The organism is Acidithiobacillus sp. YTS05 (assembly GCF_024396695.1).
GTDB classification, from domain to species: domain Bacteria; phylum Pseudomonadota; class Gammaproteobacteria; order Acidithiobacillales; family Acidithiobacillaceae; genus Igneacidithiobacillus; species Igneacidithiobacillus copahuensis.
In genome coordinates this window covers 2,690,601-2,741,152 of record NZ_CP094359.1, presented here as the reverse complement: position 1 = coordinate 2,741,152, position 50,552 = coordinate 2,690,601, and the positions used below count along the sequence as shown (strand labels likewise).

Here is a 50,552-nt window from a genome sequence, read left to right as displayed (position 1 = left end):
TTGGCTGCCAGTGAAGCGCCGGAAGACCGCACTTAGGAGATTGTTTCATGAACCCTTTTTCTGCGTCCCGGCGACCTGACGGTGCCATCGTCATCAGTGGCGCCGGTAGCGGTATCGGCGCCGCGTTGGCACGCTGCTACGCCCAGCCTGGGCAACTATTTTTGCTTCTGGGCCGACGCCAGGCAGCGCTGGCGCAAGTCGCCAGCGAGCTGCGCCAGGCGGGAGCAGAGGTCGAGTTGGCAACGGTCGATGTGCGCGATAGCGCGGCCTTGCAGCGCATTGCCAGCGATTTTGCGCGGCGGCGTGGCCCCGTCGCGCTGCTGATCGCCAATGCCGGCATCAGTGTGGGGAGCGCCGCTGAGTTGCCGGAAGATTGCGCGATATTTGCCGAGGTCATTAGCACCAACCTTCTCGGCATGCACTACAGTATCAGCGCCTTTTTGCCGTATCTGCCTGCACTGGCGCAGGTGGTGGGCATCGGCAGCGTGGCGGGCTTTCGCGGCTTGCCCGGTGCTGCCGCGTATGCGGCGTCCAAGGCCGGGGTGGCGGTCTATCTGGAGAGCCTGCGCTTAGATTTGCGCGCGCGGCGGATTTCGGTCACTTGCATTGCGCCGGGCTTCATTGACACCCCGATGACCGCCGAAAATCCCTATCCCATGCCTTGGCTCATGGATGTACAACGCGCTGCACAACAGATGCGGCGCAGTATCGACCGGCGGCGGCGCTTCGTCGTGTTGCCTTGGCAGATGGCTTGCTTGAGCCTGCTCTTACGGATCATGCCGAGCTTCCTCTACGAGCGGCTATGGCCGCAGCGCCTGGCATCCAAGCCACGCCGTTCGGATTCGTTTTCCACAAAGGAATAATGGCTGGCTTGCGAAACATTCTTTGAGACATTTCTGCGAGATGTTTTATATCTAATTGTTATAAATAGAAATATTTATGACAAACTGGTAACATGAAGACGCTCGGTCAAAAAACCATCGTTGACAGCCTCTCCATACAGATTTCATCCACAAAGTTATCCACAAGAAAAAGCCCTCCCAGAGGAGGGCGAGGTAAGAAAGATACGTCGTGTGTCAGGCCGCAAGTCTGGGCTTGAGCAGCCAGAGCTGGATCAGGCTCAAGAACATCTCCAGCAGCGCGATGGGGCAGGAGAGAGCACCGCCTATCAATACCAACCAGACGAAAGCGGGGTTCTGATGGGTGAGAAACCAGCCGGCGAAATCGACGGTCATGGCAATGAAGGGCAGGATGATCAGCACGTATTTCGGTGCTGCCGGAAAACGGGCCTTGCTGAAGATCCAGCCGGCAATCCAGAAGATCACTCCCAGCATAGTGAGATGGATCATGCCGTTGAGCAGCATGGTATTGATGCTCATGCCGGTATCGACCTGCGCTACTTTCTTCACGTCGTCATAGCTCGCCAGCGGCGGGTTGTGCAGGACCTTACTCATCGCAACACTGTGGCATTTCAGGCAGTTGCCGTCGATCAGAGGCTTGACGCTGCTTACGTACTCCTGCTGGCTCTCGCCATTGGCAATCCAGTGATTGATGGCCTCAGTCATCTTCGGCTGTTCGCTGGCCGGCATCCCGGCAAAGCCCATCATCCGCGGTAAAACCGACTGTATGGTCGAAGAGCTGCGGTTGCCATAATAGTGCTGGGTCACCGCCTGGACGGTCAGTCCCTGCTTGCCACCTACCGTAACGTAGACGTAGGCCTCCGCTACCAGTAGTCCCAAACCGACCAAAAATATGAAGCCGGTATGGACCAATTTTTCTGCTATACTCAGTTCCGGCAATTGCCGCATCGTGAAACCCTCCCTTTTTTGCTTTTCACCAACGATGGCTAGCAAATATCCTGCCGAGGCCCATGTCCTGTCCAGCCCCTCCCTCTCGCCCCGTTGTCCTCAGTATTGCTGGCGCTGACCCGAGCTCGGGAGCAGGCTTGCAGGCAGACCTGCTGACGGGGGCGGCCCTGGGCGTGCACGTCTGTACCGCCCTGACAGCCTGGACGGTACAGGACTCGCACGGCGTGCTGCGGGTGCAGACCCTGGATGCTGCCGACACGCGTGCCCAACTGGAGACCCTGCTGGCAGACTTTTCTGTTGCCGTGGTCAAGATCGGCCTCATTGGCTCATTACCTATGGCGAAAATGCTGCGCGATTTTCTTCTCGTTCGGTGTGATCTGCCCCTGGTGATCGATCCGATCTGGCGTGCCGGTGGCGGCCAGGAGCTGGCCGACGCTGCCTTGCGGGATTTCCTGCGCGAAGAACTCCTGCCCTTGGCGCGGATTGCCACCCCCAACCTTCCCGAGGCATTGCAGTTGACCGGAGCGGACACGGCGGACGGGGCCGCGTGCGCATGGCCGGGCGACTGGCTTCTGATCAGCGATGGTCACGGTGCCGCCGCGCAGCTCGACAATCGCCTGTATCAGCGCGGCACGCTCGCCGGCCGCTACCCCCAGCCGCGACTGCCAGGTAGCTATCATGGCACGGGTTGCACCCTCTCTACCGCAATCGCTGCGGGCCTGGCCTACGGGCAGTCGGTACCCGACGCCGTGGCCAGCAGCCTCGCCTTTACCCATGCGGCGGTCGCAAAGGCCTATCGGGCAGGACACGGCCAATTCTTCCTCGACCGCTGGGCGGCGCGACCATGAAGCGGCAACGGGAGCGGATATGCGGCCTCTACGGCATTACCGATGGCCGTCTGCAGGGCGAAGCGCTACTGGAAACGACGGAGATCGCCCTGCGTGCGGGACTACGCCTGCTGCAGTATCGGGACAAGACGCAGGAGGATGGGCGGCGGGTACAGGAGGCTGCCGCCCTGCTGGCGCTTTGTCGCTCCTACGACGCATTGCTGGTCATCAATGACGATCCCGAGCTCACGCGAAAGATTGGCGCGAGCGCGATCCATGTGGGGGAGGAGGACCCAGGGATAAACGACTTGCGTACCTTGCTGGGGCCGGAGGTCCTGATTGGCGTGTCCTGTTACAACGATCTGGAGCGTGCTCGCAGGCTCGTTGCCGCCGGCGCCGACTATCTCGCCTTTGGCTCGGTGTATCCCTCTCCGACCAAGCCCAAGGCGCGCCGCGCCGATCTTTCTCTATTTCGTGCCGCGCGGCCCCTGGGCCTGCCCCTGGTAGCCATTGGCGGCATCACGCAGGATACTATGGCGGAGGTTGCGGCAGCCGGTGCCGATGCCGCCGCCGTCATCTCTGCCCTCTTTGGGGCAGGCGATGTTGCGGCCGCTACCCAGCGTCTGCAAGGCCTTTTCTCAGGCAAAGCGAGGAGACATCATGACCAGTAACGCCGAGCTTTTTTCCGCTTCGCAACGCCGCATCCCCGGCGGAGTCAATTCGCCCGTGCGCGCCTTTCGTGGCGTGGGTGGCGATCCCCTGTTCATCGAGCGCGCCGAAGGCGCCTACCTTTGGGACGTGGAGGGGCGGCGCTACATCGACTACGTCGGTTCGTGGGGACCGATGATCCATGGTCACGCGCACCCGGAAATCCTGGCTGCAGTGGCCGCAGAGATGCAGAAAGGCCTGAGTTTCGGGGCACCGACGGCGATCGAGCTGGAACTGGCGGAAACCGTCTGCACCCTGATGCCCAATATCGAGATGCTGCGCATGACCTGCAGCGGCACCGAGGCGGTGATGACGGCCATTCGTCTGGCACGCGGGTATACCGGACGGGAACGGATCATCAAGTTCGAGGGCAATTACCACGGGCACAGCGACAGTCTGTTGGTGAAGGCGGGATCCGGGGCCCTTACCCTGGGGCAACCCTCCAGCGCCGGCGTGCCGGTAGAGTTGACCCGCGCGACGCTGGTCCTGCCCTACAACGACCTCGATGCCGTCGCGGCGGTGATGCGCGAGCAGGGGGACCAGATTGCCACGATCATCGTCGAGCCGATTGCTGGCAACATGGGCTGTGTGCCGCCGCTGCCAGGTTTCCTGGAGGGTCTGCGCAGCCTCTGCGATACCCATGGTAGCCTGTTGATTCTGGATGAGGTAATGACGGGCTTCCGCGTCGCCCCCGGTGGCGCGCAGGAGCTCTACGGCATTCGGCCGGACATCACCACCCTTGGCAAGATCATCGGCGGCGGCTTGCCAGTAGGCGCCGTGGGTGGCAGTCGCAAGATCATGGAGACCTTGGCGCCCAATGGGCCGGTCTATCAGGCCGGGACCTTGGCTGGCAATCCGCTGGCGATGGCGGCCGGCTTGCGTACCCTGCAACTGCTGCAGGAGCCAGGTTTCCACCAGCGTCTGGCGCAGCAGACGGAAAAGTTCTGCAGTGGCTTGGCACGCGTGGCAGCGGAGGCGGAAGTCCCTCTTTTCATTACCCAGGTACCGGGTATGCTGGGACTGTTCTTTAGGGAAGGGCCAGTGCAATCTTTCCAAGATGTCATGGGTGCTGACAAGGAGCGCTATGGGCGTTTCTTCCACTTCCTCCTGGCGGAAGGCGTCTATCTTGCCCCCAGCGCCTACGAGGCGGGTTTTCTCTCCGCCGCGCATGACGACGCCATTATCGACACCACCATCAGCGCCGCACGCAAGGCGCTGCAGCAACTATAGGAGCCCTCCATGACCACCTTGTTTACCAAGATCATCCGTGGCGAGATTCCCGCCGAAAAAATCTTCGAAGACGATCAGTACCTGGCCTTTCTCGATATTCGTCCGATCCGTCCCGGCCATACCTTGGTGATTCCCAAGATCGAGCACGACTATATCTTCACTCTGGACGACGCCACCCTGGCCGGTCTTTTGCCGTTTGCCAAGCGGATTGTGCCGGCCCTGGAACAGGCTACCGGCTGTCTGCGCGTGGGGGTGATGGTGGCTGGTCTGGAGGTGCCGCATACGCATGTGCACCTGATCCCGATGACCGCCATCAGCGATCTCAACTTTGCCCTCGCGCGCGAGAGCAGCGCGGAAGAGCGTACCGCCATGGGGGCCAAGATCCGCGCCGCTCTCTGAGTTCGGCATGCGCTCGCCCTTCGTCTTTCTGCTCTTGAGCCTGTGCTTCCTCGGTTCTGCCGAGGCGCGGGAAAAACTGGACTGCCCAGAGCAGATCAACATCAACACGGCGGATTTCGATGGCTTCCGCTGCCTCAAGGGCGTGGGCAAGAAGCGCGCCGAGGCCCTGCTCCAATACCGCGCGGAGCATGGCCCTTTCGTCAGTCCCATGGGCGTTGCGGCAGTGCTGGGCGAAAAGCTGGCGCTACGGTTGCGTTACCGTTTGCAAGTCGGCAACTAGAGAAAAACGATGTCGTACTGTTCCTGGGTGTAGGTGCTCTCGGCCTGGACCTTGATCGGCCGGCCGATGAACTCCTCCAGGGCGGCGAGGCTGGTGCTCTCTTCGTCTAGCAGTTTATCGACCACCTGCGGTGAGGCCAGGACGATGAAGCGCTCGGCGGGATAGGCACGGGTCTCGCGTACGATCTCGCGCAGAATTTCGTAGCAGAGCGTTTCGGCAGTCTTGAGGAAACCACGTCCCTGGCAGTAGGGACAGGGCTCACAGAGGATCTGCCGCAGGCTCTCGCGGGTCCGTTTGCGCGTCATCTCCACCAGTCCCAAGGCAGAAATCTGGGTAATGGTGCAGCGCGTGCGGTCAGCCTGCAGGGCCTTTTCCAGGGTGCGATGGACGCGGCGCTTGTGCTCCTCATTGTCCATATCGATGAAATCGATGATCACCATACCACCGATATTGCGCAGCCGCAGTTGGCGGGCAATGGCGGCCGCGGCCTCCAGGTTGGTCTTGAGAATGGTTTCTTCCTGATTGCGCCGACCGACAAAAGCGCCGGTATTTACGTCGACGGTGGTCAGTGCCTCGGTCTGATCGATGATCAGATAGGCACCGGACTTCAGGGTCACGCGACTTTCCAGGGCGTGTTCGATCTCATCCTCGACATTATAGAGGTCAAAGATGGGCCGCTCGCCAGCGTAATGCTCGATACGATCGGTAACCTCGGGGATGACTTCCCGGCAAAATTGTCGCGCCGCTTCATAGGCCTCGCGGCTATCGATGCGTACCCGCTGGATGTTGTCGGACATGACGTCGCGCATGACGCGCAGGGCGAGGTTGAGGTCGGCGTGGATGAGCTGCGGTGCCCGACTCTGACCGAGATCCTCGCGGACGTTTTGCCAGAGTCGCTGCAAGAATTTGAGATCGCTCTCAAAATCTTCGGCACCCACGCCCTCGGCGAGGGTGCGGATGATAAAACCTCCGGCCTCCTCTTCCGGCAGCAGGGACTTCAGCAACTCCTTCAGACGACTCCGCTCCTCCGGTGACTCGATGCGGCTCGAGACACCAATGCGCGGTGAGTAGGGCATGTACACCAGATAGCGCCCAGGCAGGGTTATGCGGGTCGATAGACGCGCACCCTTGCTGCCGAGGGGATCCTTGATTACCTGCACGAGGATTTCCTGCCCCTCATGCAGGAGGGTCGAAACGCTGCGCAAATCATGGGCATGGATGTTTCGCGTTTCGATATCCGTCTCCCCTTCCTGTTGCAGTTCCTCCTCGCTTTCTGCTCCCTGGATATCGGCAGCGTGTAAAAAGGCGGTGCGTTCCAGGCCGACATCGATGAACGCCGCCTGCATGCCGGGCAGCACCCGCCGCACGATGCCCTTGTAGATGTTCCCCACCAGACCGCGATGGCCGCTGCGTTCTACCTGCAGTTCCTGCAGCACGCCGTTGTCGACCAGGGCAACACGAATTTCCTGTGGGGTGACGTTGATCAGTAATTCTTCACTCATGCCGTGCCTGCAAGTGGGGTGGGGGGAGGCCGAGCTGGCTGAGCAGCGCCGCCGTTTCCGCCAGTGGGAGGCCCATCACTCCCGAATAGGAACCGCGCAGACTGCGCACGAAGACCGCTCCCAGGCCCTGGATGGCGTAGCCGCCGGCTTTGTCTTGGGGCTCGCCACTGACCCAGTAGGCGTGTGCCTCGGCCGGCGAGATCGGCCGCAGGAAGACGGCATTGCGTGACAGGGTCTGCCATACGCGCTGGCCGTCGGTGATAGCTACGGCGGTAAGCACCTGATGCCAGCGCCCGCCGAGGAGCGCATAGTTTTGTTGGGCCTCGGCAGCATCCGCGGGCTTGCCGAATACCCGGTCCCCCAGGCAGACCAGGGTGTCAGCCCCGAGTACCAGGGCATTTTCATCGCTGCGTACGGCAGCGCGGGCCTTTTCCCGCGCCAGACGTCGAACGAGCTGCGCCGGCGGCTCGCCGTTACGCCGGGACTCGTCGATGCTTGTCGGCCGGAGTTCCGGCGTGTAGCCCAACTGCGCGAGCAGTTCGCGTCGGCGCGGCGAAGCCGACGCGAGGATCAATTGCGGCATGCGCTCAGGAGCCGCTCGGCAAGAGGATCTGGGCCATGCCGCTGGCCACTCCGGCACCTGAGGCCAGGGCCAGTCGGGAATCGGGAATCCCGGCCTGGCGCAGACCTTGTAGAATGGCCTCGGCGCGTTGGGTGGCCAGATTGAGGCCTCCCGGTTGCCCGGAGACCCGCACCAGGATCTGTGCTGCCGAGATTCCTTTCAGCGTCCCAGCAACAGCACGCAGACGCTGCTTGCCGTTGGCGGATAGTCCCTGGTCTGAACTGAACAGAGCGGATACCGGCATGTTCAGCTCCGTGCCATATTTTCCCTGCCGCAGGTCACCGTAGGCGGCCAGGGCCTGCAACGGGGCCGGAGCGGCGGCAGGCGCCGCAACCGTGGGGCTGACGCTCGTCGAGCTACTCGTACTCGGCGCAGAACTCGGTTGCATCGTCGCCAGACTCTGTTCTTCCTGCTGCAGTATTTCCTTTTGCTGCTGGATTTCCTGCTTCAGGCGGGCGCTGCGGGCACCCTGCATGGTCTGCGTCGCCAACTGCTGGCGCAGCTGCGCGTATTCTGCCTGCAAGGCCTGATATTTCTGATTGAGGCTGGCCAGTTCCCGGCTCAGACGCTCCTTCTCCTGGCCACCGTTTGCGGCCGCCTGGGCTTCCCGCAGTCCCTGCAGGCGGGCCTCAAAGATGGCCCGGTCGACGGCAAAGAGAGGCGGATTGACCTGATCGGCGGTCATCTGCTGCAGATCTCGCTGCAGACTGGCGGATTGCTGCGGGGTGAGATGTGTGGATTTCTGCAGGTTTTGGAACTGTCCATAGGCCCGTTGCAGGGCGGCTGTGGTAGTAGCATCGGCCCAGGCGAGGGCAGGCAGTAGAAGTAAGGTGCTGGCGAGCAGGCTACGGCGAATCATGGGTTCGTCTCCTGAAGCTGCTGACGGGTAGCGGCAATTTTTTCCTGCAGACTGGCGATTCTCCCTTGCAGCTCGCGAATCTGTCCTTTGATCTCCTGGTTGCTGTCCGTCGCCGGGCTCTGATCGAGACGCTGCTGAATGTTATCGAGGCGAAGGCGGGCCAATTCGGTTTCGCGATCGGCGTAAAGATAGTCCCCCCGCTGCTGCGCGGCCTGTGCTGCGGCGAGGGCTTGGCGCGCGGGCTCCAGTTGCCGCGCCTGCACCTGCGGGGACAGCGAAAAGATATGGATGCGCGCCGCTTGTACGGCAATGGCATTGCTACTGCTCTCTTGCGGTGTGGGTACGACCATCTGCGCGCAGGCACTCAATCCCAAAGCCAGGGCTGCGACCACCCCCAGTCGGGGCAAGACTCGTTGATAACACTTCACCATCCATTCTCCTCTCCGCCACGATGATAGGGCAGGCCCACACGGATACTCCAGGCACGATACAGTTGCTCGGCAAGGACCACGCGCACTACGGGGTGCGCCAGAGTCAATGCGGAAAGGGACCAGCGCCAGTGCGGCCGCAACGCCGGGTCGATACCATCCGGGCCCCCAATCCACAGGGTGACGTCCTGATGATCGTTGATCCAAGTATCCATTTTCTGCGCCAGCTCTTCACTGCGCAAGCTCCGCCCGGTCACCTCCAGGGCCACGATCTCGCTGTCTTTGCGGGTGCTGGCGAGAAGACGTTCGCCTTCCTCCCGACGCCAACGTGCCGGATCGTTCTGCCGCCCCCGCTGGGCCAGGGGCAGGCTGCGCCATTCCAGTTGCACCGGGGCAGGGATCCTGCGGCGGTATTCCTCCACCGCTGCTTCCACCCAGTTTGGCATGCGGGTCCCCAGCGCGAGGACCAACAGGCGCATGCTAGCCCTCGTTACCCTGGCTACGCACCTTGGGCAGCTCGCCCCAGAGCCGCTCGATCTGATAGAAATCGCGGGTTTCCGGTCGCATCAGGTGGACTACCACATCGCCCAGATCCACCAGCATCCAGTCGCTGCCGGACGCCCCTTCCTTGCCGAGAGGCCGCACCCCCTCGCCACGCACCTTGTCGATCACGGCGTCGGCAAGGGCGCGTAGCTGGCGGTCGGAATTGCCAGAGGCAACGATCAGGTAATCGGTAATGTCGGTTTGTTGACGAACGTCGATGCTTTGGATGTCGATGGCCTTGTGTTCATCGAGGGCGGCGATACTCAGATCGCGTAGCATTTCGGGCGTGATGGGCAAGGTGGGTGTTCCTCCAGGTTACGTTTCGTGGTAAAGCCGTTGCCGGGCAATATAATCCAAGACCGCGTCGGGTAACAGAAAGCGCGCACTGCGCCCGGCGGCAAGAAGGCTGCGGATCTGGGTTGCGGAGATTTCCAGGGCGGTGACCGTGTGAAAGGCGATCTTGCCGCGAGAATGCCCGTGCAGTGCGGCCAGATCCTCTACCCGCCGCTCATAGAGCACCTGGCGCAGGGCCTCGGGCAGTTCCGCCATCGGCCAGCCGGGCCGGCCGATGACCACCAGATGGGCCAGATCAAGGATTTCCTGCCAGTCTTTCCAGGTATCGAAGCGCAGAAAGGCATCCATTCCGATCACCATTGCCAGAAAGCCATCGGAATCGTCGGCGCGGAGGTGGCGCAGGGTATCGACGGTGTAGGAACGACTGCTTTTTTCGACCTCGTAAGCCAGCACCCCCAAGCCTGGAGCCTGCTGCGCGGCAATGCGGGTCATTGCCAAACGGTGCTCCGCGGGCGCCCAGGGGCTCTGCCGGTGCGGCGGATGCCCGGCAGGAACCAGTGTCGCCTCCGCCATGCCCAGCGCCTCGCGTACCTCTTCCAGCGCTCGCAGATGCCCGTAATGAATGGGATCGAAGGTGCCACCCAGAATCAGCCGTTTTTTCTGCATGGATTCAGTGTAGAGGATGAATCTGCGGGAAGAAAGCAGTTTCATGGCTTGGCGACTTGTGTCCCCGGAGTGCCGAGCTGTGGGGAAAAACCGAAGCCATGACAATATATGCAAATGAGAATCGTTATTGACTGAGAGAAGAGGCTGGGGCATAGTAGCGCCGTCTTTCCTGATCTGAGCGTATCATGAAGTGCAAGTCACTTTCTTTTCTGATGCTTCTGTGGAGTGGCGCAAGTGTTGCGGCGGGATTGCCGGGGCCTGCGGCCGAATCGCCGATCCCGAATCAAAATGGTCTGGCGCCCCGTTATCTGACCGAGTTCCAGCATATCGGCCAGGGTTTCTCCTGGTCGGCGCATATAGATACAGAGCTCTTCGCCAATCTAGCGGGAGGGATTCGTCAGGGCACGGCCAACACCACGGCGGGCCAGTTGGGGCTGCAATGGGACAGCGGCAAGGCTGGCGCCTGGCGCGGCGGGCTCTTCACCACCTCCGTGTTCGGCATCTACAGCTCGGCCGAAGACACGGCCTACAGCGGCGATCTGCAGACTGCGAGCAATATCTATGCACCTTCTGCCGTGCGGCTCTACGAGGCCAACTACCGGCAGCAATGGACAGACTGGCTGGCTACTCGGGTCGGCTACACCGATTTCAATCTCTATTTCGACGTGGCCAGCAATGCGCTGCAACTCTTGAATGGCTCCTTTGGTCTCGACCCCAGCCTTTCGGGCAATGTACCGGCGCTGCCGACCTATCCCTATTCCGGGCTGGGTTTCATCGTCAATACCCATGGGGCGAACTGGAGCAGCAAGGCAGGCGTGTTTCAGGGAGATGCCGTTCATCCGTATCGCGGTGTCTTTGACCGCGGTTATCTGGCGATCTGGGAGGGGGCTTTGCACTGGGGGCGGGAGGAGGGCGAAGACCCGGATGATGATACGGATGAATATGGCAAGTATGTCTTTAAAGTTGGCGCCTGGCACTACGATCAGCCACGTGCCCCCGACTTCGACCTCAGTCCGACAACGAATGGCATCTACGGCATTGTCGAGGCGCACTCGCAGCTTGCCGACGCGGAGCTGGCGCCCTTTATCCAGTGGGGCAAGGCCTTTGGGCAGGAGAATCTGGTTCCCTGGTATCTGGGGGTAGGGGCGCGGCTCAGTCATTTTCTTGCCGCCCGGCCGGATGACGCCCTCTCCTTTGGCATGGCGCGGGCAGCCCTGCGTCCGGGCATGGTGGCGGCGGGATATGAAGATGAGGAACTACCAGCAGCCATTTATCCCGCCGAAACCAGTTACGAAATCACCTATGTCGCTAAATTGAATGACTATCTGAGCCTGCAGCCCGATCTGCAATACATTACCCGTCCCAATGGGGTGTACCGTAACGCTACGGTCGGGTTACTGCGTTTGCACCTGGAGTTTTTCTGATGACAGAGATTGCTCATCATGCATTGCACTTTGTTGCCCGGCATCCGGGTTGTCGTCTCGAACAATTGCTGCAACATCTTGCGCGGGCCGGTCCGGAACGTCTGGGACAGGCCCTGGTCGAGTTGCAGCAGCGAGGGGTCTTGCAAATCTGGAAACTGACCCGCTGCGCCGGGCGCATGGAACAGGTCTGTTTTCTGGCTACAGGAAGCTCTTCACCGCAATCTATGCACTGAATTTATCCCATCCTCTTCTCCTGTAGCACCGTAGCCGATTGCGCGCCCCCGGGCGCGCCTTTTTGTATTGTGCGACGAGATTGACATGAGCAGGATGACGCGAGAGCATAATGCAACCAAGTTGCATTTACGGAGAGTGCCGCAATGTCCCTTCTACCTTCTGTCTTATCCTCTCACCGTTTCCTTGGTATTGCGCTAGCCTGCAGTGCCCTCTTTGCTGGCACTGCCCAGGCTGCCGACGTGCTGCGCGCCGTTGGCGTGGAAAATGAGTATGCCAATGTCATTTCCCAAATTGGTGGCCCGTACGTGCAGGTACAGGCGATCGAGAGCAATCCGAATACCGATCCGCACACCTTTCAGGCGAGCCCCGCAATTGCGCGTGAGGTAGCGCAGGCGCAATTGGTGGTCCGCAACGGGCTGGGTTACGACTCTTGGGCGAAGAAAATTCTGGCGGCCAATCCGAACCGGGCAAGGAAGGTCATCGTGGTGCAGGATCTCCTGGGTCTGCCGGAGAGTACGCCCAACCCGCACCTATGGTACAAGCCGGAAACCATGCCCAAGGTGGCGGCAGCGGTGGCCGATGCCCTCAGCGCCATGTTGCCAGAGCATCGCGGGTATTTTGCCGCGCAGGTGAAAAAGTTCGATGCCTCCCTGCAGCCCTGGTACCAGGGCCTTGCCGCTTTCCGCAAGGACTATCCGCATACCCCCGTCGCGGTGTCGGAGCCGGTGGCAGACTACATGCTTGAGGCTGCCGGCTGCGAGATCAAGACCCCTTGGTCCTTGCAGGCGGCGATCATGAATGGCACCGACCCAGCGCCCCAGGATGTGAGCCTGCAGAGCGAGCTGCTAGGCAAACGTCGGGTGAAGGTCTTTCTCTACAATCAGCAGGTCACCAGCAGCCTGACCCAATCATTTCTGGCCAAGGCGAAACAGGCCCAAGTTCCGGTAGTAGGGGTCTATGAGACCATGCCTGCGGGCTATGACTACCAACGCTGGATGATGGCCGAGCTGAATGCCCTGCGCGCGGCGGTCGTCCACGGAGCCTCTACGACGGTATTGCACTGACATCTCGCTCCTGGCGCCTTGCCAGGGGCGCCAACAGCCTCTAGGCTCTCCGAATCGAATTCCGCGGGGGCATTTTCATGTCCATTTCTCAAATTGCGTGGCTTCCCTCTTGGTCGGCAGCGCTCCACGACCGTCTGTGGACCTGGGCTGGGCACATTGCTGCGGCGCTGCTGGTGTTGCTGGTCGGCGTGTGGCTGGCGCGCTGGATAGGACGTCTCAGTGCCCGTACGCTGGAGCGTGTCCATTACAACCTGACGGTGGCGCGTTTTCTCGAATCCCTGATCAAAATCGCTCTGTACATCGTGGTAGTGGTCGCAGCCCTCGGACAGTTGGGGGTGCAGACCACTTCGCTCCTGGCGATGCTTGGCGCCGCCGGTCTTGCCATTGGCCTGGCGTTGCAGAAGTCCTTGGCGGACTTTGCCGCCGGCGTCCTGTTGCTGATCTTGCGCCCCTACCAGGTGGGCGACAGCGTCGAGGTGGCAGGTGTCTCAGGTACGGTCGAGCGCATCCATCTCTTTCAGAGCGTCATCAACAGTTTCGACAACCGCCAAATATTCGTGCCCAACAGCAAGGTCCTCAGTGATGTGCTCATTAATACCTCCGTCCTTGGCCAACGCCGTATCGATCTGCTGATTACTCTCGCTCCGCACGCGGATCTGCTGCGCGCTAAGCAGCTTTTAGCAGAGCTCTGCGAGGCCGATGAGCGGATTCTATCCGAACCTGCGCCGGCGATTGGCGTGCAGGATCTCACCGACCTGGGTGTTCAGCTCTACCTACGCCCGTGGGTACGGGCGACGGATTACGGTGCCACGCGCAGTACTCTTCTGGAGACTATCAAGATTCGTTTCGATGCCGAGGGCATCGAACTTGCCCGGCGTCTTGCGTTTGGAGCCGCCTGATGGCGGCTGGGCGTTTCAACTCCTGGCTCGCCGCCATGATAGCAGGGCTCTTGCGGCTCCTGGCGCGTGCGCCGCGCCCGCTTCGAGTATGGGTGGGTAATCGCCTGGGCGACCTGGCCCGTCTTCTCGTAGCGCGTGGCCGACGGGTGGCGCGCAGGAATCTGGAGATCGCCTATCCCGAACTGGATGATCGGCGGCGGCGGAATCTGCTCGCCCAGCATTTCCGCCAGCTCGGGCAGGCCTTCGTGGAACTGGGGCCCCTCTGGTTTTGGCCTCTACCGCGAAGCCTGGAGTTGATTCGTTCCGTGCGCGGTGCGGAAGCGGTGGATGTCGCCCTGGAGAAGGGGCAAGGGGTCGTGCTCTTCACCGCGCACCTGGGGGCCTGGGAGGCCGCAGTGCAGTATATCGGCCAGCGCTGGCCGGTGACGGTGCTCTACATGCCGACTCGCAACGCCGCCATCAATGCACAGATGGTCGCCGGCCGCGGACGCAGTGGTGCTCGCCTGGTGGCCAAGGATGGTGGTATCCGCGGATTGCTGCAGGCTTTGCAACGGGGCGAGGTAGTGGGCGTCCTCCCCGATCAAAATGTGGATCCGAGCGAGGGCGTCTTTGCGCCCTTCTTTGCGCGGCCGGCCTGCACCACGCCGTTGCTGGCACGTTTGGCGCAACGACGAGGCAGCCCGACCTTTGGACTCTTCGCCTATCGCTTGCCGGCCGGGCGTGGTTACGAGATCGAGATCGTGCCCCTGCCGGAAGAGTTCCCCAGCGGTGATGACGTGGCCGATGCGGCGACCATGAATGCTGCCCTCGAGGCCGCCATTCGTCGGGCACCAGAACAATACTGGTGGGTGCACCGCCGGTATAAGGATCCGGCTCCCGGTTGGGATTACCCCTATTGACAAGCCCTTGAAAAGCGCAAAACCGACCCCAGATTTGGGACAGGTCAGCGAGGACCATTGGTCAAGAGGAGAGTCATCATGAGTGAAAAGGCTGTCAGTAACCCATCCGTACGGGTTGCCGATCCCGTCGAGCAGATCTTTGATGCGGTGCTTCCCGGCTTCTTCCGGCCCCTGCAGGGCAGCACTGCAGCAGCGCGACCAAACGTCGCACATCTCGATGTTATCGACCGCGACAACGAAATCGTCGTCAAAGCGGAGATTGCTGGTGTCGACAAGGACAAGCTCGACATCCAGGTGCATGGCAATCAGGTATATATCAGTGGGAGCAAGGAAGAGGACAGCAGTAAGGAAGAGGGCAAGTACATTTACCGAGAGCGACGCTACGGTGAGTTCGCCCGCACCATCCAGCTACCGGTGGATGTCGACGCCAGTCAAAGCAAGGCGGCCTACAAGGACGGGGTGCTGGAGCTGACCCTGCCCAAGGCGGAGTCGGCCAAGCGGCGCAAGATTGCCGTCGAATAGGCGGTATTGCGTCAGCTGCGGAGCAAGGGGGGCGTGACCCCCCTTTTCTTACTCGGCGATGGACAGGAATTTCTGCCCTGATCCCGTCTGCCCCTGGTTGTTGCGCCAGTGTGCGGAGATCATTCCGCTTTTTTCGGCGCGCAGGGGAACGGCAAGATAGGGATTCGCGCTGCTCATACTGGAAAGATCGAAGTGGCAGAACGTCTTGCCACCCAGGGCAAAGGCCACCTCTTCGATGAACAGCGTCTTGCCCTCGCTTTGCGATGGATGCAGGATCAGCGCCCGGATCTCGATGATCTCTCCCTGTTTCGCGTTTTCTGGCAGGCTAATCTGCACCTCCTCGAGGCGCCGTGACAGCCGGCCTCCCAAAGTACTCAGTGCGCTCATTCTGCAGCTCCTTTGCTTTTGACGACATGCACCCACGCGGGTTTGGCTGCAAAGATATCACCGCGGTTGCTTTGGGCGATGACCCGCAGCGGACTGTCGTGTAACACTTTGACTCTCTGGTAACACGCCGCCTTGCCATTGGCCGGACTGCAGTGAAAGATGCTCGCTAACGGCGTGGGGTTGTGATCGACCAGCACATAGATTCGCGCAATGTAATCGTCATCCGTCATGGGGTGATTCACGGACACCGATACGGGTACGCTGAGCGCATCATCGACTTCTTTGCCGACCAGCACATGTACACGATCGGACTCCGTCAGTGTACGCATCTGAAATAGATCCTGCAGTACCTGATCGACGCTGCTGGCAGCAAAGGACTGCGCTGGCCAGCCCTCGGCATTTGCCGCCCTGGCGATGCGGGTGCCGATCAGCGAGGCTCCCAAGGCAAGGCTGGTACCAAGGGCGCTCAGGCGCAGGAAATCCCTTTTATGCATGCTCTGCTCCGCAATGTAGGTGTAAGACTACAGGATAGTCGAGATGGACATCTCTGACAAAAAGTCTCTACTTGCCGATACAAAAGCGCGAAAAGATCTCTCCCAGGATTTCCTCCACATCCACGACCCCGGTGATCTGGCCGAGGGCGTTGGCACTTTCCCGCAGCGTTTGCGCGAGGAGTTCTTCGCCGGCATCCAGCTCCAGAAACTGTGCTGCCTCGGCAAGATGCCCCTGAGCCTCTTCCAGCGCCAGCACATGGCGCTGACGCGCCGACCAGGCGCTCTCGTTGTTGCCACCCAGGCGTTGGCGCAGATAGGAGCGTAATTCTGCCAGACCGGCGCCGCTATGGGCAGAGATACAGAGGGCTGGCACCCCCAGATCCGGAGCGACGAAGTCCGAGCAGAGATCGATCTTGTTCCACAGCACCGTACAGCGTTGGCGATCGAGCTCCGCCAGCAACTTGGCGTCTTCCGACGAGCAGCCACGACTGGCATCGAGCAGGAGGAGGATTTCTTCGGCGCTTTCGAGCAGGGCGCGGCTGCGGCGGATGCCTTCCTGTTCCACCGCGTCGGTGCTGTCGCGCAATCCGGCGGTGTCCAGGAGCTCGAGGGGTAGTCCCTCGAGTTCGAGCTCTTCACGCAGGACATCGCGGGTGGTTCCGGGAATCGCGGTGACGATGGCACTGTCGCGACCCGACAGGGCATTGAGCAGGCTGGATTTACCGACATTGGGGGCGCCGACCAGAAGGATCCGGGCCCCGCGCGCCAGCCGCGCGCTGGAGCGACTCTGCTCCAGAATCCGGGCCAGCTGCCTTTGCAATTGCTGGAGTTGCGTGGCCAGCGTCTGCAGGTGTTCGTCACCGAGGTCTTCTTCGCTGAAATCGAGGCCGGCCTCGGCGAGTGCCAGGGAGTGGAGAATCTCCTGGCGTAGGCCGCTAATGGCGGCAGAAAATTGCCCCTCCAGGCTGGCCAGAGCCGCGCGCGCTTGGGACTGGCTACGGGCATGGATGAGATCGGCAACCGCCTCCGCCTGCGCCAGGTCCAGACGGTCATTGAGAAACGCGCGCTCGCTGAACTCGCCGGCACGCGCTGGCCGCGCCCCCAGGCGCACGGCGTATTCGAGGAGCGCGCTGAGGATGATCGGACTGCCATGGCCCTGCAGCTCCACCACGTCTTCGCCGGTATAGCTGTGCGGCGCGGGAAAATACAGCGCGATACCGTGGTCGACGCGCTCCCCGGGCGCTAGAAAAAACTGTCGCAGGTAGGCATGGCGTGGACGCCATTGTTTGCGCTGGGGCAGGCCGCACAGGGTATTGGCAATCTCCAGGGCCTCGGGGCCAGACAGGCGGAGAATACCAACGCCGCCGATTCCGGGGGGGGTGGCGACGGCGACGATGCTGTCGCCCAGCTGGTAGCGCCCTTGGCGCGACACCCTAGCTCTCTTTCATGACGTGGCGGGTGATCAGGTACTGCTGGATGATGCCAAAGACGTTGTTGGTCAGCCAGTACAGCACCAGACCCGCGGGGAAGAAAGAGAAAAAGATGGCGAAAGCCACGGGCAGGATCGACATGATCTTTTTCTGCACCGGATCCATGGGTGCCGGGTTCAGGCGCTGCTGCAGGAACATACTGATGCCCATGAGCAGGGGCAGGATGTAGTACGGGTCGGGAAGTGCCAGATCATGAATCCAAAGAATGAACGGCGCCTGCCGCAACGATACGCTCTCCACCAGCACCCAGTAGAGGGCAATGAAGACGGGCATTTGGATGACGATGGGCAGACAACCCGCCATCGGGTTGACCTTTTCCGTGCGGTAGAGCTCCATCATCTTGGCGCCCATTTGCTGCCGGTCGCCATTGGTCTCCTTCTTGATCTGCTCCAGTTTGGGCTGCAGCTTGCGCATGTTGGCCATGGAGCGATAACTGATCGCGGAGGGGTAGAAGAAGATGATCTTTACCGCCACGACCAGAAGGATGATGGCGAGGCCCCAGTTGCCGGCCCAGGAATGGAACCAGGTCAGCACCCCGTGCATGGGCTCGGCCACGATGGAGAACCAGCCGTAATCAACGGTCTGTTCCAGGCCACGTCCCAGCGCCGCGAGCTGGTCCTGCTGTTTCGGGCCCAGGAACAGTTGCTGGCGCAGAGTATAGCTCTGCCCCGGTTGCAGGGTGGGCAGGGCCTGCTGCACGCCCGCTACATAGTTGCTGCCCGCCGGCCGCGCATAGAGTTGCACGCTGGCATGGGGTTCAGGGAGTACCGCCTGCAGGAAATAGTGATCCGTCATGCCAGCCCAACCGGGACCGCCATGCTCCTCGGGATGGTCGCGGAGATCGGAAAAGGCCTTCTCACTCAGACTGCCGTTGTGCATCAGGACCGAGCCCGTAAAGATCGACATGAACCAATGGCTCTGGGTTCGGTCATTGCGCAGAATCTGGTCGAAATAGCTGCCTTTCCAGGGCTCCTTGCCGGTATTCGTGATGCGGATGTCTTCGTTGATCAGATAGGTATGTGGATCAAACGAAAAGGTCTTTTCGATTTTCAGAGGACCGGCCTGGCCGCTCAGGGTGATGGGCCCACCGTCAGTGATCGTCTGCGGGGCGCTGAAGTCGGCGCGCAGGGTCTGTCCGTCGGTAGCAATGAAGCCGCTTTGCTGTGCCGTCAAGCGCGCGGCGCTGCTGTCCAGAATGGGATAGGGAGCCTTGTCATCCACGGCGATAGGATATTTGCGCAGACCGAGATTCTGGATATCACCGCCTTGCAGATAGATCTTTCCGGTATAGAGATCCGTCTGGAAGCTGACGCTGGGTCCCTCGCCCACCGCGCTGCTGCTCGTCACTACCGGAACGGTGCTGGGCGCCGCTGGTACGCTGCTTGTGGGCGCGGCCGATTGGGTCGCCGCCGTTGGCTGGGCGGCTGCGGACTGGGTGGCCGCTGTTGGTGTTGCCTTCGGGCTGGGCTTGGGATGGGGTGCCAGCCACTCGAAGAGTACCAGGACGATGATCGAGAGGACGACGGCAAGGATGGTACGTTTGCTATCCATGGGGCTCCGAAAACTCAGGGGACGGGGTCGTACCCCCCCGGGTGAAAAGGATGACAGCGAGCGATACGTTTGACACCCATCCAGGCACCGCGCAGGACACCATAGCGTTCAATAGCCTCACAGGTGTAATGCGAGCAGGTTGGATGGTAGCGGCAATTCTGCCCGAGAAAGGGGCTCAGGACGAGCTGGTAGGTATGGATCAGGGCGATAGCGCCGCGACGTAGCATGGTCATCAGCGCAGCACGCTGTCGAGGCGGCCACGCAGCACGGAATAGGCCGCATCGCGTGCGGCCGGACGCGCTACGACCATGAGATCGTACGGCAGGTAGCGGCCAGCACTCAGACGAAAGGCCTCGCGCAGCCGGCGCTTCAGTCGGTTGCGGTACACCGCCTTACCGACCTTCCGGCTGACGGCAAAGCCAATGCGCGCATGCCCCAGGTCATTGTCCAGGCGATAGAATACCAGCTCAGGGAAACTGCGCTTCTTCCCCTCGCGCAAGGCAAGGCGGATTTCGGCTTGATTGCGCAGGCGGTCGTTACGCGTGAACGACTGTTGGCTCATCCCTCAGGGACAGAGCTTGTATCGACCCTTGGCGCGCCGCCGCTTGAGGACCAGGCGCCCAGACTTGGTCGCCATGCGGGCGCGGAAACCGTGAGTGCGCTTGCGATGCACGACGCTAGGCTGAAAAGTGCGCTTCATGATGATCTACCCCAAAATTTCGTAAGGGCACAGAAGATAAGGAGAAGAGAGGTCAAAGTCAAGGTGGGGAGGAGGATCGCGCTGGGTCCTCAGCCTGTGCCGTGCCAGCGCTCGATGGCCTGCAGTACCTCTTCATCGAAACGCTCGGGAGGCGCGTGGCGCACCCATTCCTTGGCCTGCTGAATGCGCTGGGCCCGGGTGAAGGTGTAATACAATTGCTGAAACAGAGGATCTTCACCCACATAACAGTGGATGTGCTCGGCCTGACGCCGCAGTTTCCAGGGTTTGCGTTGCCCCTGCACCCGACAGTGCAGGGTTTTGTCGTCGACGCTCAGGACCTCCGCCGCTTCGATTGCTGCCACCACGTCACTGTAGGGTTGATGGCGAAGGTGAAAGAAGTGATCCCCTGGCTCGGCTTCGCGCATATCCAGATACCGGTAGTGCGCATCTCCGCAAGTTTTCAGCATTGCTTCATCCATGGCCTCCGGCAGCATACAGCCACCAGAGTACGACAATAACCGCCGCACTCGCCAGGGTGATGGCACCGCTGATCAGGAGCAGTTTGAGCAGGGCTCGCGCCTCGGCATACGCGGGATCTTTTGGCATGATCTCTATGGAGTATCATTTCCTGCCAGAGTTCACCGACCTTTCCCAACCTTTTTCGGAGGGACTTTGGCAGCTTGCTGGCTGCGCAGATAGTCTTCGTAGCTGCCCTTGAAATCCTCGATGCCGTGGGCGGTAAATTCGATGATGCGGGTGGCCAGCGACGAGACGAATTCCCGGTCATGACTGACAAAAATCAGGGTACCGTCAAATTTTTCCAGGGCCGTGTTCAGCGATTCGATGGACTCCATGTCCAGATGATTGGTCGGTTCATCGAGAATCAAGACGTTGGGTCTTTGCAGGGTCAGTTTGCCAAAGAGCATGCGCCCCTTTTCGCCGCCGGAAAGTACCTGTACCGGTCGGTCCACCTGATCCTGACCAAAGAGGAGGCGGCCCAATATGCCACGGATGATCTGATCATCGTCCTTTTCGCTGCGCCATTGGCTCATCCATGCAAAAAGACTCCGCTCCTCGGCAAACTCCGCGGCATAATCCTGGGGAAAATAACCGATCCTGGCGTTCTCGGCCCATTTGACCGTCCCGGTATCCAGCTCGATTTCGCCCAGCAGGCAGCGCAGCAGAGTGGTTTTGCCCAGACCATTGGCGCCAATGATCGCCACCCGTTCCCCCGCCTCTATCTGCAGGCGCAACTTGTGGAACAGGCGCAATTCGCCAAAACTCTTGCCCAAATCCTTGCTGTCTACGGCGTGGCGATACAACTTGCGCTCTTGTTGAAACACGAGATAAGGATTCTGCCGGCTAGAGGGCTTCACCTCCTCCAGCTGGATTTTTTCGAGCTGGCGCGCCCGCGAGGTCGCCTGTTTAGCTTTTGAGGCATTGGCCGAAAAACGGCTGACGAAGGTCTGTAACTCCGCCATTTTTTCCCGCTTTTTATCATTTTCGGCCAGTAATTGTTCCCGTACCAGCGTTGAGGCACGCATGTACTCGTCGTAATTTCCCGGATAGATGCGCAGCTCACCGTAGTCCAGATCCGCCATGTGGGTGCAGACGCTGTTCAGAAAATGGCGGTCATGAGAAATGATGATGATGGTGCTGTTGATGGTGCTCAGCAGCTCTTCCAGCCACTGAATCGTATGAATATCCAGATTGTTGGTAGGCTCGTCGAGCAGCAGGATGTCCGGGTCGGCAAAGAGTGCCTGAGCGAGGAGTACCCGCAGTTTCCAGCCGGGGGCCACGGCCGACATCAATCCTGTATGTTGTTCCAGGGGAATGCCCACCCCAATCAGTAGTTCCCCCGCCCGTGCCTCGGCAGAATAGCCGTCGAGTTCCGCATACTCTCCCTCGATCTGGGCAATCGCCATGCCCTCTTCTTCCGTCAGCTCCGCCAGGGCGTAGAGACGATCGCGTTCCTGTTTGACCCGCCAGAACTCCGCATGACCCATCATCACCGTATCCAGAACCGTGTACTCTTCAAACGCAAACTGGTCCTGACGCAGTTTACCGAGGCGCTCGCCACTACTGAGGCTGACGTTGCCGGAGCTGGGTTCTAGATCGCCGCCGAGGATTTTCATCAGGGTTGTCTTGCCGCTGCCGTTGGCGCCAATCAGGCCGTAGCGGTTGCCATCGCCAAACTCGACGCTGACATTCTCAAAGAGCGGTTTGGAAGCAAATTGCATGGTCAATTGATGGGTGCTGAGCAAGGCAGACTCCAAGGGGTTAAGGAGAGCGAAAGCCGGGATGATAGCATCGAAAGGGCGAGAACCTGGACCTCCGACATGCCCGAAGGCAGACGAGGCCCGGTTGGACTAAACTTACAAAGGAGGTGTACTTATGAACGCATTGTATACACGTAAAATAGCTGTGGCGACGGTCGTCGTCTGCGTGCTGGCGCTGGGTGGTTGTGCCAACATGAGTCCGACGGGACAACGAGCCTTGAGTGGTGGCGCGATTGGTGCTGCGGGTGGCGCGGTGGTTGGCGCTGCGGTAGCCGGCAGTCCCGCTGCCGGAGCAGCGGTCGGTGGTGCTGCGGGCGCCGGTGTCGGCGCGGCGCTACCGCAAATTGAGCACAGTCTTAACGGGAACTAGTCGCATAGATACCGTGCGCTAGTCGACGCGAGAAAACGAGCTGCTGCGCTCGGTAATCGCGGGGAGTTTTGCAGTTGCTGATCGCACCCGTAAGTTGGAGAGATTGACGCATTTTTTCTGGTGATTCGGGTGAGTGCTCATGCTAGGATTTTCCCAGTACCGACTCTCCAGATCAGAGCCCATGAGCACCCTCTCCAGTAAAGAACTCCGCACTTTGGCAGCAGTGGCCAAAGAAAAGGGCGATGGACGCCTGGCACAATTCACTGTGGCTTTTCCCAAAGGACAGCCAGTACAGATCGAGGCCACGGTGGTCACCCAGGATCCGCAGTCCAACCTGCAAGCGACGGCAGAGGAGCAGCTGCAGCGTCAGCTGCACCATCCCGTGGCTCTGCAACTGACGCAACTCCCCTCCTGGCATGCACCGCTCCCGGCAAGTTCCGTGCTGGCTGCTCCGGTGGCGCCGAACACGGATTTAGTCGCCCAGAGCCAGCAACGCAGTCAGATGACCGAGCAGCTGCGGCGGGATTTTCCGCTTCCCCTGCAAGTACTGGATGTGGATCCGGAGCAAAAACGGATCACCATACTGCCCTCCCCTGCTGTTCCCGCCAATGTGCTCACCTTGCACGCCATGGATCTGCAGTTGCAGGCCAATCACCCGGGCTGGCAGATCCATCTAATTCCCCCGCCCCAAAGCCTGCCACTGATCCTTTTTCCCATTGGGCTGAGTACTATTGCTCCGGCACAACAGGAACGGCTGTCAGCATCGATCTGGGCGCTACAAAGCTGGGGAAGCAAGGAGGTGGTAGTCATCGGTCGGGCGAGTACCGTGGGTAATCGCGCCTTTAATCTTGCGCTGGCCAAGGCGCGCGCCGAAGCGGTGGCGCAAGAATTGCGGCAGCACGGTATCGAGGCGAAGACGCTCGCAGAATTTACCGCTCCAGAGCAGATGCGGCGGGAGATGGAACTCGGATTGATGAGCTTTCAAAGTGCCGAAATTGTCCTTCCTGCCACGACCTCGGTTCGTTCGGAGATGGAGCAGATCGTTTCACGTGCACAATCGTAGTATTGCTGGCCATTCAGCGTCACAGGCGGAATCCAGATAGAAAAAGGGGGCGAAGATGTCAGATGAGATACTCGTCGGCGGTGCCAATGGCAAACCCGTGCTGCAGCTTGCGCGCATGGGAAACCGACATGGGCTGATTGCTGGAGCGACGGGTACCGGCAAGACCGTCAGCCTGCAGATTCTGGCGGAGGCCTTTTCTCGCCTTGGAGTACCGGTCTTCGCGGCGGACATCAAGGGGGACCTGTCCGGGTTGGCCGCGGCCGCGCAGCCCAACCCCAAGATTCAGGAGCGCGTCGAGAAAATCCCGGTACCCGATTACCGTCCGGAGGCGTCGCCAGTATTGCTCTGGGACCTGTTTGGGAAGAGCGGTCATCCGATCCGCACGACCGTCTCGGAAATGGGGCCACTCTTGTTAGCCAGCCTGTTGGAATTGAACGATACCCAGGAAGGTGCTCTGTATGCCGCGTTTCGCATTGCGGATGAACAGGGATTGCTCTTGCTGGATCTCAAGGACCTGCGTGCGCTGCTTAACTGGATAAGCGAAAACCGCGCTGAGTTGTCGCAGGCGTATGGCAACTTTGCCCCCGCCAGTATCGCAGCGATCCAGCGTCGTTTGTTGGTGCTGGAAGAGCAGGGCGGTGACGGATTTTTCGGTGAGCCGGCGCTGGAGCTGAGCGATCTGCTGCGGCGCGATTTTTCCGGGCGTGGCGTGATCAGTCTGCTCGATGCGACGCGGCTGTATAGTCAGGCGCCGCGGCTTTACAGTGCCTTCCTGCTCTGGTTGTTGGCTGAACTGTTTGAACAATTGCCGGAGGCTGGTGATAGCGACCGGCCAAAGCTGGTGTTTTTCTTCGATGAGGCACACCTGCTCTTCGACAATGCACCGCGTGCGTTGCTGGACAAGATCAAGCAGGTGGTACGTCTCATCCGTTCCAAGGGCGTTGGCGTGTTCTTCGTTACCCAGAGCCCCACGGATGTGCCCGACGATGTCCTCGGGCAACTGGGTCTCAAGTTGCAACATGCCCTGCGCGCCTTCACCCCCAAGGATCGCAAGGCCATTCTCACCGCTGCGGAAAACTTCCCCAGTAATCCGCAAATCGATGTTGCGGTGACCCTGAAGGATCTCGGTATTGGCGAGGCGCTGGTTTCTGCTCTGGATCATAAAGGACGGCCGTTGCCGGTGGAGCGTACCCTGATCGTTCCGCCACGCTCGCGGATCGGGCCCTTGACCGAGGAGGAGCGGCGCGACCTGTTGGCGCGTTCCCCCCTGGCCGGGCGCTACGATCAGGCGCAGGATCGTCATTCTGCCTACGAAGAACTGGCCCGGCGCGCCGAGCGGAGCCTCGCGGAACGGGTCCCCACAGCGGCGGAACATGATCGATCATCCAGGAGCGAGCGGAGTAGCGGACGCCAATCCATTGGCGAGGCATTTTTCAAAAGTGCGGCACGGAGTATCGGCAGCCAGTTGGGCCAGCAGATCATCCGTGGCGTACTGGGGGCGCTGCTCAAGCGCTGAGCAAAGCGTTGTGCGGTGTCGCTTTATGGCAGGAGCTTGAGATAGGCTTTCTGCAGGCTTCCTTCCTGTACCAATGTGGAGATACCCGCCTTTTGCAGGATCTGATACATGGTCAGCTGGGAGGTCGCCTTGGCCAGGTTGGCGTCCTCGACCACGGACCTCGCGGACTCGAGGTTGGCATTTTCTGTTTGTGCATTCAAAGAGCTTTTCTGTATGCGAGTCTGAACCGCGCCCAGGGTACCGGATTGCTCGGTAAGGTACTGGATGGCTTGATCGATGGTCAGGATGCTGCGTTGCGCATTCTCCGCCGTCCCTACGTCGATGGTAGACAGGGCACCTTGTTCTACCCCGGTTGCCTGACTGGAATAGCCAAGGATGTGGGCATTGGTGATCGTATAGGATTGCGGCGAGGCGAACTGCACTACGCCCTGAATGAGTGCGGCTCCCGAGTTGCTGTTGATCGGGTTCCCCACGGGATAGCCGCTGACATTGAGTGCCTGCAATGAACCCGTACTGCCGGCTGTCAGACCAGCTTGGGCAGTAGTTGCTCCCCCGGCTATCACGATATTCTCCCCCTGCGATTGCGTCAGCACCAAACGCGCTACGCCATCGCGCATCACCGTCGACGCAGCGATGCCGGTCACTGCTGTCTTTTGGTTGATGGCGCCTACCAACTGACTGAAGTCGAGAGGATTGCCTCCCCCACCGCTGACCGTTGCCTGAATATTGACCTGATGAACAGGATTACTTTTGCTGCCATTACTCAATACAAAGCTGTAGGACCCAGAACTTACGGAAAACATCACGCTGGTATTGGCCTGGGCCTTGACTCCAGTTTGCCCCGCGACGGCATTGATCGATTGGGCAATGGATGCGGCAGATTCCGACGGGGAAGTAATGTTCACCTTCGCTGCCCCGATCCCACTGCGGATCTCGATGCTGGAAGGAGCGGGCACGAAATTTCCGTCTCCCTCACCGGCGCTGGAGTTGAGGAGGATGCCACCGGACGTGGCATAAGCACCACCGCGTCCCGACACGATCCCACCTGAAGCGGTCATCACCGCATTGGCAGTTGAGGCGTAAGCTTCTATGTATCCGGGCGCACCGGAGACGATTTGTACCGTCGCTCCGGATGCCGGGTATGGAACCACACTGACCACTTCGCCCGGTTGGTATAACGTCGGCGGAGCTACGAGCACTTGCCCACTCGTTATATATGTCCCACTGGTCGTCTCGCTAATCCCGGGATTGCTGCTGCCGTGGGGATAAATAACAGTACCGCTGACATAGTGGATAGTCGCACCGCTGGAAACCACATATTTGGTATTGTTATCGATGGGGTAAGTCTGATTGAGAAGGGTGGTAGCGCTGAGGAGAGCGCCGCTACCCTCATTCAGGCCCACGACTGTCTCTGGAGAAACTGTCGTGAGCGTACCTCCCGAGGCGATCAGGATCCCACCAGACAGCGTGGCGTAGCTTTTGTGTGCCCCGACACTGATGGTGAAGGCCTGGCCGACGGCAAAGCCCTGCTTGGCAATGGCACCGCTCAAGGTATAGGTCCCCGCACCGGAAGAGGGTTGCGCCGGATAATTCCCCATGGCCGCACTTCGGGTGTCGGCGATACTCACAGGAATGATCTGGTGGGCGTTAGGACCGACCTGGAAACTTTTCCCGGCAAAGGCTCCGGTCAAGAGGTCTTGTCCGTTGAACTGGGTTTGCCCGGCGATGGTGTTCAGTTGGGATAGCAATTGGCTGACGCTAGCTTGCAAGGCCTCTCGATCACTGGTGGTGTTACTGGCATTGGCGGCCTGGACAGCGATGCTACGGATCTGCTGTAGCATAGCGATCTGATTCGTCATGGCCCCCATGGCCGTTTGTGTGACCGAGCTGGCCTGATTGGCATTTTCGATGTTCTGCTGCAGGGCATCGATCTGCGTCGTCATTCGCTGAGAAATACTGTAACCCGCTGGGTTATCCTGCGGCCCATTGATCTGCTTGCCGGTGGATAATTGCGCAAGAGAAGTGTTGGTTCCTGAACGTAGCTTGCCCAGGCTGTCTATTGTCCGTAGAGCAGAAACGTCAGTGTTCACAATTCCAGCGATTGTCACCTCAATACCCCCCAAGTTCGTCAATTTTTCGGCAGCTACGGTGAGGTCTTGCCAGCGCGTGGCAAGAAAGTGCCGATTTCAGCGCCGGCAAGTCGTCTTCTGCTTGACAAAAGCAGGTTCCATGCCAGAGAAGATGGCTGCCGGTCGGCGGGGGAGGCTTTTCGGGGTGCGGGGATATTGTAGGTTACAGAGAGGTGGTGCCCAGGGGCGGAATCGAACCACCGACACGAGGATTTTCAGTGCGATTTAGACGGCGCAAATTCAAAGCCACAATCGCAAAATCAACCCATTAAGCGCCAATCTGCCACCGCTTTAACCCATTCATCCGTGCCATTTGGCACAATTCTGTGCCCTCGGGCACCCACCAATCCCTGTGTCAATCGAAATGCATTGTGCCATAAAACCAACGTCACGCCGGGTCGGTCCCGGGGTACTCCAATAGCAATTCCAGGGCAGCGAGAACATCTTCCTCAACAGGATCCGTGCCGCCCATGCCCGCCCGTTCAAACAGCCGCTCCACCAGGAGCAGCGGAATGGACACCCGGACCGTGTTGCGAACCGCAGGGGCCTGCCGTTCCGGTGTGCCATCAGCATCTACCCGGCCGTCGTGAGAGTCCTCGCTTTGCGGATCTCCCGCATCATCGCCTTCGGCGGCGGAACTGCCATACCGGGAAGCTGCCACCATCGCGGTATGCTCCGTGCTGTCACCGTCTTTATCCCAGATCTTTTCTTCGCCGTTTCCCGGTGCGGTATGGCTCTGCGAATCCGCCATTGGTGGAACGTCTGCCATGCCCGGCGGCGGAACCGCTGTATCGCCTGCAGGTAGAGGAACCGCGACGGCCGTATTGCCGGTGAGGGTGGCAGGGTTGGGCCCCGGGCGCTGTTCCCTTTGCTCTATCGCATTCAGAAGCGCACGGCTGAAGGGCGCACCCTCCTGGATGGCTTCGGCCACGGCATCGATCCAATGGCTTTTTTCCGGGTCCCCCTGCCAGGACAGCAGGCGTTGCAATTCCAGTATTCCCAGGTCCTCCAGGGATACCCCTACCTGGATTGCCAGTTCGGACGCGGCGGGATCGGCCTTGGCGAGTATCCGGGACACCCAGGATCTGTCGCGTCCGATACGCCGCGCCAATTCCGCCTTACTGATCTGCAAGGTACCCAGGAGGGATTGCAGAGCGACGGCTATGTCCGTATCCCGCATATCGGCACGGGCCAGATTCTCCACCAGCTGCATCTCCAGGCGATCCGCCGGATTCTCCGAGTGGGTGATGACGGCGGGGATGCGCTGGAGATCGTAATCCTTTCGGGCGCAGGGCTCCCCCCGGTCCCGGGCGATCATCGCGGCACGCCAGCGCCGCTCTCCGGCCACGATCCGATACTTTCCCTGCCCATTGGCCTCCACCGTAATGGGCTGGAGCACCCCGTGTTGCAGGATGCTGTCCGCCAGTTCCTCCAGACTCTGGCCGCCCTCTCCGGCCTCCAGACCACGGCGGGGCTGGTTGGGGTCGGGCTCGATGTTGTCCAGGGACAGATACAGAGCCACCAGATTGGTGTTACTCCCGTCCGGAGCGGCTTGCAGAGCCGCACGGGCGGCATCCAGATTGATACCTTTCAATAACGATTCTTTCACGACATCACCTCGCCACGGCGGGCTTCCTGTTGCGCCAGTATTTCATCCGCGTTGTCCGGGGCATCGACTTCTACCCCTTGGGTTTGCGCCTCGTCTCCTTCGACGCCCTCCAACAAACCGTCGAAGGTCTGGTACCAAGCGTCCTGCTGCCCGGCATCGCGGCACACTTCCCAATAGGGCTTCCCGAGCCGAAGGCCAGTGCGCACATCTTCGCGTTCGTACAGATCGTCCGGCAGGACAAACTCCGGGAGCTGATCGTGCAGGTTTTGCGCGATAGCCCGGTTCTTGGGGGAGTTGGCCTTGAGCCGGTTGATCAGCACCCGGAGTTCCAGCTTCGGGTTGACCGGGCGCACCTGCGTCAGGCCAAGCTGGATCATGGACGCCAGACCTTGCGTGCCCAGGGCATCCGGAGTGACCGGCACGACCAACCGGTCTGCCACCATCAACGGCGCCATCTGCCGTACCCCGGGTGCGGGGGGACAATCGACGACGACCACGTGATACGGGCCCTGACCGCTGTCCACGACGAGCAGCCGGCGCAAGGCCCGTATGGCGGGATCCAGATCATCGTCCACGGCATCCAGAGCCGCCGACGCCTGGAGGAAGTCGAACCCGAAGATGGGGGACACCTGTACGGGCACCTTACGATTCGGATACCAGAGATCTAACGCGGTCCCCGCTTCGGTCTGGTGGCGATCCGCGTCTCCGGTCAACAAGAAGGTGCTGCTGCCCTGCTGGTCCAGATCGACCAGCAAGGTCCGAAAGCCCATGTTGTGGGCATGGATGGCCATATGTACGGCAAGCGTGGTCTTGCCCACGCCGCCCTTCTGGTTCGCAAAGACAACGCACTTCGGTTCCATGACAATCTCCTGTAGTGATCCAGACCGGTATAGCCAGCACCCGTTGCGCCCTGTATCGCTAGCGCAGATGGTCTCGTTACCGCCGCAGAATCTCCTGCACGATGGCCGAGACGCTCACGCTGTCCGGCAGCTGCGCGACCTTGGCCGAAGCCTCCGGGGTGAGCGCGATGGCGAAGGGTTCGTAAGGCGGTTCCGGCACGGGGCGACTGGCCCGGCGCAGACCCATGCTGCGCAACTCCACCACCGAAAGCCGCACCAGTTCCTGGCTCACCCGCACCGCCCGGGCGTTGGCATCGTCTTGGTATTGCGGGGCGATGAGATCTCGCCGCAACCGGGGGATGATCCGGGACTTCACCCGCCACCTCCTTGCGTATAAGGATTGGCTTCGGAAGGTTGGTCAGGAGCCTGGGGCGTCATCGCCACCGACCTGGTCCCCACCAGATTCACTCCGTGCCGATACGGTCCCGGGAACACCAGATCCTTCGTCACCACCACGTTGAAAGCGTATCCCGGCTGGATGGTGAGGGTCGGCGCGATATTGATGTATTTCTGGAACAACTGGGTCTCCGCCTGGCCGAAGGTCTGGGCAAGGGCCTGCTCCCCATTCTGCAAGGCTTCGTTCGCCGTAACGCCCGTCGTATTGGTGGAGGTGCTGGTCGGGCTCGCCTCGGCCATACCCACGTCGATCAGGGACAGAAGCAGGGCGTTCTTGAAGATCTCCCAGGTGTGGTTGTTCACCAGGTCCTTGAAGCCCGCATAGCCGCGCGGCGACGTGCCCGGCATGTTGGATAGCCGAATGTAGGTGCCGTTGGGGAACTCGATACGAGTCCACTCCACGCCTACGCGGGTCTGGCCCATGACCGCCCCGGACCGGTAATAGCCGATCAGGCGACTGCCCGCGGGGATCAGCACGTAGGCCGCGTTCAGACTGTTGTAGACGGGATGGGCCACGACCGCCGTGACCTCGCCGGCAAGATCGGACTTGATGCCCGTCTCCAGGATGGCGGGTATCACGGCGCCCTGGAGCAGCTCCCAGGGGCTGACCTCACGCCGGTCCAGGTGGGAGCTGTACACCCCGCCCTGCGCCTGGTTCTTGCCCGTCATGAGCGCAATGGACTTTGCCAGGGTCAGTGCACCTTCCGGGTTCGCATCCGGCAAGGGCGAGGCGGCTGCCGACGCGGCGGCCGCAGCCACCATGCCGGTGGGGTTCCCTCCCCAGGACGTTCCGGATCCCCCCGGCCCTCCCTGCCCACTCAGGGCCTCCATAAAGGCAGTCTCCTGCGGACTGGGTTGGCTGTTTCCGGGAGCCGTCGCCGGGGACGCCACGTACGCCGGAGCCTGCGACCGGGCGCTCGCCGTCGCGGCGGTCGCTGTACTGTTTACCGGAGCAGTCACGTCAGGCTTCGATTTGGGTAGCGCCCGCATATCCGGGGCCTTGTGTGGCTTCTCCTGCGCCGCGGAAGGCCCGGCTCCAAAACCATGGAGCTTGTCTATGGCAAGCAATCCTCCTCCACCTGCGGCCACCAGTGCCAGCACGGTTGCGGCCACGATCTTTTTGGATCTCAGGTGAGCGCCCAGGCTCCGTTTGTCCGGGATCAGGGATCCCTTGACCTTTCCCGGGCCTTCGCCCAGGGGTATCCGATGGTCTGCCACGGGTCCCCTCCTTAGTTGCGCTCGTGGGTGAGCCGGACCACCTTGCCGCTGCTGCCCTTGCCAGCCAGAAGCAGGATTTTGTGCGGCACTCCGTCCACGATGTAGTAACCGTCCCGGAACGTGGTGTTGACGATGGCGTTCTGTCCAGCCGCGTTTTCCGCCAGCACGGATGGTATGCCGCCGTGGCTGCCCTGATCCGGCCGGAACTGGATGAAGGTCTGCTTGCCGTCGTCGAAGACCCGCAAGGGCTCGATGGACCGGCAATCGCTATCGGAGAACCAGCCACCACCAGCGCAATGGATTTTCCAGTGGAAGTCCAGGTTGGCGGCATCGATGGTTGGCAGGACCGCCACGGTCTGACGCGAGACCTTCTGCGCGAAGGCCGCCTTGGCTGCGGCATCCTGCTTCCAGGTACGGACTATGGCGTCCGGGTAGTAGAAGCCGATCATGGGTGTGTAGCGCGTCTTGTCGCTGGTCACCTCGATGACGTAGTTCATGGCCTTGCCGGAGGGCGACGTACCCGTCACCACCAGATTGGCGTGCAGGCCCGCAAACCGGGGCGTGACCGCTAGTTCCGGTTGCTGGCCAGCCATGAGGGCCTCCACCTGCCAGTAGGCCGGCGACAATCCGACCGCCTTGGGACCCGTCATACCGGAGCGAAAGACGATGACCGACGTATGCAGGGGTGCGGTCACCAGGGTCGGCAAGGACTGCCCGTAGGCGTACAGAACCTCGCCGTTGGTCCCGGCAATGGGCGGAAGGTTCTGCGTCTTGCCCGCCTCGTAGGCGGCGACCAAAGCCTTTTCCGCGGCTTTCCTGGACCGCTCCGAGATGCGGCCCTGCGGCGGCGTGGCGATGGCTTTTTCCCAGATTTCCGTGGAGGTCTCCTGGGTCGGCATGGCGGATCCATCCGTCCCCGTGGCCTGGGCGTTGGGTTGCCGCACGGCGGGTACCGTATAGGAAGCCATGGGCGGCACCTTGCCCGGAATCCCGCCTGGATCCGGAGAGGCCGGACCGCCGGTGACGACACCGGCAATCGCTACCCCGCCAATTCCAAAAGTGGCCGCGGCCACCGCCGCACGAAGCATGTATGAACGCATGACGATCTCCTTTCAGGGAACCAGATTCCAGGTGAAGGACGTGAGATAGATGCCGAAGGGATCCACTTTGAGGACAGCGGGATTGTCAGAGGGCGGCTGGATGCGGTAGGTGACGGTCCCCTCGTAGTCCTTTTGCCACGTGATGGACCCGCCGGCTCCGTACTGCGTCTCGATCCACTGCACTTGCATCGTTCCGCCCTTGGCCTTGGGCGTGCCTACGGGCAGGACCGACGTGATCTCCACGGTCCGTCCGCCCTCGTTGTTGGTGAAGTTGGAGTACGGGTTGTGCCGCTGGAAATACGCGGTGAGCTGCTGGCTCTCCTTATTTCCCACGATGTGGTAAGTGGACTGGTAAATCTGCTTCTCGGCGGCCACCACGGGTAGCCGTTCCCGCACGTCCCGCACCCAATGGGCGATGACGTGGCGCACGACGGGCAGATCGTAGGTGCCTGCCTGCACTTCCTGGGCGAGATGCACGGCCTGTCCCAGATGGTTGACTTCGACGACGTAGGGCACGACATGCACCCGGCTGGCCTCGTACACCATGCCCGCCCCGAACAGAGCGGCAATACCGATAGATCCGAGTGCAGCCATTCGCCAGTTCTTCGCCTGGGCGATGTAGTCGCCGTACCGTTCCAGCCACTCCCGCCGCGCCACCAGGTAGTGTTCGGCGACTTCTCTCTGCTCTGCCATAAAGGGCTCCCTTTTCCAAAAGCCAAAACCCGCTTCCTGCTCTGGTATAGCCAGCCAAAAAGGGGATAGGCAGGGGATTGCGCCTGGCAGGGGCTACAGCCGGCATGGGTTCTGGGGACCGACCTGCTTGGTTCTGTACCGGCGTGCGCCTCAAAGGGGCGTCCATCAACGCATCACGCTCAGCAATGGGAACACGCAGTTCACCCAGGTGGAGCAATTCTCTGGCGTTCTCGTCGGCCTGTTCCTGTCCCGTACGGAAGCCGTGACAAAAGCGGGGGTTGATGCGATGGACCGGGCGTTGACAAATCGCGCAGAGGCAAAGAGGCTATCGATCAGGACAAGCCTGACCTCTCGGAGGGCCCACGCTGATATGACTACCAGGAAATTTCTCCTGACTGCGCAGGACATTGAGCAAATGCCGGGCGAGCGGAAGGTTCATTTCCTCAACCCGGGCGCCGCCCGTATCAACAAGTCGCTCGGCGACGCCGTCGGCCTGCAAAACCTGGGCATACATCGCATCGAGGTGGAACCGGGCCGGGAGAGCACCGAGCACCATCTTCACCACTACGAAGAAGAGGCCGTCTATGTCCTCTCTGGTACCGGCACCCTTTTCCTCGGGGAGGATAGCTATCCTATCGGTCCCAGCGATTTCTTCGGCTTTCCATGTCGCACGGCGGCCCACAGTATTCGTAACGATGGAGCTGAAGCGCTTGTGTGCCTGGTGATCGGTCAGCGACTAGATCAGGATGTTTGTGATTATCCACGACTACAGAAACGGCTCTATCGGAATTCAGGGGAATGGAATCTGGTCGATAGGGCAGAAATTCAGGTATTGCGCAAGCCAACACGGTAATGGTGAGGGATCAATGGGGTCATCGAAGTGGGATAGCCGGCCGACAGCAGACTTCCTGGGGGAGAGTCGGGTCGTAGATTATTCGAATGCCGACATCCGCGGCTTGGCGTTAGCGCTATCTTCTGACGATGCAACGACTACTGCGAAACGCTGCTTCGACTGGGTACGTGATCATATCGAGCACAGTATCGATTTTCATCGAGAGGAGGTGACCTGTGTGGCGTCGGAAGTGCTGCATAGTGGCACCGGTCTGTGTTTTGCGAAAAGCCACTTGCTGGTGGCCTTGTGGCGCGCCAACCAAATCCATGCGGGATTCTGCTATCAACGACTGACGCTGGATGGCCCCAATCCGCCCTATTGCACACACGGCTTTACTGCGGTCTGGCTGGATGATCACGGCTGGTATCGCTGTGATGCCCGCGGCAACAGCAGACCCGAGATCCACTGTGAATTCATGCCCAGACAAGAAAACCTGGCCTATCCGACTATTTATAACGGCGAGCAAACCTACCCGGATGTTTGGGCCGAACCCTGGCCGGATTTGATCGCCGCCATGGAGAAGCTGCAAAGCATATCGCAGTATCGGAGCCATCCCATTGACGCCTGCCCACCCGCCACGGATTCGTGCGTAAGCGAGGCTACGGCGCCGAACATTGAATAGCGCGGAGACCGACCATGTACTGCCCTGAGCCGTTTGCGGAAACCCGCCCCGAGATCCTGCGGGCATTGATTCAGCGTTATCCCCTCGCAACACTGGTCAGTATGGGCGCTAATGGTCTGGAGGCGAATCATATTCCCTTGTACCTTGCACCCGGCGAAGGACCGCAACCGGTGCTGCAGGGACATGTGGCGCGCGCTAACCCACTGTGGCACGAGGCGCTCCCGGACGGCGAGGTGCTGGTTATTTTTCAGGGGCCGCAACACTACATCAGCCCCTCTTGGTATGCCACCAAGGCGGAAACCGGCAAGGTGGTGCCTACCTGGAACTATGCCGTCGTCCATGCCCACGGTTCGCTGCGGGTCAGAGACGATCCCGATTGGGTAAGGCAGCAGATGGCTGCCCTGACCACACAGCAGGAGAAGGACTTTTCCCGGCCCTGGGAAGTTGAAGATGCGCCCCGGGATTTCACGGAGCGGCTCATCCAACAGGTAGTGGGAATAGAAATAACCATCTCCCGCTGGATGGGCAAGTGGAAAGTCAGCCAGAACCAGCCACTTTGCAACCGTGACAGTGTCGTCGCGCACCTGGAGCAACAAAAACGGCCTGATTCTGAGGCCATGGCGGATTACGTACTGACTAGCCGCAAAAATGGCAAAAAGGACCATTCCGGATGACGATTACGGTGGATTTCCTGGTGTTCCCAGGCATTCAACTGCTGGATCTGGCGGGACCGTATGAGGTCTTTGCCTCCTTGCCCAACTGTGAGGTTCGACTATGCTGGAAGAATCGAGAACCGGTTGTGTGCTCAACTGGCATGACGCTCCACCCCAACGCGAATCTAGGGGATGTGCGACCAGTGGATGTGCTCTGTATTCCAGGTGGTGCCGGTATCAACGCACTACTTTTGGACGACGAGATCGTGAATTGGGTACGGCAGCAGGCGTCAGCGGCGCGATGGATCACCTCGGTTTGTACCGGAGCACTGCTGCTAGGTACTGCAGGGCTACTGGCGGGGCGTCGGGCCACCACGCACTGGCGCTACCACGACCTGCTACCCAGCTTCGACGCTATCGCGGTGCGTGAGCGCGTGGTACAGGACGAGAATCTCATCACCGGTGGCGGGGTAACGGCGGGCATCGACTTTGCGTTGACCACGGTGGCCGCCTTACGCGGCCAACCAGCCGCAGAAGCCATACAACTCGCCTTGGAGTACGCACCTAGTCCCCCATTCCAGGCGGGTCAGCCAGAACAAGCGCCTGAATCAGTTCTGCACGTTGTGGAGAGTCGCACCCATGCGCTATACGAGGATCGAGCGCAAATTCTGCGGCGCTGGCGGCATGGCCAGGACAATCTGTGGAGAAGCCGACGAGAAAAGGGCGTCAAAGGATAACGAACACCCCACCCAATTTGCTTCTACACGGTATTATCGCCCGCGATCAAGACCTCAGCCGGAATACCAAGGACGCGGTGCAGCCTACGGATCATGGGCAGGGTTAATGGGCGCTTGCGATTCAGGATCTCGTAAATCCGGTTACGCTTGCCGATGATTGGCTCCAGATCCTTGACAGACAGGCCGCTTTGCTCCATCCGAAACTTGATGGCCTCGATCGGATCCGGCATTCCCACGGGAAAATGCCTAGCTTCATAGGCGACCACGAGCGTGGACAGGATATCCAGGCGATCCCCTTCCGGAGTACCCGCCTCCGGGTCGGAGTCCATCAAAGCCGATATCTCCTTGAGGGTCGCCCGGTAATCTGCCTCGGTGTGAATAGGGTGAATGTCCATTCTGTCCTCCTGACCTCAAGCCAACTCAATGCGTTCCGCGTCGATTTTGTCGTATTCCTGATGCGTGCCCACAAACTTCACGTAGACGATCTGCAGCCGGTAGGCAATCGAAACAACCAGCCGGTAGTCATTGCCTTTGATATTAAAGACGACGCGGCGATTCTTCAGAATGCTGGCACTCCTGTACTGCGCCTTGATGTCAGACGGCTGCGTCCAAGTGGCGTTCCTGGCCTCGTCGTACCATGCTTTCAAGGGCTGCTCGGCATCGGGGCAGCTCTCCCAAAAAGCTCGCAGCGTGGAGACAGCTATCACTCGCATGTTGTTCATGATAGTCCCATTATGGGACCATCGCAACCTGGGCCATTCTTCGGTGATGGCTGGTGTTTCCGCCGGGGGTCCGGCTCCATGTTATGGGATACCCGGAAAGAACAAGCCCCGCGCGTTGGCGGGGCCTTCTAAACTGCAGAGATCGCTTCAGCGGTCAGAGGTTACTGTTACGGCCCTGATGGTAGCCCTCGCTGCGTGCGCGGGCCATGTCGCTAGCACTGTATCCTTTGAATGCAAGACCACTAAAATCTGCCTTGTGGGGCACGAGCATGAAGTACAGAGCGCCCATCACAACCGGGCCGATCACGGTAAGGTACACCAAATCCGTCCCGATAAAGGGAATTGCCAGCGTGATTGGCGAAAACGCCATCGCCAGTATCCAGAAAATGAATATCTTGAGCTTCACGGCCCCACCTCCATTCATCAGACTCAACCCCACCGCTTCTTGCCTATAGCGCGGATTGTCTCGTCGCCGCTACTCGCTGTGCTTCAAGCCGAACCCATTCGCTTGTACACCCACTTTGCTCTCCTCTCCGGGCGACAGGATTTTTTCTGCAACACCATGTATGGCGGTAAGGTTTTTATGCTGTTTCATCATTCTCTCCGCCAGCGACATAGGCTTGTCCTGCCCTTCGCCAGTGGCACCGCTCCGCTCCGCAGCGGGTGCCGCTCGCCTGGTCTCCGCCACACCGGAAGGTCCCGCGTTCTGCAGGGAATCCAGCTTAGGCGGCAGCACCGTGTTTTCGGGAAGCCCAGACGGTTCCGGTGGTGGTGGCGGGGCCTGTACGGCGTTCGCCATACCGGCATCCGCCGCGCCGGATAGCGAGCCCGCCTCACCGGCGCCCAAGGCCGTTCCACCAGCCCCCGCAGCACCACCGGCTGCACCGGACAGCGCACCCGCTTCGCCAATCCCAGCGGCTGCGGCTTCCGCGCCCGTCAAAACCCCAGTGCCCGCGCCCGCTCCGGCGGCGCCCAAAGCGGCACCGCCCGTAGCCAGGGCCGCGGCTCCGAGCGCGGCGGCCGCCACACCACTGGAGATCAACTCACCACCGGACATTGTGGACCCGCCCGTCAGGACGCTGGCCGCGATGCCGGGCAGCTTCTTCGCCATCCAGGCAATCAGCAACACAAAAATGAGCACATTGGCATAAGCCGAAAGCGTGGTCCCGATATTGGTCCCGCCAGATTGTTTCACGCCGTTCAGCAGATTGGTAATGATGGACGAAGAATGGTTCTCGATGAAGGCAATCCAAATCACGAGGACCATGAACCGGATGCCTACGGACAGCGCGTACTTGAGGTACCCTTCCGTGTGCTGCACGGTCCAGCGGCTACCCGCAAAGCCCATCATGATGATGCCCACGGACGCCACCAGGGCGGCCTCCAACTGGATGGCCAGATACTCCAGCGCCAGATAGATCAGGGCCAGAATAGCGATGATCCCGACGACCATCCCGACAAACGCACCCAGGATGGTGGAGATCAGGGTTTTCCCGCCGGAAGAGACCAGATCCCAGACATACTTGATGGCTCCGCCCGTACCGCTCTGCACCGGCCCCTGGACACAAGCCGTGAAAATCTTGCCGCCGGTTCCGAGTATCCAGTCGAGGCTCGTATGCGGCTGCCCGGCGGCGGCGACACCGGATGCCTTGAACCCATCGATGACCCAGCCAATCAGCTCATGCCCGTTGAGCAGGATGGTAAAAAACACCCCAATGGTGATGAGCTTCTTGATGAAGGACGTGAACACTTCGTGTACGTCCTTTCCGCCGATGAGCCATTGGGCCACCAAGTAGACGAAGTCCACGCCGAATAGCGTGTAGAAAATTCCTTCGGCAACGCTTTTCAGGGAACCGTACCAACCCGTTGTGGCGCTGATAAACGTATTGGTAATGCTGCTGGCCCCAGACGTGCCCGCGAAGGCGTCCGGCGCGGCAATGAGGAGCAGCGCCAGTAATACCCAGGGTGCGAGGGCTTTGCGCCCTGCCAGGGGCCAAGGTCGTCTGTGCATTTCAATCCCCTCCCAGAGTCTGGGTCAGGGTGTTCAGTGTGCCGCCCGAAGCGCTCACCGCGGGCTGCGGGTTGGTGCCATTGCCATACAAGGCCTGAGTGGCCTCCTGGTTCGCGGCAACCTGGCTGGTCTGGTAGGCCAGCTGGTTTTTCCGCCATTCCATTTCGGCCGATGCTTCCGTATTGGCGGTCTGCTGCATCTGGGTCAGTGCCGATACTGTGGCCTGCCCGGCTTCCACGGCCCCCTGCAGCAGGGCATTGCGGCTTTGCGGGTTCTGCAAGGCCTGACTGATGGCCTGCTCCGCCTGCGCCTGGGTAGCGAAGGCGTCCGGGTTCAGGTTCGCGGCCTGGATCGCCGTATTCAGCGCGTTGTTGAGCCCGGTCGTGATGCTCTCGTATTTTTGGGTATATTCGTCCGTGAGCTGCGGGTTGAAGCTCGCATTGATGTTCTGGAACTGGTTGGCGATGTTCATGGCGTTGGTGCCCAGCTGCTGGGCCTGCGCGGCCATGCCGTAGATCTGATCGATGGGCTGCAGAATCCGGTTCACCAGGCTCTGCGGGAGGGTGACCATGTTCTGGACCATGTTTTCGTACTGCTGGATCTGCTCTACCAGCCGCTCCGCACCGGAAATTTTTGACTGGATGAGTGTGGCTTCCTGCACGATCTGTTCGGGCAGGGTGGCTCCCCCGGTGACCGCGCCGCCTGCCAGAGCCGGGACCGGCGGCAATGCCATCAGGATTGCGAGGAAGACACGGCGAATGCTCTGCTTTTTCATGATGGACCTCCTTAGTTTTCCGTTCCGCCAGATCGGATGATCTGCATGATCTGCTGGACCTCCTGGTCATACTGTTCCAGGGGCGCGGTGATCGGGGCCATGTAGCCGGCGATACCGGTCTCGTCCGTCGCCAGGGCGGCCACGAGATCTTCCCGGACCGGGTTGGCGGTCCCGCCGCCGAAACCATACGGGCTGGGGGCAGACCACGTGCTTCCGTTTTCCATGGGTTGCGCCACCTGGGCCAGGGACGGCTCGTCGCTTATGGCTTGTTGCACCGCCTGCATGATTGGCGCTTTCAGCGGCAGGGTCGGCAAACTGCCCGTGCCCGTAGGGCAGATATCCACCAGGCGGGTGATCTGGGAATCCGGGGCTATGCCATCAAACCAGCCGATGGGCGCTCCATCGTTTGGCCCGGCCACATACTGCGCCCGGGCCAGATTCGGGGCGTCTCCAATCCCAGCCTCCCACTGCGTAATGGGCAAAGGCTGCAAACTGCTGTTGGGTCCGATGGCGTTGCTCAGTTGCGTTGCCGTGGTATTCAACAGCGTGGACAGATCGTTCAGAGACGCCAACAGAGGCCCTTTCTGGGCCATGATCTGGTTCGCCAGAGCCTCTTCCCGGGGGTTGCCGGACTGCACCAGCTGCACTAGGTAATCCGACAACTGTTCCGGGAAATCAGCGGCGACGGCCTGTATGGCGTAGGCTTCCGCCTCACCGTCACCGCCGATATTGAGCGCGCCGGTCACCAGATATTGGGTGACCTGATCCCATCGGGTGTTGTGGCATTGCTCACGAAAGCCCATGGGATTGGTGACCACCGGGCCGAGACCGGCCCAGGTGGCGGCGGCGTAGGGCGCGAGTTGCCCATACGACTGCGCGGCGGACTGTACCTGCGCCCAGATCTGCGCCATGGCACCGAGCGCCCTGCTGTCTGCCTGCATGGCGGACAACGGATCGGCCAAGGCGGACGCCGGCATGGATACCACGGCCAGAGCGGCCAGGAGAGCGGTTGTAAAACGGGTTTTTCGCATGAGTAACCCCCAGAGAGAAGACGATTCCCTCCGGGTATAGCGGGGCAAAACGGGGATAGGTAGTCTATCTGGGCCGCGTTTACAGCTAGTTCAGGGCCTTGGACAGGGTGCTCAGGGTGTCCGGGCTGGCTTTGTACTCGATATCCTGTTGTGCCTGATCCGCATTGGTACAGTTCGGAGAGGATCCATCCGCAATGCACGGTGCGTGGTTACATTCCTGGATCAGCTGCTTTCGCTGGCGGGGATGGTGCTGGTAATAGTCCGTCGAGTGATATTGGCTTGCCATGTCGTAGGGCTCCGGCTTGCATACTGCTGTCTGGTCTGCTGGTGCCGGCTTTTTGTGCTCATGCCCACATCCGGCCAATCCCAGGACCGACAACGCGGCCACCACAGCGATCTGCGATGCCTTCATGAAATCTTCCTCCTTCGGTTCTATGGGCCGGGAAATCCGGCCCGCACCCAATGGCGCGGATTGTCTCGTCAACCTCAGAAAGCCGGATACAGGCGTTCCAGAAGGCCGATCCAACTCCCCTGAACCGGAACGGGGAGCCGTTCCCGCAACCAGGCCACGGGCCATGTCCGCCCATACTGGTCCCGCAATTCCGCTACCCGCTTCACGTCGCGAGGATCGGACACGGCGCAGAAAGCCAGGGTCACCGGACCCATGGCAAAAGACACCAGCCGCTGCCCATTAGGGCTGCTCACGTAGTAATCCTGCTTCGGGGTCGCGGTCTGCAAAAGCTGGATCTGCCGGTCCAGCAGGCCAAAGGCCGTATACATGGGCAGCAAGGTGGTCGACCCGGCTTCCCGGTTGGGCAGGAAAATCTTGGTCGGGCAACTCTCCTGCAAGACCGGCAGCAAAGGGCTTCCGATCAGGTCCGCCAGAGACTGCGTGGCGAAGAGGACCGCCGCGTTCTTCTTGCGCAGCACCTTGAGCCACGCCCGGATTTTGGCCAGGAACAGCGGGTTGTCCAGCAGGGTCCAGGCCTCGTCGAGCACGATCAGCGTGGGGCTGCCATCCAGCATGGTTTCGATGCGATGGAAGAGGTACAGCAGGATGGGCACCACGATGCCCCTGGCGGTATCGCCCTGGGGCAGGCTGTCCATCTCGAAGGTCAGAAACCGGCTGGAGAGATCCAGACCGTCGTGCCGGGCATCCAACAGATCCCCGTACTTGCCCGTGCCCTGGTACACGCCCACCGCCTGTTTCAGGCGGGCATCCTGCAAGAGGGACACCACGTCGGTAATGGACCGTCCCTGTTCCGATGCCAAGCCCTCGATGGCCTGGTGGATGACGGCCCGCTCGGCGGAGGTCACCGTCACCCCCTGGAGCACGGCCAGGCTTTCCAGCCATTCTTCGGCAAACACCCGCTCGGCCTGGCTATCCACCCGCTCCAGCGGGGCAAAAGACAGCTTACTGTACTCTCCGCCCAAGTCGTAGTGCTGGGCCAAGCCCGGCGCGGCAGCGCCCACGGCCTCGGTGAGCGCGAAGAGGGACCGCCCCTTGTCGAAGGCGATGACCCGCGCGTTGCGATAGCGCAGCCACTGGGCCACGAGCAGCGCCAGCAGACTGGACTTACCAGCACCGGTGGGCCCCAAAATCAGACTGTGCCCAACATCCGAGACATGCAGATTGAAGCGAAAAGGCGTGGACCCCGAAGTCTTGGCGAAAGTGAGGCACGGTGCCGGTTGGTTCCCCGTGCGCATGAGCGGACTGGGGCACTCCCGGTCTCCCGCCCAGATCGCCGTTTTGGGCGAAACATCCGCGAAGTTCATGCTGTTCAGCACCGGGCGGCGCACGTTCTCCCAGGTGTGGCCCGGCAGGCTGCCCAGGAAGGCCTCCACCACATTGACCGTCTCCCGCTTGGCCACGAAGTTGGCGTTGTCGAGCAGGTTCATGACGATCCGAACCCGATCCTCCAGCGTCTTGGCGTCCTTCCCGCGTAGCACGACGGTGAATGTGAAATAGCCCAGGCGCACGGCACCGCTGGACACGTCGCCATCGGCCAGCGCAGTTTCTTGTTCCATGGCCTGCTTGAAGGGATCGGCCCGGTCGTGCCGGACCTGACCCCTGTCCAAGGCGGCCGAGAGGTAATCCCGCAGGCTGAATTTGGAGCTGGCCCACTTCTCCCGATACTTCCCGATCAGCTTCTTGGACTCCTGCTGATCCTGGAGAATGAAGCGGGTGGTGTAGCGCAGGGGGAACGGCAGGCCGTGCAAGTCTTCCAGCAGCACGGGATTCGTGCGGTCCGGGTAGCCCGTCACACTGACCACCTCGATCAACTCCCCGTCGATGGATGGCTCCACGCCGGCGATGAAATCGTGGTGCCCGAGAAGCACGTCCAGATAGCCCGGGATCGTCGGGGGATTCACGCCGTGCGCCTTGCCGGTCAGGCACTCGTGATAGTGGGTCAGCAAGCCGCGAGCATCGAGCGGGGATAGCAGAAAGGTCTGCTGCAAGATCCCGGTGACGGCGCGAATGGCGTCCTCGAATTTCTGCAGGAGCACGTCGAAGGTGTCTGGCTGCGCGTCCTTTTTGGACTCCAGAAACATCTGCCCGGCGGACACTTCGGACTCCGGCGGGGTCTGCCAGGTAAGCGCCAGAGTGTAGCGGCAGAGAAAGTGCAGGCCCTCCTGCTCGAATTGGGAGCGGCGCTCCAGATCGATGAGGGCGGATACGGGATCGGGGAAGAAGCACCGGCTTTCTTCGATGTATCCGTCCGCAGGGACACGGGTGGCCGAGATCTGCACGGTCCATCCCGACCCGAGCCGCGTCAAGGCGGCATTGACGACCGCCGACATACGGTTGATCCCGGCGTGGGAAAGACTTTCCCGGTCTGGCCCGGAAAATCCGATGACGGACAGGAACGAACCGTCCTTGTTCAAGAGGACGGCGCAGGGTTTACCCAGTACCGTGATCTCGCCCGCCAGGATGGCGGGGTTGAGCAGATCGGGCAGCGCAAGCTCCTTACTGCGAAACTCTTTGACGTTCAGCATCTTTTCGGGCTCCCAGTCGGGCTATCCAGGACAGCAGTTTGGTGGTGGCGGGGATGGGGTGCGGGTTGGGGATCTCCCGGTACCCGGCCTCCAGCGTCGCGCCGCTCCCATAGAAGGTCTGGTACTTTCTGGACCGGTTGACCACCGCGATCATTTGGGCGTCGGATTTCGCCAGATGTTGCAGCACCGCCTGAATCAGCATGAACAGCAGCACGGCGATGACAGCGCCGGGGATGGAGAGGGTGAAGAAATACACCAGCATCGCAAATCCGGCGTTGTACATTGTCGCCGTGCGTTCCGCCCCCATCAGCAGATGGGGACGGACCAGCGACTGGTACAGCCGCACCTGCCGTGTTCCGTCCATCTTTCCTCCTCTGGTCGGGCCGTTACAGACCCAGGCCGTGAGCCAGGGTCGCCAACAGGCCGGCGTGCTGGCCCAACACGGCCGCCTGGATACCGGCCTGCTGGCCGAACCACCCATACTGGGCGATGAGAAAGCCGCCGCCCGCGGCGGTACCGATACCGACGGCGGCCTTGCCGTAGTCGTGCTTGAAGGCGTGCACCGCGCCGTAGCCGACGCCGCCGGCCACGCCCACGGACCCGATGAAGGGCATGAAGTTCTGCTGAATGAAGTTGCTGATGTCCCCGAAGGGGCCACCGGTGGCCGCCCAAGCGGCCGCGGTTCCCGCCAGGGTAAGCCCCACGCCCAGAGCCAGCTTGGCCTTGCGGCTCAAAGGCCGGCGATTGTACTGCGGCATTGCGTCTACCTGTTCCATGTTGCGATTCCTCTTGCAAGCAGGTTGTCCCGTTACCTCGACGCATCGGTAGGGACCACTCCCGACACGCCGCAGACCCCTCGGCCTGTGTCGGTATAGCGGGGCCAAAAGGGGATAGGCAGGCCCTCAGCCGCCGACCAGCGGCGCGTTGTGGACCACCAGGACCTGACCACCCAACAGGGCAAAGCTGCCTTGGATGTAGGAGATGCCGGCAATCCGCTTGAGCAGGATGATGGCGGGGACCGCCTCCCCATAGGGGATTTTCTCCCCGATCATGGCGTAGTTCGGCCCGGTGAAACGAAATTGGATATGCAGCTTGCGGGCAATATACCGCAGTGCTCCGCGCTCACTGATGTTAACGGACAAAAAAGTATCATCCCAGAAAATATGTAACTTATTGATTTATTGCTCTCCGGATTTAACGGGAAAAACAATGTTCCATCCTGAGTCGATGTGTCTCTGAGAGAATAGCGCATTCCTAGAACAATAAAGTTTCATCCTGACGTCTGTCGGCAGGAATCCCTTGTGCTTGCGCTATACCCATGACACATGAGCAGCGCAACCAGATGCCCCATCCTGGGTATGTTTACTCACCACATCCACAAAATTCTGGACAACGTGGCCCTTCTCCAGATGCGAACAGAGTATGGTCATCTGCAGATCGATCTTGGCTTGGTCACTCAACCACTCCTTCGGCATAGCCTCAAACAATCCCGAAATGAGCCCAGATTCCTGGCTGAATTGGCGCGCGCGATCATTCACGGACGGATCAGAGGAATCAGCACAATCATGGGTCGTGCCGCCGGACCTGTGGTCCCGTGGATCAGTTTTGCAGCCTGCGACGCACCTTCAATCGCTGCTCTCTCATCGCTCTCCTGCCCTAGCAGACTGTCGGAGTTTCGTTTGCGAGAGCTAAACGCAATCAAATACTCTTGACATTGTAGCAAGCTTCAAGGTTTATGATGGACGGATAGTGGGTTGCATATAGTTTCTCGGAATCCTTCTTTAAGACGTGATACACTGTACACAGCGGGCATCACCCGAGGAGATATATTCATGGATGACAAAACCCGTGGACACCTTGAGATTGGCATAGACGGGATGACCTGCGCCTCTTGTAGCGCGCGGGTGGAACGGGCGCTGGGCAAACTGCCCGGCGTAACCTCGGCCAATGTGAACCTGGCGACTGAGCGCGCCGAGGTACTTTTCGACCCACAGCAACTCGATGCCGCACGTATCGCCGAGACGATCCGCGAGACCGGCTACGTACCGGTGACCGATGAGATAGATCTTGTGGTAGAGGGCATGACCTGCGCTTCCTGTGTGGGCCGCGTAGAACGTGCACTCAGGCAGCAATCCGGAGTACTGGAGGCTGTGGTTAACCTGGCTACTGAGCGTGCGCATGTGCGCTACATCCCGGCGATGATCAGTACGGACGAATTGGCCAGCACCGTAAGCGAGGCGGGTTACGCCGCGCATCCTGTTCAGGAAGACGGGGAGCAGGATGTCAACGAGGCAGACCAGCGCCGTGTGAGTTTGCGCGCCATGGGTCGTGATGTCATCGTAGCTGCGGTGCTGGCCCTGGCGATTTTGGTGCTGTCCATGGGTGCCACATTCGTCCCAGCCTTTGATCATGCGCTGATGGTCGCGAGTCCCTTTGCGCATTTCTGGGAGTGGGTGCAGTTTGTGCTTGCCAGTATCGTTTTGTTCGGACCCGGTCGGCGGTTTTTCCGGCCAGGCCTGATCGCGTACCGCCACCTGTCGCCAGACATGAACTCCCTGGTGGCCACCGGCACCGGCGCGGCCTGGGCTTACAGTGTGTTGGTGTTGGTGGCGCCCGCATGGTTTCCACTCGATGCACGACATGTGTATTTCGACTCAGCCGCGGTCGTTATCGCAGCCGTACTCGCTGGCAAGTACTTGGAGGGGTTGGCCAAGGGCCGCACCTCATCGGCCATTCGCAAGTTGGCCGGCTTGCAGGCAAAAACCGCGCATAGGCTCGATGCGAATGGTATCGAGCAAGAGGTGCCGGTATCGCGGCTGCGCACTGGCGAGCGCATCGTGGTGCGTCCCGGTGAACGCATTCCAGTGGACGGACGCGTAGTCGAGGGGCGCGCACATGTAGACGAGGCTATGCTGACCGGCGAACCCCTGCCTTCGGCCAAGACCATGGATGACACCGTAGTGGGTGGCACCATCTGCCAGGATGGGCGATTGGTCGTAGAGGCCACCTCCGTCGGGCGCGACACCGTACTGGCACATATCATCCATCTGGTAGAGAGCGCACAGACCGGCAAACTTCCGATTCAGGGGCTGACCGACCGTGCGGTACGGGTGTTTACCCCAGTCGTGCTGGTCATCGCGTTGACAACCTTCGGCGTCTGGATAGCCTTGACGGGCAATGTCAGCATCGCACTGGTCGCGGCAGTCGCCGTGCTGGTGGTGGCGTGCCCCTGTGCCATGGGATTGGCAACGCCAGCGGCGATCATGGTGGGCACCGGACGTGCGGCGGAACTCGGCGTGCTGTTTCGCAAAGGCGAGGCACTGGAGACGCTATCACATGTCGACACCCTACTATTCGACAAGACTGGCACGTTGACCGAAGGCCGTCCCGCCCTCGTTGATCAGGGTGGCCCCGATCCCGCGACAGCACTGGGTCTGGCTGCAGCGTTGGAATCGGCTTCCGAACATCCGCTCGGGCGGGCTATTGTCACTGCGGCCGGCGAGGGCGGCATTCACTTGCCTACAGTCAACAATTTCCGCTCTATTGCCGGCTATGGGATCGAAGGTGAAGTGGAAGGCCGTATGGTGCGTGTCGGCGCCCGACGATTTATGGAGCGCGAAAATGTACTGCTGGGGGATAACGCCGAGACTGCGGCACAAATAGAGAACGACGGGCGCACGGTGGTATTCGTCGCGGTCGACGCAACGCTGATCGGGTGGCTCGCCATTGCCGATCGCATCAAACCGGAAGCGTATATGGTGGTACAGGCATTACGCGCGCGTGGGCTGCAGGTAGCCATGGTCACTGGTGATACGCGAGCTACCGCTCAGTCTGTTGCCAGGCAATTACAGATCGAGCAGGTGCACGCCGAGGTGCTACCCCAGGATAAGGCGAAAGTCGTCACCCAGTTGCAGGAACAGGGCCGACAGGTCGCCTTCGTCGGCGATGGTATCAATGACGCTCCAGCGCTCGCACAGGCTAATGTCGGCATTGCACTCGCCTCAGGCACGGACATCGCCATCGAAGCAGCAGACGTGACCCTCACGCGCGGGCAGCTCGGCGAGGTGGTCACGGCACTGACGGCGGCACGGCGCACACTGAGCAATATCCGTGGCAATCTGTTCTGGGCATTTTTCTACAATATTCTGCTGATCCCGGTTGCGGCTGGCGTGGCCGTGCCTATCGGCATCCATCTGAATCCGATGGTGGCTGGTGTAGCCATGGGGCTGTCCTCCGTCTTCGTGCTCAGCAACAGCCTGCGCCTTAAACGGCTCAAGGCTTATGTGCCAACGGTAACGCCGGGCGCGGTACCGAATACCGCACTCGAACCCGCTCATTCCTGAGCAATCGTTCAAACGAGGAGAATCCATATGAGTCAGTTCGTTTTCAGCGTACCCGCCAAGGGCGATTTTGATACCACCGTGGCGCAGGTCACCGAAGCCCTCAAGGTTGAAGGCTTCGGCGTGCTCACCACGATCGACGTGGCCGCCACGCTCAAGGCCAAACTGGGCATTGAGGGACGGCCCTATGTCATTCTTGGCGCTTGCAACCCGCACTACGCCCATCAGGCGTTGGTGGCCGAGCCCGACATCGGCGCCCTGCTGCCTTGCAACGTAGTGGTGCGTGAGGACGACGATGGCAAGGTGAGCGTGGTGTTCATGGATCCTGCCGCTGTACTCGGCATGGTGGACAAGCCGCAAATTACCACGCTCGGCATCGAGGTGCGCGACAAACTCCAGCGTGTAGCTGATGCCGTGCGCGGTTGAATAATACTTATAGGAGCGTATCGAGTAATCCCTTTCACTTCATTTTCAACAGGAGAAAACCCATGAGCGATATCAATCTGAAGATCACCGGCATGACTTGCGGGCATTGCGTGCGGGCCGTGACGAAGGCGCTGGAAGGCGTGCCCGGCGTTGAAAAAGCGGACGTCACTCTCACGCCAGGAGAAGCTGTAGTGCATGGTCAGGCAAGCACCGCCGCATTGATCGCTGCGGTCAAGGAAGAAGGCTATGAGGCGGAGGTGCGGGGCTGAAGCCCCGCACACCGACCGTCATGTCTGATCCGGTACTGCTCTACACCAGTCCCGGCTGCCCCGGCTGCCCCGACTGCGCCGCCGTGCGCCGTTACCTCAAGGAACACGATGTCGCATACGAGGAACGTGACGTGACTGCTCCCGGCGTGGCTGAGGAAGCCAAATCACGCTACGGAGTGCGGGTCGCGCCAATCACGGTGATCGCTGGCGAGGCGTTATGGGGAACATTTGCTCATCAGAAGCCACGGCTTGATGAATTGCTGGCCGGGACCTAAAACTTTACTGAACATGGGGATAAAAGCACATGAATGACTACAAACGGTCATAGGATGGACCGTAGAGCAAGCTGGATGCTTCTCCTCGTTTAATATTGCGCCTTCTGACTCGGGCAAGGTGGTTGGAGATGCTCCAGATCCAGATGTAAGTGCTATCTGTCGGCAACGATCACTTGGGCGTGGCTCAAGGGGATGGGCGCAGGAGGAGGGGAAATGTTTAATGGCGTGATGCTTTTGTGGTTTATCCTTACCGCGTTATCAGTACTGTTTGTTGCGGTTGATATTCGCGCCACACCAGAGTCCAAGGTTCTCAAGTGGGGCTTTGTATTGCTACGGGACCGCTCGGCGCGTTCCTGTACGTATTGGGTTGTCGAGAGCCACTACCTGGGTTGCACGAGGGGTATGTCTCGACACGTTGGAGGCAGGTGCTGGGCTCCACTATGCATTGCGTCGCCGGGGATGGGGTTGGCATTGTGATACTAGACACCTTACGAGGTCTTTTACGCTTCAGGTTTCCTGGGCGCAGAGGGCGGGTGGTTATTATTTGACTTCGCCGACCCCAAAAAACCAACAAGAAAAGAGGGGTAGGCGGCGGCATCGTGCGCCAAGTACCATTTCACGGTATGGCTATCATCCAGATTATTGGAACGCGAACACCCTGCAAGGGCGGTTATTACGAACAGCGCGACGAGGAGCTTATTCATGACGGCGTCCTTTCCAATTATCATGCGATCAGTCGCTCTCACTCTTGGCTCAAGCGCTATCATGTGCAGTGATGGTTAGTTTAACTACCTCGATGGGGCTAACTATCGAGATGGACTGCGATGACGCAAGCTGGCGCATGTCAGATGGCGGCATGGCGTGATGGAGGATAACCGACGCGACGAACACCGCCACCCCCAACGCACTTTGGATATTCACTGCGTGCGCACAGCGCCCCACGGGGAGGGTTCCAGTATTGTCTACACTGTGAACACTGTACATCCAGAATCCTGGCAACTTGGAGCATGGATGTGGGTCCCTTCCCGCCCGCTCCACAGATCCAGCATCGGAAGATGTTACTTGACCGTAAAAGACCAGCGACCATCGGTATGATGCCCATCAGTTGATCGAAAATTCGCTTTGCACACCTGGGTTATTGAAGGAGTTCAGCATATTTGGCCACAGTAGCAGGACCGTCCACCTCCCAGGTTGGATCTGGAATTTAACCTTCACCTCAGCACGATACCAAAGACAGTGTTAAAGTTAGGCCGCGCTGTTTATCGCTGACAGACACCAGATTCCTCGTCCCAGGTAAATTATCTTACAGTTAATACGGATACGGTTACATGCGGCAAATTGTCGCACCCCCATCGCTTTGCAATGCCTTGTTACGGCGAGCGAGGGGCGGCTGCATTGTCAGGACATCTGATACCCTTTTGTTTAAGGACCCTAACGGATCAGAACAGGAAACCCATCCCTGCCCCGAAGTAATGGGTAAATCCACCTAGGTTTCCGCTCAGGCGCACACCTTCTTCGAGGTCTATCTCACAGGAGGGGGTCAGCAGGTACTGCACACCGCCGTCCGCATCAAAACCGGACCACAGGCCCGGCCCCGTGCGGCTTTGTCCGTAGACCTCGCCATAGAACTGCAGATTCCACAAGGGCAACCAGGTAAAGGTGATGTCCGGATTAACGCTGGTGAAGCGACCACCTCCTGC

The 50,552-nt window shown here is 60.4% G+C and carries 60 protein-coding genes (1 of these 60 only partly in view); 23 read left to right on the top strand and 37 right to left on the bottom strand.

Annotated elements, in window-relative coordinates; genetic code table 11:
• The first annotated feature begins 47 nt into the window (after positions 1-47).
• Positions 48-863: an SDR family oxidoreductase gene (locus tag MQE22_RS13665; protein WP_215872162.1), complete on the top strand. Its 816-nt coding sequence runs from the start codon at positions 48-50 to the stop codon at positions 861-863.
• Positions 864-1,076: 213 nt separating this feature from the next.
• On the opposite strand, the gene MQE22_RS13660 is transcribed toward MQE22_RS13665, so the two are convergent.
• Entirely contained in the window at positions 1,077-1,808 is a 732-nt protein-coding gene (locus MQE22_RS13660) for a hypothetical protein (RefSeq protein WP_215872163.1), read from the bottom strand.
• Between the two features lie 62 nt (positions 1,809-1,870).
• Between MQE22_RS13660 and thiD the strand changes: the two genes are divergently transcribed.
• Genes thiD through MQE22_RS13635 form a run of 5 tightly spaced genes read left to right on the top strand, consistent with a single transcriptional unit; the run spans position 1,871 to position 5,252 of the window.
• Positions 1,871-2,656 carry a bifunctional hydroxymethylpyrimidine kinase/phosphomethylpyrimidine kinase gene (gene thiD, locus MQE22_RS13655; protein ID WP_215872164.1) on the top strand — a complete coding sequence of 262 codons (786 nt, stop codon included), beginning with the start codon at positions 1,871-1,873 and terminating at the stop codon, positions 2,654-2,656.
• Positions 2,653-3,306 (top strand): thiamine phosphate synthase, encoded by a 654-nt coding sequence (gene thiE, locus MQE22_RS13650; RefSeq protein WP_215872165.1) that lies wholly within the window; start codon positions 2,653-2,655, stop codon positions 3,304-3,306. The genes thiD and thiE overlap by 4 nt, the downstream gene beginning before the upstream one ends.
• Entirely contained in the window at positions 3,296-4,573 is a 1,278-nt protein-coding gene (gene hemL, locus MQE22_RS13645; RefSeq protein WP_215872166.1) for a glutamate-1-semialdehyde 2,1-aminomutase, read from the top strand. The genes thiE and hemL overlap by 11 nt, the downstream gene beginning before the upstream one ends.
• Before the next feature lie 9 nt (positions 4,574-4,582).
• Entirely contained in the window at positions 4,583-4,972 is a 390-nt protein-coding gene (locus MQE22_RS13640) for an HIT family protein (RefSeq protein ID WP_215872167.1), read from the top strand.
• Between the two features lie 7 nt (positions 4,973-4,979).
• The gene (locus MQE22_RS13635; RefSeq protein WP_215872168.1) at positions 4,980-5,252 is read left to right on the top strand and encodes a ComEA family DNA-binding protein; all 273 of its coding nucleotides are present in this window, start codon (positions 4,980-4,982) and stop codon (positions 5,250-5,252) included.
• On the opposite strand, the gene rng is transcribed toward MQE22_RS13635, so the two are convergent.
• Genes rng through nadD form a run of 7 tightly spaced genes read right to left on the bottom strand, consistent with a single transcriptional unit; the run spans position 5,249 to position 10,166 of the window.
• On the bottom strand, positions 5,249-6,754 hold the full coding sequence (rng, locus tag MQE22_RS13630) for a ribonuclease G (RefSeq protein WP_215872169.1): 1,506 nt from the start codon (positions 6,752-6,754) through the stop codon (positions 5,249-5,251). The two genes, MQE22_RS13635 and rng, sit on opposite strands and share 4 nt — an antisense overlap.
• On the bottom strand, positions 6,747-7,337 hold the full coding sequence (locus tag MQE22_RS13625) for a Maf family protein (protein ID WP_215872170.1): 591 nt from the start codon (positions 7,335-7,337) through the stop codon (positions 6,747-6,749). The genes rng and MQE22_RS13625 overlap by 8 nt, the downstream gene beginning before the upstream one ends.
• Before the next feature lie 4 nt (positions 7,338-7,341).
• Positions 7,342-8,235 (bottom strand): hypothetical protein, encoded by an 894-nt coding sequence (locus MQE22_RS13620; protein WP_215872171.1) that lies wholly within the window; start codon positions 8,233-8,235, stop codon positions 7,342-7,344.
• Positions 8,232-8,666, bottom strand: coding sequence for a hypothetical protein (locus tag MQE22_RS13615; RefSeq protein ID WP_215872172.1), 435 nt, complete (start codon positions 8,664-8,666; stop codon positions 8,232-8,234). The genes MQE22_RS13620 and MQE22_RS13615 overlap by 4 nt, the downstream gene beginning before the upstream one ends.
• Positions 8,660-9,142 carry a 23S rRNA (pseudouridine(1915)-N(3))-methyltransferase RlmH gene (gene rlmH / locus MQE22_RS13610; protein ID WP_215872173.1) on the bottom strand — a complete coding sequence of 161 codons (483 nt, stop codon included), beginning with the start codon at positions 9,140-9,142 and terminating at the stop codon, positions 8,660-8,662. Before rlmH ends, MQE22_RS13615 begins: the two co-directional genes overlap by 7 nt.
• A gap of 1 nt (position 9,143) precedes the next feature.
• Complete coding sequence (rsfS, locus tag MQE22_RS13605) at positions 9,144-9,503, bottom strand: ribosome silencing factor (RefSeq protein ID WP_226827298.1); 360 nt, start codon at positions 9,501-9,503, stop codon at positions 9,144-9,146.
• Between the two features lie 18 nt (positions 9,504-9,521).
• Complete coding sequence (nadD, locus tag MQE22_RS13600; RefSeq protein ID WP_215872174.1) at positions 9,522-10,166, bottom strand: nicotinate-nucleotide adenylyltransferase; 645 nt, start codon at positions 10,164-10,166, stop codon at positions 9,522-9,524.
• 185 nt (positions 10,167-10,351) lie between these two features.
• On the opposite strand from nadD, the gene MQE22_RS13595 reads away from it, so the two are divergent.
• From MQE22_RS13595 to MQE22_RS13570, 6 genes are all read left to right on the top strand, one after another.
• Positions 10,352-11,590, top strand: a complete 1,239-nt coding sequence (locus tag MQE22_RS13595; protein ID WP_215872175.1) for a carbohydrate porin — start codon at positions 10,352-10,354, stop codon at positions 11,588-11,590.
• Positions 11,590-11,823, top strand: a complete 234-nt coding sequence (locus MQE22_RS13590) for a hypothetical protein (RefSeq protein ID WP_215872176.1) — start codon at positions 11,590-11,592, stop codon at positions 11,821-11,823. Before MQE22_RS13595 ends, MQE22_RS13590 begins: the two co-directional genes overlap by 1 nt.
• A gap of 144 nt (positions 11,824-11,967) precedes the next feature.
• Positions 11,968-12,888 carry a metal ABC transporter solute-binding protein, Zn/Mn family gene (locus MQE22_RS13585; protein ID WP_215872177.1) on the top strand — a complete coding sequence of 307 codons (921 nt, stop codon included), beginning with the start codon at positions 11,968-11,970 and terminating at the stop codon, positions 12,886-12,888.
• Positions 12,889-12,965: 77 nt separating this feature from the next.
• Positions 12,966-13,787 carry a mechanosensitive ion channel family protein gene (locus tag MQE22_RS13580; RefSeq protein WP_215872178.1) on the top strand — a complete coding sequence of 274 codons (822 nt, stop codon included), beginning with the start codon at positions 12,966-12,968 and terminating at the stop codon, positions 13,785-13,787.
• Positions 13,787-14,686: a lysophospholipid acyltransferase family protein gene (locus MQE22_RS13575; RefSeq protein ID WP_215872179.1), complete on the top strand. Its 900-nt coding sequence runs from the start codon at positions 13,787-13,789 to the stop codon at positions 14,684-14,686. The genes MQE22_RS13580 and MQE22_RS13575 overlap by 1 nt, the downstream gene beginning before the upstream one ends.
• A gap of 78 nt (positions 14,687-14,764) precedes the next feature.
• A complete protein-coding gene (locus MQE22_RS13570; RefSeq protein WP_215872180.1) occupies positions 14,765-15,208 on the top strand; it encodes an Hsp20/alpha crystallin family protein in 444 nt (147 codons plus the stop codon).
• Positions 15,209-15,256: 48 nt separating this feature from the next.
• On the opposite strand, the gene MQE22_RS13565 is transcribed toward MQE22_RS13570, so the two are convergent.
• The 10 genes from MQE22_RS13565 to MQE22_RS13520 all read right to left on the bottom strand — a co-directional run bounded on the left by MQE22_RS13565 (position 15,257) and on the right by MQE22_RS13520 (position 22,094).
• Positions 15,257-15,595 carry a thiosulfate oxidation carrier complex protein SoxZ gene (locus MQE22_RS13565; RefSeq protein ID WP_215872181.1) on the bottom strand — a complete coding sequence of 113 codons (339 nt, stop codon included), beginning with the start codon at positions 15,593-15,595 and terminating at the stop codon, positions 15,257-15,259.
• On the bottom strand, positions 15,592-16,089 hold the full coding sequence (locus MQE22_RS13560; RefSeq protein ID WP_215872182.1) for a thiosulfate oxidation carrier protein SoxY: 498 nt from the start codon (positions 16,087-16,089) through the stop codon (positions 15,592-15,594). The genes MQE22_RS13565 and MQE22_RS13560 overlap by 4 nt, the downstream gene beginning before the upstream one ends.
• Positions 16,090-16,156: 67 nt before the next feature.
• The gene (gene mnmE, locus MQE22_RS13555) at positions 16,157-17,521 is read right to left on the bottom strand and encodes a tRNA uridine-5-carboxymethylaminomethyl(34) synthesis GTPase MnmE (protein WP_215872183.1); all 1,365 of its coding nucleotides are present in this window, start codon (positions 17,519-17,521) and stop codon (positions 16,157-16,159) included.
• 1 nt (position 17,522) lies between these two features.
• Positions 17,523-19,130 (bottom strand): membrane protein insertase YidC, encoded by a 1,608-nt coding sequence (yidC, locus tag MQE22_RS13550; RefSeq protein ID WP_215872184.1) that lies wholly within the window; start codon positions 19,128-19,130, stop codon positions 17,523-17,525.
• A gap of 14 nt (positions 19,131-19,144) precedes the next feature.
• Positions 19,145-19,363: a membrane protein insertion efficiency factor YidD gene (yidD, locus tag MQE22_RS13545; RefSeq protein WP_215872185.1), complete on the bottom strand. Its 219-nt coding sequence runs from the start codon at positions 19,361-19,363 to the stop codon at positions 19,145-19,147.
• A complete protein-coding gene (gene rnpA, locus MQE22_RS13540; protein ID WP_215872186.1) occupies positions 19,363-19,692 on the bottom strand; it encodes a ribonuclease P protein component in 330 nt (109 codons plus the stop codon). Before rnpA ends, yidD begins: the two co-directional genes overlap by 1 nt.
• A 3-nt stretch (positions 19,693-19,695) precedes the next feature.
• Positions 19,696-19,830, bottom strand: a complete 135-nt coding sequence (gene rpmH / locus MQE22_RS13535) for a 50S ribosomal protein L34 (protein WP_215872187.1) — start codon at positions 19,828-19,830, stop codon at positions 19,696-19,698.
• Positions 19,831-19,919: 89 nt separating this feature from the next.
• Positions 19,920-20,309, bottom strand: coding sequence for a hypothetical protein (locus tag MQE22_RS13530; RefSeq protein WP_215872188.1), 390 nt, complete (start codon positions 20,307-20,309; stop codon positions 19,920-19,922).
• Positions 20,302-20,436: a hypothetical protein gene (locus MQE22_RS13525; RefSeq protein ID WP_255789860.1), complete on the bottom strand. Its 135-nt coding sequence runs from the start codon at positions 20,434-20,436 to the stop codon at positions 20,302-20,304. Before MQE22_RS13525 ends, MQE22_RS13530 begins: the two co-directional genes overlap by 8 nt.
• A 32-nt stretch (positions 20,437-20,468) precedes the next feature.
• Complete coding sequence (locus tag MQE22_RS13520) at positions 20,469-22,094, bottom strand: ABC-F family ATPase (protein WP_215872189.1); 1,626 nt, start codon at positions 22,092-22,094, stop codon at positions 20,469-20,471.
• A 130-nt stretch (positions 22,095-22,224) separates the two neighbouring features.
• Here MQE22_RS13520 and MQE22_RS13515 point away from each other — a divergent pair, with 130 nt between their 5' ends.
• The 3 genes from MQE22_RS13515 to MQE22_RS13505 all read left to right on the top strand — a co-directional run bounded on the left by MQE22_RS13515 (position 22,225) and on the right by MQE22_RS13505 (position 25,058).
• On the top strand, positions 22,225-22,479 hold the full coding sequence (locus MQE22_RS13515; RefSeq protein ID WP_215872190.1) for a hypothetical protein: 255 nt from the start codon (positions 22,225-22,227) through the stop codon (positions 22,477-22,479).
• Between the two features lie 181 nt (positions 22,480-22,660).
• Positions 22,661-23,542, top strand: coding sequence for an OmpA family protein (locus MQE22_RS13510; protein WP_215872191.1), 882 nt, complete (start codon positions 22,661-22,663; stop codon positions 23,540-23,542).
• 55 nt (positions 23,543-23,597) lie between these two features.
• The gene (locus MQE22_RS13505) at positions 23,598-25,058 is read left to right on the top strand and encodes a helicase HerA-like domain-containing protein (RefSeq protein ID WP_215872192.1); all 1,461 of its coding nucleotides are present in this window, start codon (positions 23,598-23,600) and stop codon (positions 25,056-25,058) included.
• 23 nt (positions 25,059-25,081) lie between these two features.
• On the opposite strand, the gene MQE22_RS13500 is transcribed toward MQE22_RS13505, so the two are convergent.
• From MQE22_RS13500 to MQE22_RS13470, 7 genes are all read right to left on the bottom strand, one after another.
• On the bottom strand, positions 25,082-27,166 hold the full coding sequence (locus MQE22_RS13500) for a flagellin N-terminal helical domain-containing protein (RefSeq protein WP_215873567.1): 2,085 nt from the start codon (positions 27,164-27,166) through the stop codon (positions 25,082-25,084).
• A gap of 409 nt (positions 27,167-27,575) precedes the next feature.
• On the bottom strand, positions 27,576-28,796 hold the full coding sequence (locus MQE22_RS13495; protein WP_215874053.1) for a ParB/RepB/Spo0J family partition protein: 1,221 nt from the start codon (positions 28,794-28,796) through the stop codon (positions 27,576-27,578).
• Entirely contained in the window at positions 28,793-29,656 is an 864-nt protein-coding gene (locus MQE22_RS13490) for a ParA family protein (RefSeq protein WP_215850719.1), read from the bottom strand. The genes MQE22_RS13495 and MQE22_RS13490 overlap by 4 nt, the downstream gene beginning before the upstream one ends.
• A gap of 76 nt (positions 29,657-29,732) precedes the next feature.
• On the bottom strand, positions 29,733-30,011 hold the full coding sequence (locus tag MQE22_RS13485) for a hypothetical protein (RefSeq protein WP_215850718.1): 279 nt from the start codon (positions 30,009-30,011) through the stop codon (positions 29,733-29,735).
• Positions 30,008-31,309 carry a TraB/TrbI/VirB10 family type IV secretion system protein gene (locus MQE22_RS13480; protein ID WP_215874052.1) on the bottom strand — a complete coding sequence of 434 codons (1,302 nt, stop codon included), beginning with the start codon at positions 31,307-31,309 and terminating at the stop codon, positions 30,008-30,010. The genes MQE22_RS13485 and MQE22_RS13480 overlap by 4 nt, the downstream gene beginning before the upstream one ends.
• Positions 31,310-31,320: 11 nt before the next feature.
• Complete coding sequence (locus MQE22_RS13475) at positions 31,321-32,409, bottom strand: TrbG/VirB9 family P-type conjugative transfer protein (RefSeq protein WP_255789850.1); 1,089 nt, start codon at positions 32,407-32,409, stop codon at positions 31,321-31,323.
• Positions 32,410-32,421: 12 nt separating this feature from the next.
• Positions 32,422-33,102 carry a VirB8 family type IV secretion system protein gene (locus tag MQE22_RS13470; RefSeq protein ID WP_215874220.1) on the bottom strand — a complete coding sequence of 227 codons (681 nt, stop codon included), beginning with the start codon at positions 33,100-33,102 and terminating at the stop codon, positions 32,422-32,424.
• Positions 33,103-33,472: 370 nt separating this feature from the next.
• On the opposite strand from MQE22_RS13470, the gene MQE22_RS13460 reads away from it, so the two are divergent.
• Genes MQE22_RS13460 through MQE22_RS13445 form a run of 4 tightly spaced genes read left to right on the top strand, consistent with a single transcriptional unit; the run spans position 33,473 to position 36,006 of the window.
• The gene (locus MQE22_RS13460; protein ID WP_215874227.1) at positions 33,473-33,955 is read left to right on the top strand and encodes a cupin domain-containing protein; all 483 of its coding nucleotides are present in this window, start codon (positions 33,473-33,475) and stop codon (positions 33,953-33,955) included.
• A gap of 13 nt (positions 33,956-33,968) precedes the next feature.
• On the top strand, positions 33,969-34,616 hold the full coding sequence (locus MQE22_RS13455) for a transglutaminase-like domain-containing protein (RefSeq protein ID WP_215874221.1): 648 nt from the start codon (positions 33,969-33,971) through the stop codon (positions 34,614-34,616).
• A 14-nt stretch (positions 34,617-34,630) separates the two neighbouring features.
• Positions 34,631-35,290, top strand: coding sequence for an FMN-binding negative transcriptional regulator (locus MQE22_RS13450; protein WP_215874222.1), 660 nt, complete (start codon positions 34,631-34,633; stop codon positions 35,288-35,290).
• Positions 35,287-36,006: a DJ-1/PfpI family protein gene (locus MQE22_RS13445; protein WP_215874223.1), complete on the top strand. Its 720-nt coding sequence runs from the start codon at positions 35,287-35,289 to the stop codon at positions 36,004-36,006. Before MQE22_RS13450 ends, MQE22_RS13445 begins: the two co-directional genes overlap by 4 nt.
• 23 nt (positions 36,007-36,029) lie before the next feature.
• On the opposite strand, the gene MQE22_RS13440 is transcribed toward MQE22_RS13445, so the two are convergent.
• The 11 genes from MQE22_RS13440 to MQE22_RS13390 form a co-directional block, all read right to left on the bottom strand.
• Positions 36,030-36,401, bottom strand: a complete 372-nt coding sequence (locus tag MQE22_RS13440) for a helix-turn-helix domain-containing protein (RefSeq protein WP_215874224.1) — start codon at positions 36,399-36,401, stop codon at positions 36,030-36,032.
• Between the two features lie 15 nt (positions 36,402-36,416).
• Positions 36,417-36,728, bottom strand: coding sequence for a type II toxin-antitoxin system HigB family toxin (locus MQE22_RS13435; protein WP_226838951.1), 312 nt, complete (start codon positions 36,726-36,728; stop codon positions 36,417-36,419).
• 154 nt (positions 36,729-36,882) lie between these two features.
• A complete protein-coding gene (locus MQE22_RS13430; protein WP_215874225.1) occupies positions 36,883-37,134 on the bottom strand; it encodes a hypothetical protein in 252 nt (83 codons plus the stop codon).
• Positions 37,135-37,203: 69 nt separating this feature from the next.
• Complete coding sequence (gene trbL, locus MQE22_RS13425; RefSeq protein WP_255789848.1) at positions 37,204-38,739, bottom strand: P-type conjugative transfer protein TrbL; 1,536 nt, start codon at positions 38,737-38,739, stop codon at positions 37,204-37,206.
• Position 38,740: 1 nt separating this feature from the next.
• Positions 38,741-39,514, bottom strand: coding sequence for a TrbJ/VirB5 family protein (locus MQE22_RS13420; RefSeq protein ID WP_226838867.1), 774 nt, complete (start codon positions 39,512-39,514; stop codon positions 38,741-38,743).
• 11 nt (positions 39,515-39,525) lie between these two features.
• Complete coding sequence (locus MQE22_RS13415) at positions 39,526-40,545, bottom strand: hypothetical protein (RefSeq protein ID WP_226838870.1); 1,020 nt, start codon at positions 40,543-40,545, stop codon at positions 39,526-39,528.
• Between the two features lie 85 nt (positions 40,546-40,630).
• Positions 40,631-40,957, bottom strand: coding sequence for an EexN family lipoprotein (locus MQE22_RS13410; protein WP_215874153.1), 327 nt, complete (start codon positions 40,955-40,957; stop codon positions 40,631-40,633).
• Between the two features lie 74 nt (positions 40,958-41,031).
• Positions 41,032-43,542 carry a VirB4 family type IV secretion/conjugal transfer ATPase gene (locus MQE22_RS13405; protein WP_215874154.1) on the bottom strand — a complete coding sequence of 837 codons (2,511 nt, stop codon included), beginning with the start codon at positions 43,540-43,542 and terminating at the stop codon, positions 41,032-41,034.
• Positions 43,514-43,906, bottom strand: coding sequence for a VirB3 family type IV secretion system protein (locus MQE22_RS13400; protein ID WP_226823500.1), 393 nt, complete (start codon positions 43,904-43,906; stop codon positions 43,514-43,516). Before MQE22_RS13400 ends, MQE22_RS13405 begins: the two co-directional genes overlap by 29 nt.
• Positions 43,907-43,928: 22 nt before the next feature.
• Positions 43,929-44,318: a hypothetical protein gene (locus MQE22_RS13395; protein WP_226838873.1), complete on the bottom strand. Its 390-nt coding sequence runs from the start codon at positions 44,316-44,318 to the stop codon at positions 43,929-43,931.
• A gap of 126 nt (positions 44,319-44,444) precedes the next feature.
• Positions 44,445-44,684 carry a hypothetical protein gene (locus MQE22_RS13390; protein WP_255789847.1) on the bottom strand — a complete coding sequence of 80 codons (240 nt, stop codon included), beginning with the start codon at positions 44,682-44,684 and terminating at the stop codon, positions 44,445-44,447.
• 690 nt (positions 44,685-45,374) lie between these two features.
• Here MQE22_RS13390 and MQE22_RS13385 point away from each other — a divergent pair.
• The 4 genes from MQE22_RS13385 (at position 45,375) to MQE22_RS13370 (ending at position 48,852) form a co-directional block, all read left to right on the top strand.
• The gene (locus MQE22_RS13385; protein ID WP_248885793.1) at positions 45,375-47,885 is read left to right on the top strand and encodes a heavy metal translocating P-type ATPase; all 2,511 of its coding nucleotides are present in this window, start codon (positions 45,375-45,377) and stop codon (positions 47,883-47,885) included.
• A 27-nt stretch (positions 47,886-47,912) separates the two neighbouring features.
• On the top strand, positions 47,913-48,308 hold the full coding sequence (locus MQE22_RS13380) for a DUF302 domain-containing protein (RefSeq protein ID WP_215880204.1): 396 nt from the start codon (positions 47,913-47,915) through the stop codon (positions 48,306-48,308).
• A gap of 62 nt (positions 48,309-48,370) precedes the next feature.
• Positions 48,371-48,577, top strand: a complete 207-nt coding sequence (locus MQE22_RS13375; protein ID WP_064218044.1) for a CopZ family metallochaperone — start codon at positions 48,371-48,373, stop codon at positions 48,575-48,577.
• A gap of 20 nt (positions 48,578-48,597) precedes the next feature.
• Complete coding sequence (locus tag MQE22_RS13370; protein ID WP_255789842.1) at positions 48,598-48,852, top strand: glutaredoxin family protein; 255 nt, start codon at positions 48,598-48,600, stop codon at positions 48,850-48,852.
• 1,439 nt (positions 48,853-50,291) lie between these two features.
• Here MQE22_RS13370 and MQE22_RS13365 read toward each other — a convergent pair.
• Positions 50,292-50,552: the 3' portion of a hypothetical protein gene (locus tag MQE22_RS13365; protein WP_215861471.1), read on the bottom strand. Its footprint extends 567 nt past the window's final position; the window shows 261 of its 828 coding nt (coding positions 568-828); its start codon lies off the right edge, out of view — the gene reads right to left on this strand; its stop codon occupies positions 50,292-50,294.

Bases quoted from the DNA above. Each gene is read 5' to 3' on its own strand.
- MQE22_RS13665 (WP_215872162.1), top strand. From the start codon at position 48: ATGAACCCTTTTTCTGCGTCCCGGCGACCTGACGGTGCCATCGTCATC.
- MQE22_RS13660 (WP_215872163.1), bottom strand. From the start codon at position 1,808: ATGCGGCAATTGCCGGAACTGAGTATAGCAGAAAAATTGGTCCATACC.
- thiD (WP_215872164.1), top strand. From the start codon at position 1,871: ATGTCCTGTCCAGCCCCTCCCTCTCGCCCCGTTGTCCTCAGTATTGCT.
- thiE (WP_215872165.1), top strand. From the start codon at position 2,653: ATGAAGCGGCAACGGGAGCGGATATGCGGCCTCTACGGCATTACCGAT.
- hemL (WP_215872166.1), top strand. From the start codon at position 3,296: ATGACCAGTAACGCCGAGCTTTTTTCCGCTTCGCAACGCCGCATCCCC.
- MQE22_RS13640 (WP_215872167.1), top strand. From the start codon at position 4,583: ATGACCACCTTGTTTACCAAGATCATCCGTGGCGAGATTCCCGCCGAA.
- MQE22_RS13635 (WP_215872168.1), top strand. From the start codon at position 4,980: ATGCGCTCGCCCTTCGTCTTTCTGCTCTTGAGCCTGTGCTTCCTCGGT.
- rng (WP_215872169.1), bottom strand. From the start codon at position 6,754: ATGAGTGAAGAATTACTGATCAACGTCACCCCACAGGAAATTCGTGTT.
- MQE22_RS13625 (WP_215872170.1), bottom strand. From the start codon at position 7,337: ATGCCGCAATTGATCCTCGCGTCGGCTTCGCCGCGCCGACGCGAACTG.
- MQE22_RS13620 (WP_215872171.1), bottom strand. From the start codon at position 8,235: ATGATTCGCCGTAGCCTGCTCGCCAGCACCTTACTTCTACTGCCTGCC.
- MQE22_RS13615 (WP_215872172.1), bottom strand. From the start codon at position 8,666: ATGGTGAAGTGTTATCAACGAGTCTTGCCCCGACTGGGGGTGGTCGCA.
- rlmH (WP_215872173.1), bottom strand. From the start codon at position 9,142: ATGCGCCTGTTGGTCCTCGCGCTGGGGACCCGCATGCCAAACTGGGTG.
- nadD (WP_215872174.1), bottom strand. From the start codon at position 10,166: ATGCAGAAAAAACGGCTGATTCTGGGTGGCACCTTCGATCCCATTCAT.
- MQE22_RS13595 (WP_215872175.1), top strand. From the start codon at position 10,352: ATGAAGTGCAAGTCACTTTCTTTTCTGATGCTTCTGTGGAGTGGCGCA.
- MQE22_RS13590 (WP_215872176.1), top strand. From the start codon at position 11,590: ATGACAGAGATTGCTCATCATGCATTGCACTTTGTTGCCCGGCATCCG.
- MQE22_RS13585 (WP_215872177.1), top strand. From the start codon at position 11,968: ATGTCCCTTCTACCTTCTGTCTTATCCTCTCACCGTTTCCTTGGTATT.
- MQE22_RS13580 (WP_215872178.1), top strand. From the start codon at position 12,966: ATGTCCATTTCTCAAATTGCGTGGCTTCCCTCTTGGTCGGCAGCGCTC.
- MQE22_RS13575 (WP_215872179.1), top strand. From the start codon at position 13,787: ATGGCGGCTGGGCGTTTCAACTCCTGGCTCGCCGCCATGATAGCAGGG.
- MQE22_RS13570 (WP_215872180.1), top strand. From the start codon at position 14,765: ATGAGTGAAAAGGCTGTCAGTAACCCATCCGTACGGGTTGCCGATCCC.
- MQE22_RS13565 (WP_215872181.1), bottom strand. From the start codon at position 15,595: ATGAGCGCACTGAGTACTTTGGGAGGCCGGCTGTCACGGCGCCTCGAG.
- MQE22_RS13560 (WP_215872182.1), bottom strand. From the start codon at position 16,089: ATGCATAAAAGGGATTTCCTGCGCCTGAGCGCCCTTGGTACCAGCCTT.
- yidC (WP_215872184.1), bottom strand. From the start codon at position 19,130: ATGGATAGCAAACGTACCATCCTTGCCGTCGTCCTCTCGATCATCGTC.
- yidD (WP_215872185.1), bottom strand. From the start codon at position 19,363: ATGACCATGCTACGTCGCGGCGCTATCGCCCTGATCCATACCTACCAG.
- rnpA (WP_215872186.1), bottom strand. From the start codon at position 19,692: ATGAGCCAACAGTCGTTCACGCGTAACGACCGCCTGCGCAATCAAGCC.
- rpmH (WP_215872187.1), bottom strand. From the start codon at position 19,830: ATGAAGCGCACTTTTCAGCCTAGCGTCGTGCATCGCAAGCGCACTCAC.
- MQE22_RS13530 (WP_215872188.1), bottom strand. From the start codon at position 20,309: ATGGATGAAGCAATGCTGAAAACTTGCGGAGATGCGCACTACCGGTAT.
- MQE22_RS13525 (WP_255789860.1), bottom strand. From the start codon at position 20,436: ATGCCAAAAGATCCCGCGTATGCCGAGGCGCGAGCCCTGCTCAAACTG.
- MQE22_RS13515 (WP_215872190.1), top strand. From the start codon at position 22,225: ATGAACGCATTGTATACACGTAAAATAGCTGTGGCGACGGTCGTCGTC.
- MQE22_RS13510 (WP_215872191.1), top strand. From the start codon at position 22,661: ATGAGCACCCTCTCCAGTAAAGAACTCCGCACTTTGGCAGCAGTGGCC.
- MQE22_RS13505 (WP_215872192.1), top strand. From the start codon at position 23,598: ATGTCAGATGAGATACTCGTCGGCGGTGCCAATGGCAAACCCGTGCTG.
- MQE22_RS13490 (WP_215850719.1), bottom strand. From the start codon at position 29,656: ATGGAACCGAAGTGCGTTGTCTTTGCGAACCAGAAGGGCGGCGTGGGC.
- MQE22_RS13475 (WP_255789850.1), bottom strand. From the start codon at position 32,409: ATGCGTTCATACATGCTTCGTGCGGCGGTGGCCGCGGCCACTTTTGGA.
- MQE22_RS13470 (WP_215874220.1), bottom strand. From the start codon at position 33,102: ATGGCAGAGCAGAGAGAAGTCGCCGAACACTACCTGGTGGCGCGGCGG.
- MQE22_RS13460 (WP_215874227.1), top strand. From the start codon at position 33,473: ATGACTACCAGGAAATTTCTCCTGACTGCGCAGGACATTGAGCAAATG.
- MQE22_RS13455 (WP_215874221.1), top strand. From the start codon at position 33,969: ATGGGGTCATCGAAGTGGGATAGCCGGCCGACAGCAGACTTCCTGGGG.
- MQE22_RS13450 (WP_215874222.1), top strand. From the start codon at position 34,631: ATGTACTGCCCTGAGCCGTTTGCGGAAACCCGCCCCGAGATCCTGCGG.
- MQE22_RS13445 (WP_215874223.1), top strand. From the start codon at position 35,287: ATGACGATTACGGTGGATTTCCTGGTGTTCCCAGGCATTCAACTGCTG.
- MQE22_RS13440 (WP_215874224.1), bottom strand. From the start codon at position 36,401: ATGGACATTCACCCTATTCACACCGAGGCAGATTACCGGGCGACCCTC.
- MQE22_RS13435 (WP_226838951.1), bottom strand. From the start codon at position 36,728: ATGAACAACATGCGAGTGATAGCTGTCTCCACGCTGCGAGCTTTTTGG.
- trbL (WP_255789848.1), bottom strand. From the start codon at position 38,739: ATGCACAGACGACCTTGGCCCCTGGCAGGGCGCAAAGCCCTCGCACCC.
- MQE22_RS13420 (WP_226838867.1), bottom strand. From the start codon at position 39,514: ATGAAAAAGCAGAGCATTCGCCGTGTCTTCCTCGCAATCCTGATGGCA.
- MQE22_RS13415 (WP_226838870.1), bottom strand. From the start codon at position 40,545: ATGCGAAAAACCCGTTTTACAACCGCTCTCCTGGCCGCTCTGGCCGTG.
- MQE22_RS13410 (WP_215874153.1), bottom strand. From the start codon at position 40,957: ATGAAGGCATCGCAGATCGCTGTGGTGGCCGCGTTGTCGGTCCTGGGA.
- MQE22_RS13405 (WP_215874154.1), bottom strand. From the start codon at position 43,542: ATGCTGAACGTCAAAGAGTTTCGCAGTAAGGAGCTTGCGCTGCCCGAT.
- MQE22_RS13400 (WP_226823500.1), bottom strand. From the start codon at position 43,906: ATGGACGGAACACGGCAGGTGCGGCTGTACCAGTCGCTGGTCCGTCCC.
- MQE22_RS13395 (WP_226838873.1), bottom strand. From the start codon at position 44,318: ATGGAACAGGTAGACGCAATGCCGCAGTACAATCGCCGGCCTTTGAGC.
- MQE22_RS13385 (WP_248885793.1), top strand. From the start codon at position 45,375: ATGGATGACAAAACCCGTGGACACCTTGAGATTGGCATAGACGGGATG.
- MQE22_RS13380 (WP_215880204.1), top strand. From the start codon at position 47,913: ATGAGTCAGTTCGTTTTCAGCGTACCCGCCAAGGGCGATTTTGATACC.
- MQE22_RS13375 (WP_064218044.1), top strand. From the start codon at position 48,371: ATGAGCGATATCAATCTGAAGATCACCGGCATGACTTGCGGGCATTGC.
- MQE22_RS13370 (WP_255789842.1), top strand. From the start codon at position 48,598: ATGTCTGATCCGGTACTGCTCTACACCAGTCCCGGCTGCCCCGGCTGC.